Origin of the sequence: Haloplanus sp. XH21 (genome assembly GCF_023276355.1) — an archaeon.
Lineage (GTDB): Archaea > Halobacteriota > Halobacteria > Halobacteriales > Haloferacaceae > Haloplanus > Haloplanus halobius.
This window is the reverse complement of record NZ_JALLPL010000002.1, coordinates 225393-282279: the sequence shown is the minus strand read 5'-3', so window position 1 is coordinate 282279 and position 56887 is coordinate 225393. Positions and strand designations below refer to the sequence as shown.

Sequence of the window (56887 nt, the reverse complement as noted above, 5' to 3'; positions counted from 1 at the left end):
AGAGCAGATATTAGAGAACAAAGACTCATCACAGTGTTCTTTGTAGCGTGTTTGGTGGGGTACTATACTCTGGAGGATGGATTATTAGTATGTAACCGCCTCTATACTGTCGAGTATTGAGTCGAAACAATCATTGCGAAGGACATCATGGGTTAGTCAACAAACCCATGCCTATCGACGCTGGTGACGCTCTCGTCCGGGCGCTTCACGACCATAATCCGTGGTGGGAACACGGGACAGAAGCATTCTCACTCCCGGCACGGCAAAAGAGCGACTTCTACCATCTCGCCCGTCCCGACGAGTCCGGCAGCCAGTTCGAAGACCAGCCGCTTCTCGGCCTCGTTGGACGGCGGGGGGTCGGCAAAACCACGCTCCTCCACCAGTTCATTCACCATCGCATCGAGGCTGGCGACGATCCGGAACGATTCCTCTATCTGCCCTTCGACGCCGACCCACTCTACCAACTCCAATCGGACGAACAGCTGCGACGCGCAGTTCGGTACTACGAGAGCAGGGTTCTCGGCCGCATCGAAGCAGACCACCCACACTTCATCCTGATCGACGATGTTCATCAGATCGAGCATCCAAACAAGCCGACTATCGACGGATGGGGCGTCCCTGTCGTGGAATTACTCGAGGACGTCCCGGGACGACACGTCGTCGTGACCGCCAGCGCCGGCATTCAAGTCGAACGGGAACTCGAAAGCATCGCGATGCCGGCCGAAGACTACGATATCCAGCCCATTCTCCCCGAGAAGTTCCGGGACTACCTCTTCACGCTGTATCCAGATCTTGAGGAAGAAGGCACTCGCGTGAGCCCCACCTCTCTGCGAACCGGGGAGAACAGCCTGCCAGCGGCTCTCCAGAGTGGCGAGATCGAGTCACTCGTCGCAGAGCTTCGGCAGAAGTACGAGAAGGTTGCAGATGTCGAACGACGCATCCAGTCACAGGTCGTCGACTATCTCGCGATGGGCGGGTCCATCAGCTACGATCTTGACGGCGCCGCCGAGTCGGCAGCAGACCTGACGGTAGATGACTACGCCCAGCTGCGCGAGGACGTTCGCGACGCCCTCTACCAGGAGGTCCCCGGCTTCGAATCGATTCAAACGATCGCGGATCTCGAACGCCTCTGTGCACTCGCCGCCCGGAACCGGGGAGCTGAGCCGTTCCGATATCAGGAACTCGTCGAACTGTTCGACGTCGATCGGCGGACAATCGCCGATAGCTATCTTCCCGCGCTGGCAGAGCTGTACCTGTTAACCGGCGTTACTGAGTACGACAACAGCCGCCCCCGGTCGGTGCGACTCTACCTCCGTGACACAGGGCTAGTGACCGCGCTCGCCGACGGCGACGCCTCGACCGTCCGCAACGATTTTGACCGCGAGGCCGACCTGGCCCGCGTCGCGGCGTTCGACCACACGATGCGGTTCGCCTACGGGATCAACGCCATCCAGGGCAATGACGAGACGCCAGCCGTCCAGTACTGGCGTGGGCGAGAGGGTGAGGTCGATTTCGTCTTCGAGGTGGACGGAACCCCCGTCCCGATCGGGCTAGCGTATCAGTCACGCGAGCGTGAGGAGTCACTCGAAGCCGTTCGAGAATTCAAAGAAGCGTACGACGTGCCACTTGGATTCATCCTCGCTGGTGATACGGTTCGAGGTAGACAACCTATTGAGGATCTCGGTGAGGGAATCGTCCAACTTCCGTACTGGTTGTACTTGCTCCTATGCTAGGTCGCTACCTAATCGGTTGTGAGAACGGAACAAGGGATCTCACGATTACCACCCCTGATGGAAGTCTTGATAGGTCGAGGTACTGCGAGACGACAGGGCATGTGTCCCACGAAAACATTCATATGACTGATAGGGAATAGGTGAGACGAATGGGGGGACTGGTTGATTACGACTACGACTTTTTCGAGGAATACCAGTCCGACGTTCTCGATGATCTACCGTCCATAGAGCAACTCATCCGATTAGATGATGAGGTCGCTAATAAAGTCATGATGCCCCGGTATGAGGGGCCAGTCGATCCGATCGAATGGACATTCTTAGAGAACTATTACAGCGGCCTATTTGCGGACTTCATTACTGACCGTATTCAGGGCCTCGCCGACACGGAGCCGATCGAAACAAATCGAGACCGATTCCACGGATTCCGGGAGGACATTGTATCCGTAAATCAGAATCTTCCAGCGCAACGGGCGGCACGATCAGGAGTAATTTCGAAGCCCGCAGAAACGGTCCTTCTCAAACGCCTGCGACAGCTTGGCTTCGATCCGAGTGCGCTAGACGTCTCTCATATTGGGAGTGGTGGCGGTCTCTATCTGTTGGAGCTGTTCGTGACCGCCGCCCAGCAAGAAGCACTGTCAGATTCAGAACTCCTGACAGCCCTCCTTGACGAAGCCGATTCGCTGGGCAGCATAAGTAAAGATGCGGCCATGTCCCGCCTGCATCGGCCTGTCCTGATGGTCTCCCTCTGGGATAACCAAGAAGAAGGCCTCAACAAGTGGCTGGACAACGGCCGACACGGAATTCTCGAGATGGCGACGGCCACAGGGAAAACGGTGGCTGGAATCGCCGCCATCGCCGAATGCTGCGGCGTCCTTCCGGAGGGCCCCGACCACGAACCACGAACTGACGACGCGAAAATCATGATCGTCGCCCATTCGAATGCGATCCTCAAGCAGTGGGAGCAGGAGATACAGGAGAAGCTTGGCCTCCCGATGCCTGCCGGACAGACGGGTGAACAGGCAGACCGCGTATCGTTTAGTAGTGGAGAAGTGGAGTTCTATACTGCACAGTCCCTCCTGCCACGATACGACCGTGATCTCGCCGACCAGTACGATCTCGTCATCTACGACGAAGTACACCACTACTCTAATTTAGATGGGTACGGGGCTGCCATCGACAGACCAAACTATCGGGCTGCGATGGGCCTTTCAGCAACGATCGGCGACGACGGTGAACTGAAACGAGAGCAGCTTACCGAGCTGTTGGGTGATGTCGTCCACACGTACGGGGTTGAGGACGCTCGTCGCGACGGAATCATACCCGAATTCGACTGGACTGTACACCCAACGCCGCTCGACCCTTACGAACGGGAAGAGTGGGATGAGGCAACAGAGTCGATCTCCGACCAATTCAAGCACATCCGGCGGTCGACAGCAACCAAGCGGATTCTCAAACAGATTCCTGTCCCGTTTACCGAACTCGAAGACCTCGGGGACTTCATTCGCGCACACGAGGCTGCGTCGATGGTTTTTGACGATGAGGACATACCCGATGAATGGTCGAACCTCCAGGCGACGATTCATTCGCGAACCTGGATCCGCCACCGATCACAGCCGAAGATCGAAGAGGCAATCGAACTGGCGAAGGACTATCTCGAAGACCCAGACCAGCCTGTCAAGCTCGTCATCTTCGCGATGGACATCGACACGGCTGACGAAATCGCAGACCAACTCGGGGAGGTGTCCGATCACGTCTATCGGGCACACAGCCAGCTTGAGACCTCCTCCAAGAAGAACAACGAGACGGTCCAACGTAACATCAACAAGTTCGGGAAATGCGAGAATGGCGTACTCGTCTCTCCTAAGATGCTGGACGAGGGGATTGACGTCCCGGATGCGGAAGTTGGCATCAACGTCGCGGGGACCAAAACGAAGCTTCAGCTCGTACAGCGGATGGGACGGGTCCTCCGCAAACACGGCGATCAGCGGCCCCACTTCCACCATTTCATCGCCATGCCCGACGAGAACTACATTGCGGGGCTGGACTCGAAGGAGTATGTGCAGGAGCTCAACTGGGTGCGGGAGCTGGGGGAGACGATTGGGGTGCAGCCGATCATCGAGGAGGCCGGCGTCGACGCCGAATTGCTGGAACGCGCCGAACAGCGGGGACACGAACTCTGGGCCCGAGATCTGCTTGAGGATCTCGAGGTAGAGACCGTTCAGGGGAACGTCAATCTGGAACAGTTGCTTGATGAACTGACCGTCGAAGCGACAGAAATTCTGCTGGATGAGTTATGGCTGGAGGGGGAACGAGTGGCGCAGGATGACTGGGAAGCTGCGATGGAAACACTTCGTGACTCGGAAGCCCTCTCCGTCGAAGGCCTCCAGCGCGTCTGGTGGCTTTTCCCCATCTATCGAGAGCGACCGACGGAGTTGGATGAGCTATTGACAGCGTCGTTAAGCGCGCTCTCTGAGGAAGCGTCGTCGGGTCAGCAGTCACAAGAAGGAGCAACCACCAACCAAGAAGGAACACCGACCGACGGCGAGTCAGCTGATGAGAGCACAAGTGGGGAGAGCGATACACCGGAGCAGAAGTCACCATCGTCGACGTCAGAAGACAACGAATCACATGAAGAGACAACTTCGTCTCAAGGCCCTGATTCACCGGAGCCATGCAGTTCCGAATCGACAGAAGCCGAGTCGGATCCACAGGTTCCTGAGATCGAAGAGGAGGCCGGCAGCGATGACGAGGTGGGGAGTGCCAGCGTGTTTGACGTGCTGGGAGTCGGTGAGCCGCCCAGCGCTATTTCGAGACGGCTGCAAGTCGACCCTGACACAGAAGGCTCCCTCGACGAAACCCTCCTGACGAGCACGGGTGAGGGCGGTCTCTTCTCCACAGGCTATCTGCACCAGCGATCGCTCCAAACCTACCTGCTGAATGGCGAAGAGGTAATCTTCCTGCTGGCGTCGAAACGCCAGACTCCGGAGTACAGCGACCAGCAGCTGCCAGATCTAAACGGGTATCGGGCGATTACTGCAATTACCCCCACGCGGGTGCTTTGCGCCGTCGGGGATGATCCTGAGAATCAAGCAATCCAGATCCGCCACGAGGACGTCACGAGTGTCGACGTTCAGCAGGCGGGCCAACTATTCTGGAAGCATCGTACAATCCGAATCCAGGCGAATAATCAGACGCTCACAATCCCCGACGGTACCGGAACTGATCTCGAAGATGCTGCGAGATACGTTCGCATCGCTGCGTACGAGGAACGGTGTGCCGCAGGCGAGCGGCTCCTCGGATGCTGCGACGTCGTCGCGACCAGTAACGGGTTCACTGCTGTTGAGGCCGTGTTGGACGCAGCCAAGAGGCAGTTCCAATCCGCTGTGGAATGGGGCGAGCGGTACGATCTTGACACAGCCAGGGCGGAAACCGGTGTGGAGTTCACCAACACCTGTCTTGAGAGAGCTGACCGGCAGGTGCGATTCGAGGAGTCGCTCACAGAGGCTCAGCGACTCGTCAGTAATGCGCGGACAGCCTCGATAAACGGCGAGGAAGATCGGGCACAGCAGCAGTACCGGAAGGCGAAGTCGAAGCTTGAGGCGGTGCTGTCTACCTCAGATCACGAGTCGAGTTCCTCGGTTGTCGAAGCCAAACAACTCCATACGAAACTTGAGGAGGCTCTTGCGTCGGGGGCCGACAGCAGTGGGACGGAGAGCAAATCGAGTACTGAGACCGAGACTGAGCCGTCGACCACAGAGCAGTCCACGGGAAGTGATAATCAACGACCCACCCGGGACGATCTCATCAACGAGCTCCAGACCTTGACAGAAGAACTCGGCGCCGCCCCAAAGGCCCCCGAAATGGACAATCAAGGGTCGTATTCGACCCACGAGTATTATCGGGAGTTCGGTTCGTGGAACGATGCACTGGGCGCCGCCAGTATCGATCGCAGGGAGTCGCTTATCACTGAACTGGAGCGTGTTGCTGCTGAAATCGGAGAGGTCCCGTCGACCACTCAGATCGACGAACACAGTCGATACAGCTCCGGAATGTATGCCGACGAGTTTGGGACGATAACTGCAGCGCGCGAAGCCGCCGACTTCGCCAGCGGGGAAGATTTCGAACAGGAATCGCAAGCCCACGATTCGACCGATGAACCCCACGGTCAGCCTGACGACAGCGCCACTACGCCCACCCCAGATTCTGGACCATCCCGGCAGGCACTCCTCGACGAGATTCAGCGTCTTGATGACGGTGAGAACCTCGTGCCGTACGCGTCGGAGATGGATTCTGACGGTGCGTACAAATCGTATGACTGTCTCCAAGAATTCGGCTCGTGGGATGAAGCGCTGGAAGCTGCAGGAATCGACAAGCGAGGGCGACTCCTTGAGGAACTCCGACGTGTTCGTGACGAACTCGGACATATACCGAAAACGACGGAGATGAACCATCACGGGCGAGTCTCTGCGGGAATGTACTCCAACTTCTTTGGATCGTGGACGGAAGTAACCTCCCTGATTGGTGCGAAAGAAGAGTCGACGAATGAGACGACTGAGTCCGATCTATCTCCCGATACCAGAGAAGAATCAAATTCATCGCCCGTATTGAATGGTGACAGGGATTCCATTCTCACCTGGGAGGACATCCCCGGGAACAGTCGGCTTCCGTCTTCGATTGCAGTTCAGCTGAAAGAGAAGAAACGGACGCGGTCAGATCGTGTAGATGGCCGGTATCTGGTCGCCGATCTCAACGGCAAGGAGTTCGAGCTCAAAGTCTGGCAAAAACACGGGCTCGAGATCGAGTGGGAAGTCGATACCTGGTATATCCTTGGTGAGGCCAGAGGGACAGTCTGGGAAAGCGATGGCGAGGTACACCGACTACTCGATAGCACGAGAGACCTTACGGCGATCGAATGTGGATCTGAGCCACCGGTAGAAGCGAAATCGTGACTGGAGTGAATTGGGAAGGTAAATAACTCAACAAATATGCCATATCTTGGACTGTCTGACGGTGACGAAGTACTCCCTCCACAGGTCCCGGGCGGATCGACAGTTGCGTGTCCAGTTTGCGGGGAGGAAATGTCAGTGGTCCGGTCCTACAACCGCGGGAGCACGTTCGTATCTCGGCACTTCAGTCACAAGGGCGGCGGGAAAGGAGATGGCAGCGGAGCCGGTAGTGGTGATGGTGACTGCCCAGGGGAGTCCGAAATCCATCACAAGATGAAGGCCATCGCATACGCGCGCCTGGAGAACGACTATCCGGAGGCGACTATTGAACTCGAATCCAACCTCGAGGGACGTATTCCTGACGTGCTATTGGAATTCCCCGAGCCGTGTGATCCATACGGCAAGGGAATTGCTGTTGAAGCCCAGTACCGGAATAAGGGAAAAGACAAAGAAGCAGTCGTAAGGCACTATCTTGATCGGGAGTACAGCGTTGTCTGGCTCGAGGAAGACGACTTTACCACTCACAACGTTGACCTCTCCGGCATTCTCTCGGTGTGGCCGTACGCCCTCCCGGACCGATACGAGACGGAGGGGTATCCCGACGTGACGCGGTGGCTCTGGCAGGAGAAGAATCCAACTGCAGAGATTGAAGTCCCGATTCCTGCAGACTACTGGATGTCGTTCGACAAGTCGGGAGAGTGGGTTACTATCGCGGAGAAAAACATCAAGCGACGAGGAAGCGCTCGAATTTCCAGAACGCCAGACGGGCATCTAACGTTCTCACTTGGGAAGGCAAAGAGCTGGGGCGAGAGCGAGTCGCTTTCCGTACAGGTTGTTCCTAATGACGTTGTGAAACTCAGATCCTTTGCCGATGATTTGGAGCGAAAGGCGTTCGGGGAGGACCGACCGTCACCGGAAGAGTGTGATCCGGAGTGGCATGAACTCAGTAAGAGATGGTTGAAAGGGTCGCCAACCGTGACAGCATGGATTACAGCGGCACTCCCAGACCCGCGTGATGATTCCGATGTCGTGGTGACGCTGTGGAAGAAGCAGAAGGAAACGGAACGTGTGGCAATGCGAGTAGAATCGTATGCTGCGGAAAACCTACGTGATCTCGCAGATCTCCTTGACCAAGCCTTCGAGATTGAGAAAAGCTGAGGCCGCTTCCCCTGCCAAATTTGTATAGCGACATAGAATTTATACAGTTTCGGGGCACTACACACCTATTTTCGGTGTTCACACAGACTCCAGTCTGTTTGTCCCCAAAACCTATATTGTATCTGTGAGAAACACGCTACCAGCCAAAAATGCCGGGCTTAGAATTGGGAACTGACTCAGTGAAGGTTCTCTCCCCAAGTCATAGCCTCGAACAGCGGATACCGTGGAGGCCAACACAGTGAGCGACGCAACGACACCAGAAATCAATCGGGACTGGGACGACGTCGACGGCGTCTCGTGGACCCTCCTCGATCTCGACGAACTCGTCGACGCGTACTGGGCTGTCGTCGCTCCGGTGATGGAGACAGACGGGCTCGATCCAAAACGAGAGAAACCGACACACAGCTGGCTCCGCGACCACGGCTTCCGACCGCTCCTTTACGCCCTACGGGAGTATCACGACAGGACCTTCGCAGAGTTTTGGCGTGAGGATCTCGAAGTCGACGCCGTAGAATCGGGCTACGACTGGGCAACCGACCACGAGCGGACTATCGAGGCACTCGAGTCCTTCCTTACGTCACGGCGGGAGCGGAAGGGGCTCGCAGACTCGTCAATCGATACCCTCCGCTACCGATTGAACCGCTACGTCGCCGCCTACTGCGAGGAGAATGATACCGATGACCTCGTGACCCCCGTTGCTCGAGACGGCGACATCCCAGCCTACAAAGCAGTCGATGCGTGTTGGGCAGCGTTCGACCGCCTACACGTGGATCTCGACGGTGGGCAAACCAAACGCCGGATTCATCTCGCGGTTTCGAACTGGTATGCGCATCTGGTGCGTCGGAAATGGGCTGCGGTGAACCCCGCTGACGGCCTCGACGACGAGTTTGATTGGTCTAACGGCAATGACGACGATTCGGATACGCCATGTCTCGCCACCGAGCATGTTCGCGCACTCTACAAGGCGGCTGACGACCAAGAGGACCGTCTCCTGGTACTCGCCCTGTGTGCATGGGGTCTTCGTCCGAATGAGGTGGCTAGCCTACGAGCGCGTCAATTCGTCCTTGACGTCTCTACCGACGAAATACCGTATATTACGTTCGAGGAGCGGAAGAACGGACCCGGCGAGGTGTCGCTACTCTACGGTAAAGAGGTACTCGAAGACCGCCTCGCAACGTTTGCTGATCACGACGACTGGAGCGGGTACCTGTTTCCATCACCACACGCCTCAGGCGGCCCGATTTCCCGATGGACAGTCTGGAACCGTTTCACAAAACTCGCTGACCGAGCGGGCCTTCCTGACGAGATCGGGGGTGTGTCACCCTCGCCAAAGATGGGTCGACGCTTCTGGTATGACGGCTATTCCTCGTCACTCGACGTCGTCCTCGGAAGCCTCGATGAGATTGCGGCCGAACAAGGAAGCGCGAGTGCCGACGTCGTATTGCAGAATTATCTCTCAGATTCGCGGGCCCGGAAGCTTCGTCGAGAGTATATGCGGGACCAGCTAGCTGCCGCCTTCGGGGAGGAGTGACTGCGCCAGAGTGATCTCATCCGTGTCTGTTATCCGGAGAATGTTTGAGAACATAGCCCAGGAAATCACAGATTCAGTGAATCAGTGAATCAAAGAGTTATTGAACAATTGAGTCCGGGATTCAGTGAATCATAGAGAATCGCCGAGTTGATGAATATTTGAAGCACTGAATCAATGAATCAGTGAATCCAAGAGATAGGGATTCAATGAATTACCTGCTCCGAGAAGCACAGAGCACTAATTCAGTAACTGCCAGTAGCAACCACCATTCCACGAGGAACCAGCACAGCGGGGATTCCAGGATGTGTTGAGTCAATGAATCAGTGATTCTTTGATTTCCACCAAATACAACACCAAAACCGCCTGTTAGCGGTTTATGCCACGGAATACGGAACTTTAGAATTTCCAGAGCGGGATTAGATGTCTGACGTGGATTTATGAGTCATTGAATCAATGATCGTACTATGACCGAGTCACCTCGTGGCTGGGGCGTCACACCATCGACCGGTATTCCCACGATCGCCTTCGGCAATCAGAAGGGCGGGACTGGGAAGACAACGGCGACGATAAACAGTGCAGCGGCACTGGCCTCGCGAGATCACGATGTCCTCGCGATCGATATGGATCCACAGGCCGATATGACGAAAGGCCTGGGGCTTGGCCCAGGCGACGACAACGACCCCTCAAGCCCGAAAAACGACCTTCCAAATACGCTCGCGACTGATGACGCGAATCTTCTCGATGTCCTCGTCGACAATCCACGCACGCACGACACGACACTCTCAGAAATCGTGATCCATAGCGACGATTACGAACACCTGAACTTCGACCTCGTGCCGAGCCACAAAGACATGGGGCTTGCCCGGGATTGGATGGACGATGCAAGTGCTCGTCTCTCGCTGAAAACTGCCCTCGAGGAGCTGGTGGACGACGGTTACGACTACGATTTTATCTTGATCGACTGCCCACCAGATCTCTCGGTGCTGACGGATGCAGCCTTTATCGCGGCCCAGAACGTGTTCCTGGCCGCACAAACCCAAGCCACATCACGGGATGCCCTAGACGATCTCTGGGACCAGCTGGAATCCATCGAGGATAATCAACAGATCGAGATTGCGATCGTGGGACTGCTGGCAAACATGTACAGAGACGATGGGCAGTCACAGAAGTTCCTGGAGGCATTTGACGAGTCATATGCGTCACTAGCGCCGATCTTCAAGCTTCCAATGCGGGTAGCGATACAGCGCGCGTGGGACAACGGCTGCGATATTTTCGAATGGGAGGACGCAAACGACCAACAAGTCGAACGCGACCTCTTCCTGGAGGTTGCTGAGACAATGGAACGAGCGTTCGACAAAACGCAGGTGGAGGTGTAAGGATGCCCCGAGGAATGGACGAGCGATTTGAGGATCCGTCAGAGGAAGCAGACGACGAGGAAGCCACGGCCGACGACGAGCCGACAGAGACCACACCGGACGGAGAAAGCCGAGACGGTGATCCGACAACAGCAACCGAAGACCAATCCCGTCAGCAGAGAGAGGCCCCTACAGCGGAGACTGAATCGTCGATTGAGGAATCAGACGGCGAACCGCTGAATATCCGTGAGGACTGGGATTCCGCCACTATATACGTTGAACCGGAGCAGAGTGAGAACATTGAGGTGACATTCACTCGGCTAAAAAAGCAATTGAAGCGTGAAGACATCACTCTCGAGAAGAACAAACACTTCTATAGAGGGATTTTCGATGTGGCATTCGGTGAACATCAGGAAGAGACGAAGGAGAGGATTCGTGAATTGGCAAAGCAAGACCAGGGCTAGTACTGGGAGACGATTGCCTCGAGGACATCCGTCGCCTCAGGAACTTTATCAAGTGGGGTCCCGGCGACGTGGCGCCACGTTCCACCGGTGAATCGCGAGTGATCGTAGATCTCGAGGGCGCCACGCTGGGAAAGCGACGTCGCAAAGGCCCCGGTCCCCTCTGGGAGACGGCCACGCACGTACACGTGGAGTCCTGTCCCACTTTGGCTCACCTCCGTATAGCCATTAAGCGCATCAACGAGAGTTGCTACCTCGTCTGATACCTCACCCGTCTCTGGATCCCGAACATCATCGAAATCCACGAACGAGAGCGGAGGATCTGGTGGATCATGTGGGAGGAGAACCGCTGGATGCACAGCCTCGGGAAGATCCTCACCATCGGGGAACGGCCACACACGATGTATCTCTCGAAGCGGAAGCTCCGCTACCATCTTCGCTTTTTGGAAGCCTCGGCGTGGATTCACGTCCTTTGAAGCGGCCCATTCACACGGATACATTGTGTCCGCCTGCCAGGGCGCGAGAGCGACTTTCGACCGGCCATCCCAGACAACCCAAATATCCAAGTCACGCAATGCCGCCGGGATATGATAACGATCCACGTCCAAAATACGAGTATCGTTCGAATCAGGCACATCAAGCAGATCCCTGGTTTCCGCTTCGGTAGAAGAGGTCTGGTCAGTCGAATCAGCTACGCCGGTCTCGACAGTCTCCTCTGCCATACAACCCCCATTTTCAGACGTATCGAGAGTTGGCTCACCAGACCCGTCCGACATTGGACGCACTGCATCCGGGAAAGCCAACGACTCCTCTTGGCAAAAGTAGCAGCCGCATTTCTCAAGTGGAATTTCGGCCTCACTTGTCGCGATGCCGTGCGTCCAGATCTGGTTGCGAATCCGCTTTGCCTTCGTGACTAACTGCTCATATCGTGTTTCGTTGAACTGGATGGCAGACGAGTCAGCGTCTGAACACGGCCATTCCCGAATATCGCTGAGGTCGTTTTTTGAAACGTACACGAGTTTTCCTTGCTCAACTCCTAATCCCTGCATATAGATGTGAAGCTGGTCGAGATGGCGGTCGATCGGTGGTGAGAATTTGTACCAGCCGTTCCGTACCTTCAGCACGTACGCAATTTCGTCGGCGGGATCATACAGGGTACACCGACCGAGAAATCGGACAGGGCCCTCGTCAATATTCAAGCTCACTTCGGTCTCCAGTGTCGGATTGCGATCGCTGAGCTGCTGCTCGAAGTAGTTCTGGATCAGACGCGACGCACGATACTTGCCCCAGTACGTTTTGGATTTCGAGAGCCCGAGTTTGTTGACGTATAGCTGGCGCGGACAGAAGCCAATATGGGCTGCAAAAAACGTCTCAGGATCACGCTCATAGAGGTCGTTAGTATCGGCTGCGAGTATCGACGAGATCTGCTCCTCGAAATCGATCATGGTAGGAAGGACAACACTTGGAATATCACGGCGCCAGTACCCCCACTATGTGTGCCACCCTGAAGTGTGAATCCGGGTCGTTTCCGAGTTTCAACAATATAGGTGTCAAGGGCACCCCGTGGCTGGATCTACCACCCCGGTACAGAGTTTCCGAGGACGTTTCCAGAAACTCGAACAGTCAAGTATGAAACAAGTCCCGAGGAACTCACTCATAGATTCAGGAGATCTCGAATTTTCAGAGAATTTCCGGAAGCATCTCTCCGCGATTGGGAAAAGAGGCATACACAACGCGAGAAATCCAATTATAGAATCGGGAGCATGCAGTTTCCGGAAACGACCCGAGTACGTTTTTATAACTTGACGGAAAACCAGTCTGTCAGTAACAGATGATCCGCGATGCTCGTGTTCTCCGGGCTGGGTTCGTCCCTCGGGAAGTTGAGCATCGCGACGCGGAAGTCAACCACCTCTCTAGCGTCCTCGAGCCCATCACGAACGGTGAACCCGCCGACACCGCCATCGTCACCGGACCCAGCGGGGCCGGCAAAACCTGTATCTCGAAATTCGTCACGGAACGCCTACGTGAGGAGGTGCTGGATGTTGAGAGTACTTACGTGAATTGCTGGCGTAACTACACCCGGTTCCGCACACTCTACCAGATTCTCGACGACCTCGGCGCGACCATCGACATCCACCGGCAGTCGACGCCCCACGACGAACTCGTCGACCGGCTCCAGCAGCACGATGGCCCGCGAACGGTCATCATCCTTGACGAGGTCGACCAGCTCGAAGACCCCAGCGTCATCTACGACCTCCACAGCCTCCCGCAGTTCGCGATCATCTGCATCGCGAACAAGGAAGAGGAGCTGTTCAGCCGCGTCGACGACCGCCTCGTGAGCCGGCTGCGCTCCAGCGAGCACGTCCGGATGGACAAGTACCACGACGAGCAGCTGTACGACATTCTGAGTGCGCGGGCGAAGTGGGGGCTCGACGAGGACGTCATCACCGACGACCAGCTCTACCGCATCGCCGATGCGGCCGCCGGCGACGCCCGCCTCGCAATCGGCATCCTTCGAACAGCGGCCAGCAAGGCCGACCGCGAGAACCAGGAGCGGATCACCAACGACATCCTCCTGGACGCCGCCGAGGATGCCCGGGCCCAGATTAAGCAGAAGAGCATCGATTCACTCACGCCACACCAGCGCGTCGTTTACAACATTGTTCGCGATCACGAGCCACTCGGGCCGAGCGAGATTCACGACCGCTATACGGAGAAGGTCGACGATCCTCGGACGAAACGGACAGTGCGGACGTATCTCTCCAAGATGGTCCAGTACAACCTCGTCGATGCGGAAGGCACGAGCCGGGACCGGGAGTACTCACTCGTCGGTTCGGAAGCTGCGTCGCCAATGCAGTAATATCCTGTCTCCGATTGGGTGAGATCGAGCGGCAATCAATCGAACCCTTGCGGAATCGCGAAACGCCGAAATCACGGGATACTAGTACTGAGTGCCGACCGCGAATCGAGCATAGGCCATGAACAGTTAACCAACAGACCGTCAATACATGCGCTTTGTTGGTTAATCGATGATCTGTATCGGTCGAAATTCGAACCAGATGAACGACAGGGATCACGGAGAGTAGATTCAGAAACGGTCATCGTCGGGAAGTGGGACCGAGCGAAACATGTGGAAAGAGGTCCACGGTCATCGATCGATTGGTGTCGGGAAGGGTAGATTTCGACTGGAATATCGACCAGGCAACGATGGTAGCAGGGAGAGGGCGACCAAAGTTGCCAGTATTGCCAATAATACCGTCGTTTAAGTACCTCTCTCACTCCACCATTGCCAGTAACGAGGGGAGAATGGACGGGAGGGCAGAAGCTGTCACGTCTCTAGTCTAGTTACTGTCATCTAAACCTACTATAGCTAGTTGAGTTTTCGCTAGTGCGGGTATGGTTAAACGTGCAATGTATTAAGAGTATCGTTGGTTAGAGAGGGTCAACGACCCCCTCCAGTTGTTGCAAAGGTTTACTGGCAATAGTGGAGTGTGTGTGTTTTATAAGTGGTTGCGGTACTGGCATAACTGGTTCGAGCGGTGGGTTAGTGGTGATACTGGAACCCATGGTTTTATGATGGTTCTTCGTCTTGAGTCCGCCTATGGGCCGATTCAATCGAGAATCGTTCATCATCCAGGACAAAGACGTCCTCCGGGATGATTACCAGCCAGAGACACTCGAGGAGCGAGACGAAGAACTCGACGAATATGCGGCCGCTCTCCGTCCCGTCATTCAGGGCTGGCAACCGAACAACGTCTTTCTCTATGGCGTTACCGGCGTCGGGAAGACAGCTGCTACGCACGATCTTCTTGAGGAGCTGCAGGAATCCGCCGGAGAGTACGACGACGTCGATCTCAACGTTATTGAACTCAACTGTACTGGCTGCACCACATCCTATCAGGTAGCGGTCAATCTCGTGAACGAGATTCGCTCTCCTTCTCACCCTCTCACCACAGTCTCGTCTTCGCGCGAACCGATGAGCGAAACCGGGTATCAACAAAAACGCATCTTCAACGAACTCTACAACGACCTTGAGTCGATCGGTGGGACTATTCTCGTGGTTCTGGACGAAATCGATAACATCGGCTCGGATGACGATATTCTGTACGAGCTTCCACGAGCACGCTCGCAATTGGATCTCGATGTGAAAATCGGTGTGGTCGGCATCTCGAACGACTTCAAGTTCCGAGAAAACCTCTCTCCAAAAGTCAAGGACACTCTCTGCGAAGAGGAAATCTTGTTCCCTCCGTACGACGCGACTGAACTGCAGAATATTCTCAAGCACCGAGCCGATATCGCGCTCTACGACGATGTCCTCGAATCAGATGTAATCCCATTGTGCGCAGCATTCTCTGCACAGGACTCGGGATCTGCTCGGCAGGCATTACGGTTACTCCGGAAAGCAGCTGATATCGCCGAGAACGACGCGATGGCGGGTGGAGAGGCGAAAATCACCGAAGACCACGTTCGGGAGGCCGAGCATCAGATCCAGCGACAACAGGTTGTCGAAGGGATGCATTCGTTGACCCGGCAGGGGCAATATGTATTGCTGACTGTCTGTCAGCTAGCGGCAGAGGGAGAAACACCCGAACGGACGAAACTGATCTATGAGCGCTATCGAGAGGTTCTTCGTAATCACGGCAGTGAACCACTGAAACGCAGGCGAGTACACGACCACCTGTCGGATTTGAGCCTCCACGGGATCTTACGGTTGGTCGACTCGTCGAGTGGACGCGGGAACTACAACGAATACGAGCTTGATGTCTCTCTGTCGTCGGCCCTCGACGCACTCGAGAGCGAACTAGGTGAGCTCAACGACATTCGTGAAACTGCCAAGCGGCATCGGGTTCTGGAGTGACTTCTCAACCGACAATACCAGTACTGCCAATACCCTCTCCACTTTTGCCAGTAACCGCGCAACCGTCAGTGCCAGTTTCTCCAGTACCCTCTCCGGTGTTGCCAGTAACTTCCTTGTTCCAATCAATCCGACTAGTTACTATCAGGACCACCGTTGCCAATTTCATCAAATAGCGTCTTGTCCTCCGATTTTACTGGCAATAGTGGAGTGTCTGACAGCATCTAAACGAAATTTCATTTACGAGCATTTGTAATCGCTCTCCAGTGGACTACTTATCGCGTGAGGGTTCGTGGTTCGAAGACCCAATCTTGCACGGATTCACCCCGCACTTACTACTCGAAAACGGGGGATGTCTTCCTGTTCGAGTTCATTCGTTGTCTGGGCCATCGGTGAACAGGATTTCGTGGAGAAACGACAGAAACGTCGGGGGTGGGAGTAACCGATTCGTCTCTGTCTACGGGTATTCCTGATCACTCACGAGAGCCTCGGTACACTCGACGAGGTCGTCCTCAGTCGTCCACCGGCAGAGACGCCTAGCATCGTTGAGCATCTCGAAGATCGCGGTCTGCATTCCACTGTAGGGACTCTCGACGGCTACGTTTGTGTCGATCGCGTCCACATCTATCGTATTGTACGTCGTGTTTGAACACGTGCGTCTTCGCAAAGTACTCCTCGAGAGCTGTGAAGTAGCCCTGCTCGACGAGGAAGCAGCCCTGGGCGTGTTCGGTGACGCCCACGATGACGTCTGTATGATCGGCGAGCAGCCGGAACTTGAGGTAGGTTTTCGTCCACTCGCTTCGAATGTTGATCATCAGGAACGCGTACGCACCGGGCTGTCGGTTGAGGCGATCTTCTACGAGCTGGAGAGGACGGATTTCGGGTTTCCCGTAGCTGCCGAGGACAAAGTACGAATTCTCAGCTGAGAAGATCGGCGTGAGCTTCGCAACACTCTGTTTCAGCGCTTCGTATTCTTCCGGTGTGGGTGAGCTTCGTGCAGATACTCGTCGGCTTTCTCGGCGAGTTCGTCGACAGTGACCGGATCCTCACTCATCAACTCGGGACTTCTCCCGTACCCTGCGTCTTTCACTTCGCAGACGGGGTGTCTCCCCGAACAACTGGCCATCCGACTGAGGTACTAGTCCGTCTACTCGTCCGGATTCACTGGGGATTTGTACTTTGATTTGACACGATCTCCTTCCCGCCACTGCCAGTAGTAGTAGCGGTTATCGTTGATCTCCTTGATCGTGATCGTCGCCTTCGTCGGGACATCATCGGGGAGGTCATCGGGTCGCTCGTCGATCTCGTCTTCCTCCTCCGCTTCGGCAAGGCGGGCCTGGCGCTCGCGATGCTCGGCGAGGTCCTCGGCATAGTGGGCAACGTCTCGGAGCAGCTCGGGTGAATAGTCGTTGAGTGTGTCGATGACGTCGGTGGGGAGGTCCGCTGGGGGCGTCGGTGGCTCGTAGGACATGGGCCGATCTGTGTTAACCAACAAAGGCGCAAACCGCATAGTTTTGTTGGTTAAGCCGCTACCAACGGCTCTCACCGGTTCTCCAGCAGCTGTATCAATACTCGAAACTCTCCATCAAGGAGTTTCGTCTGATGTTACAGCCCTTCGAGCATCCTCGAACTCTGGACGAATCTACGAGTTCGAGGGGAGGCGCCCATCAGGTCGTGGGACCTGCCCCTGTTTGATCTCATGATCGACTCGCCGGAGGTGTTTACAGCCGCCCTCGGGCGTACGCTTCCGCCAGTCTGGACACGTACACGACCCGCTGATCACGTCGACTTCGTACCAGTTTCCGGACGCCGATCGGACCTCATAGCGGCCACCCTTTTCGAGCAGCGAGACGGCCATCGATTCGTCGACGGCACGGCTGGTTCGCGGCTCGAGGTCGTCGTGCTGGGTCGAGTGCTCCGTGACGACCATCCGATCGCGCACGTCGCCGGAGCGGCCGCCGTCTGGGGCAACCGCAGCTTCGGGATCCTGGAGGCGATTCGCAAGCAGGGCCTCAACCGGATGCCCCTCCGGCCACAGATAGTGGACTTCCCGCCGCTCGCGATGGTCGTAGGAGCCACAGGCGGCTGCGCTCCCGATCCAGACACGCCACGCCCCGAGTGCTGCCATCACGTCGACGATGACTCGCGGAACAGCGTCGTACTCGTCGGGGTAGAACACCCGGAAGCGAGTACACTCCTCCTGCGGCGGAACCGTCTCCCACCACTCGACGTCGTCGTCCCAACTGTTGCACATCGCGTCGTCCTCTCCGTAGCCGACAGTCACGCCGTCAACCTGCGGTACTTCCACCGATGTGTCGTCAGCCTCTCCTTCGAGCAGCCGAAGGACGGCGTACCGGAGATACTCGTGTTCCGGATGGTCCGAAGATTGGGCGACCTGCTCGTGGTGCTCTGCGACTCGCTCTGCCTCGTCGAGAACGGTCGTTAGATATCGGTCAATCATGGGTCGGTGAAGACGGGAGTGCGCCTCCGCCCCTTGGCGGGCGCTGAAAAACTTAACCAACAAATAGCGATCCATCGTATCCTCTGTTGGTTAATTCATCTCCGCTCAAATTCTGAGCCGGATCGGATTACCGGAGCCAAGAATGGTATATTTGTATAGAGATAATTTTATAGGGAATACGGGGGACAAGACTAATACAGTTAGATGCGATACCGATAACTAACGATGATGGAGTACGTCGACGAGACCGCGGCGAAGATCATGGTCGCGGCCCGGCCGGGCGACTCGATTCGTCGGATCGCCCAGAAGATCGACGGCTCCTACTCGTGGGTCTACGACTGGATCGAGCGGTTGGAGGACGCAGGCTTCATCCGGCGCGAGGACGGCGTCTACATCGAGAATTACGCTGTCAGGGATCGCTACTACGATCTCGTCGCGGCCATCTCTCGCGCTGTTCCCCCCTCAATCGACGACGGCTACGTCATTCCGCACTTCGCCGGGATGCCCTTTGCGTACACGAAAATCGACGGCGTCTACGTCTGGACCCACGGCGGCTATCAGATCGCCCGCGGCCACGACGACTACCCGATCTTCATACAGGTCGCCGATCAGGACGTCGAACAGTGGACGGCGTTCTTTGATGAGTTCGGGATTCCGAGCCGGATTGAAGAGCGGCCGGATGCGAGCGACTACGACGCGACCGTCTCGTACGTGTTGTTCTCGACGAGTGGGGAGATCACTCGCGAGTGGGTCGACGGCAATCCGGTCATTCCGTTGGACGAGACGATTGAGCACATGTTGGAGTACCGGGTGAACTACGAGCCAGCGTTGGAGATGATCGCCGACGAGTACGATCGTGATATCGACGCGTCCCACGAGGATCCGCGTCTCAATGCATGAGCCTCGGCGAACGCGAAGACGAGCTGCTGGACACCCTAGAGACAGTCATTGACGCTGACCTGCCGTACGTGCTCGTCGGTGGGTGGGCGATTGCGGCGTTCAATCAGCGCTTCACCACGGACGTCGATGTCGTCATTCCGGCGCAATCGGTCGACGACTACACGGACCTTCTCACCGACCGCGGCTACGAGAAAACGGCCGATGTCGAGCGAAACGAACTCTACGAGGGCCGGACTATCCGGTTTACGAAAGATATCGGGAATCCGGTTCAGTTCGACGCAATGGTCGACGCGTTGGGCTGTCGCCAGACGGAAGCTGAATGGTCGTATCGCTATCTGACCCAGCACTCTGTCACCCAGGAACTGCGAACCGGGCGCCCGGTAACAGCCAGGATTCCGGAACGGGAGTTGCTGTTTGCCGTGAAACTTCACAGTGGCCGCAAGGCAGACTCTCGGGATCTGGTGGTGCTGGCTGCTGGCGCGGATTTCGACCGGATCGCGACTCATCTGCATCGCGGGGAGTCCGAGAAGCTTGCTGGTCGCATCGAGACTGTCCTCGACCGACTCACATCGGGGGATTTCGCGGACGCATTCAAAGGAGTCTTTGAACAGCAAACGGTTCCCGAACAGGATATCGATGCCGTCGTTGAGTTCCTTCGTGACCAGCAGCGCCGAATCGATTCTGAACGATAACATCGACTGTCGGTGGGGTATGTCTTGGGACCGATCGAAACACACGGGGTCGGGATGCCGAACGAATTAACCAACAATGTCGACTGAGTACCCTCCGGCGTTGGTTAACAGCCGGGGAGGGGGTGTTCAGCCCTCTACAACTGTGTCGATGATCTCTTGAGCGGTCGAACTGATCCGACCGAGACGCTCCTGAATGCTCTCCGCATCGTCGTCCTGCCACGCGGCAAGATAGAACGCTGACCCGCTCGTATCCAGGTTGAAATACCGCCCGACGATGTACGCAACGGCTTCCGCTTCGACCTCGCGTTTTGCGCGCTCGGGCTCGTCGTCGCCATCGAAATGAAGCAGCGCGTGGGCGTACTCGTGAACCAATGTCACCGCGAGATCGGCCTGATTTGAGCGGGCTTTCGCTTCGACGACGGGCTGGCCCTCGTGGAGAGTCCGGTGTTTGCAGACGCCTTTCGCGTCGCCATGCTCCCACTCAGCAGCGTCGACGACACGGACGTCGATATCGAGCGTAGCTGCCGCATCAAGGAGCGCTGGCACCAGGTCGTCGGCGTCACCAGCTGCCTCGGTTTCCAGCTCGGGTAGCGGTTCGCCCTCGGTTTGAGACACATCGAAGACTGCCGTTGGTTTGAATCCAACCAGTCCTTTAGACCACTCCTCGGGCGGTGTCTCGTCGTAGTCACAGTCGCTTTGCTCGTGGTAGCTCGGTGAGTTCTCGCACTCCGGGCACTGTTTCGTAATAATGGGTGCCCAGATCCAGATCGCCTGTTCGCCCTCTTGGACGTGCCGGTCGAACTCCGACCTCCACGTATTGTAGCCCGCCACGCGGGTTGCCTCGGGACACTGGAGCTTGATCAAGAGGGTGTTGCGATGGGAGTAGTCGTGGAATCGGGACTGGACATCGAGCCACTCCTGGAACTGCTGGCTGACTTTGGCCTCGTCGACGTCTGCGACGAGCTCGTCGATCCAGTCTTCGATGGTACTGTGCATCTCGTCGTGTCGGGTGTCGGTCTCCTCGAACGAGACCCCCGATTCACTAGCTGTCATCATGGATTGCATCACATCGAGTACGACGACGTCTCCGAGAAGTCAGGACGCGCCGCGCCCCTCGGGGCGCACGATAAACATCGGCGCGACTTCGGGGGTTTAGATCGGGGCTGCTATCGGAGGCTAGGATTAACAACCAGTGCGACACAAGCACAGGGAGGATGGGTCTCGCCGAAACGCTCCGCGGGATCGTTGGGACTCGTGTGTCCACGATCTCCACCCTGTATGAGTGCCGACACTGCGGAACGACCCTTCCCGAGGACGCTGAAACGTGTCCGACCTGTGGTGGAGAAGACGTTGCATGCTACCGGTTCTAAGTACACGTCCTCCTATCTGGACAAGTTGCGGTCAGCTCCGTTTCTGTTCGAGATAGTGCCCGGTCAAACACCCCGTAGTGTGAATGGGGGACCGGTTATCGAAGCGCTGCCTTCTCGTCAGCGACCCCGATCGTGACGAGATATTCGAGGAACGCATCGAACTGGTTGACATCGCTGGGTGTGTCCGTCGCGAGATGTCGCACCCACTCGATGGCCCACTGGAACGCGGGATCGGTCCCGCCCTTGCCATGTATATACCACCAGCGAGCGGCCTTCAGGACGACGAGCGGATTCGTCGGCGGTTGCTCGCTTGCGAGTCCACGAGTGATCGACCGGATTTCCTCGGGTACTTCAGCGGGGTCGACCTCGCCTGATTGGGTGTTCGATACGTCGACTGGAATGTCGTCGATCGAGACGTTGTTCGGACGCTGTTGTTGACTCACGGAAAATCACCTTCTTGGAGGACTTTCTGGATCGAGCCCTCGCCCCCTCTGGGGCGCGAAAAACCACTCGTAGCGTCACGCCGGTGGAATGTACACGCTCTGCTCGCCGGCGATCTCCTCCAGGTTGTTCCGATGGCGATGTGAGAAGTAGCACTCGTAGCTGCAGTAGCCACAGAGCACGCCGGTATCATACTCAGCGATGAAGGGACCGCGCTGAGTCGTCCAGACGTTCGCTTCGCATTCGGTACACGCAGCACTATTGAGATCGGTTGGTGACGGGCCCTCGTACTCGATTTCGAGGATGTCGCTATGTGGCGTTGAGTCGGGCCAGACGCCGTGGGACTGCCAGAATGCCTTGATGCGGGCGAGACTGTGTCGGACTGTCTTCCGAACTGTGACGTGGGAGGCGTCACGTCCGCTATCATCCCACCCATCAGCTGTCCAGAACTCCCCGAACTGCGCGCCGCGATGCAGCCCGTTCCAATCGAGGCCGACGATGTCGGCCGGTGGGTCGTCGGTTAGTGTCGGTCGGGTCAGCTGCTGGATAACGTCCCACTGTTTCGGTGGGCTGCCACCGAGGATATGCACACGGCGGCCACGCCAGTCGGTCGGCTCGGAGAACTCATGCGCCAATCGGTCGGCATACCCCCGCGAGTAGCCGAGCACAAGGTCGTTCGGGATCGTGTCGATCACCTCGCGGCACTTTGGGACGATGACGAGTTCTGCGTCGGGATAACTCGCCTGAATCTCGCGGGCAGCAGCCACGTACTCGTCGACGTCGTCTCCCTCGTACACATCTCCGATCACGCCAACCGTGGGTTCGTATTCGAAAAATCGGGAGATGTATCGATCTAGATCGGGATTCCGAAAATCGTTATCCAACATCCCGACGGGGATGTTCAGGTTCTGATACTGGGTCTGCTGGTACCCACAATCTTCTCGGAATCCAGGCAGGAATCCGAGCCGATACGCGTCCAGAGCGAACGGTGCTCGATGAAGGAACGCCACGACGTCGGCTTGTCTGGCAGCGGCAATCTCGCGTTCAGTGCTGTTGGGACTGATTTCGAGCGACATGAATAACGACCGTGTGAGGGCGAATCCAGCCGCCCTGCACCCTCTCGGAGGGGCAATAAACGGAGCCGTAATCCGATGTTAACCAACACTAGCCTCCAGAATCCGTATGCCGTTGGTTAATTACATGAATGCCCCCGATACCTGACTTCCACTCTCGAGTTCACTCGTCGGCTTCGCGTCGACGGCGCACCTGTTCAGGATTCGGCACCCACGGATGGTCGTCCCAGCAGTGCAGGGCGTGCTCTTGTGCCGTGTCGAACAGCGCCTCACACGACCCACACTCGTAGGCCGTCTCGGGCCACGGTTCCGTGACGAACATCGCTGTCACCGTCGACCTGACTGGATCTGGTGCGGTCGACCGCTGAACATAATCATAGCCGATTACTGTCCGTCGACGAAGCGCCGACTGCGCCAGCCGTTCTGGCCGGTCCGCTGGGAGATACACCCAGCGGACGAACGCCTCTTCTGAGTCCTTCGCCGAGGGTTGAAGAATGAACCACCGGTCGTGATCGTCGCGGAAGAGATACCGTTCTGTTCCCCGATTTTGGAGATAGAGCGGATCCTCACGACCGGGAATCACCCGCAGACCGATGGATGGAGAGATCGGGGTGAGGAGTCGCTCTTCCAGCGTGAGCGATCTGGACTCTCCGGATGATGTCTCGCCCTCGAAGTAGTCAAGCGTCGCTTCGTCAGTCATGAGTCGCTGGGATTCGTCTCGTCTGTGTCTTTCCCAGCTGTTCGCTCGTGCCGATCGTTGTATCGCTCGAGTTCTCGGCCGATGCACTCCAGCGCTGTGATGGCGCGTTCGATGAGTTGGTACGTGGCCCGCGAGAGTCGGATGTTCTCCATCAGATGTCCTCCTCTGGCTCGACGAGATCGTTACTCTCAGCGACGAGTGCCTGCACGGCTGAAGCAGGATCGTTCTCGACCGGAAGTGTTCGATGGTCAAGCGGGGCGGGATACGCCCGGTCGCCCTGCGCGCAAAGTATGATCAACCACTCCTCGCTCCCTTCGGCGAGGACGACGTAGTGGTCGATATCCCGACGTTGGAAGACTCTCCGATCTGTCCGGCTCACCGCACTCCAATTCGCCGGCAGTGACGATGGCGACGTCCCACCATCTGGCGTGAGTGCTCGGTCCTCTTCGAATTCGGCGAGTGCCGCCTCGATATCCTCCCCGGTGAGATGCCAGCAGTCGGCCGGGCCAGCACACACCAACTGACTGACCACGTCGTTGCGGAACTGGATGTAGTGTTGCTGGACGACGGTTTCGTCGTCGGTATAATCGAGGAGGAGCGCACAGGCGAGCTGTGCCGGTCCGCTCCCGACGTAGCCCCAGTCGAATCCCGCTGGGCTATGCCGCACGAGACCGAGACTTTGATCGGGGGAGAGGCGTTCGTGTGCGGTGAGGTTCAGGACAACTGGCGTTCCGTCGACACGCATCCCGACGTACTCGACGCGGTCTGTACTCGCCTGACATCGCTCATCCGTATCCTGTACGACTGCTCGTGGGTCGGTAGTCGAATTCGTCTCCATCGGTTGAATGCGGGCGTTCGGACTCCCCGCACCCCTGCTGGGGGTCGAAAAACCACCACCGGCTATTAGACCCTCAACGTCGCTTCAAAGTTAGAATTCAGTATAACAATTCATCAGACAACCAACTGATAGAGGCAAGCCTATTCTTCGAAGAGACAGCGAGCGGCTGCATCGTCGCCAGCGAGGGTCTGCTGATCCTCGTCCGTATCAGCGAAGAGTGTTGACTGATCTCCCTCGGATGTTTGCTCAACTTCGGGTCGATCGTCGACGCCGAACTCACTCGCCTCGGGCTGGTCAAGACGCGAATCCCGGTCGCGATGATCCACGTCAGCGCCGAAGTCCTCAAGCGAGGTCTCGACGCTTGTTTCGGTTACTTCGAGTTGGCCATCGTCACCGAACGCGGTCTGTCGTTGAATCTCGATCTCTGGTCGATCGCTCATCTCATTCGAGCCTCCACCCACCGAGGCTCCGACAGACAGCCCCGAGTGCTGCGTCAATCGTCTTCTGCGCGAATTTCGCTGGCCCGCTGTTCAAGCCGGCGGAGGATCTGGACCCGTTGCTGATTCGCGTTCTCGTAGGCGACGCAGGCTCGCAGCGTCTCCATATCGTTGATCGTCACGATACCGGCGTTGATCAGTCGCGTATTCGGGGGTTCGAGCCGTTGTTCTGGTGAAAGCTCGATCACGTCAGTCGATTGACCGTCAGGATTGCTCACTGATGATCGCCTCCGTCACTGCTGAGGCGACAAAAAACAGCCCTCGCCGTTACCCGTCTTCTTCCCCGGGTTGGATCTGGCGGGCGTCCTCAGCGAGATCATGGATGTACTCCCGAAGAATCTCCATGTCCTCGCGAGCGTCTTCGAGGGTCTTGCCTTTCGCTTTGGCCACGATTTTGTCCTGATCGCGGGTGCCAGTCCCGCGAGTAAGCTTCACGGTGAGGGAGACGCCGACGTCACTACGTTCGACGTATTCCGTTCGTGTCGCCTGTTCACTGGTTTCGGCCGATTCGCCATCCGCACGAGATGGTTGGGTCTGTTCTGACATGGATTTCTTTCGGTGATTGGTATTTAGATGGACGGTGCGGCCGGCTCGCCGGGTGTTTCGTGAAGGACTGCGTCGATCTCGGGCCCAGTGAGTCGCCAGCTTCCAGCAGACCCATCACAGTCCAGCTGGCTCACGACCTCGGTTTTGAACGCCTGGTAGTGGTCGAGGGCGAACGTCTCGTCTCCCGTGTAGTCGAGGAGGAGTGCGAGCGCGAGTTGCGCCGGACCACTACCACCATATCCCCATTCGAATCCCGAGGGACTGTGATTCACCAGCGCGAGACTCCGTTCTGGCGTGAGCCGTTCTTGGCCGGGACGTTTCTCAACGATAGCCTGCCCGCTCTGCCGATACCCGACGTAGGCGATGTCGCAATCGCTCGCTGGGTGTACCTGTTCAATCGAGTGTTTGTCGCTAAATCTACTCATCGTCTGTTCGGGAACTGCTCGTTCGAGCACCCCCGCACCCCTCGGGGGGTGACAAACAGCCACAGGGATTGCTTGTCCTACGCGAGATGGGAGATCTCGGCTGGTTCGTCGACATCGTCGAATTCGCCTCGTTCGACCGGCTGCCAGTCATCGCCGGGTGCCGGACTCCACCAGTCGACCTCGTAGGCACCCGGTGCGCCGAGGATCTTCACCCGTGCCGACCCATCGGGTAGGTCGCGACGGAGCTTCTCGTCGACGTGGAGGTTCCACGTTGAGTGGGTGTCGAAGCAGGCGAGGACGGCCTCCTCGTAGCCGCGCGTCTCTCGGGATTCCTGGAGTTCGACCTGGGTGTTGCAGTTCTTGCAGAACACTCCTTCGAAGGGAATGTGACTGAATACCTCGTGCCCGCAGACCGGACACCAGAGGAACTCGAACAGTGCTTCGCTGTGACGGTCGATGACTTCCAGACTCATCTGTGAATCTGGCCCGATTGAGATGGGCCACCCATCCCAGCCCAAAATAAACGTCATTCGCCGTGAGGGATGTCGATTGGTGCTGTACTGCCGGCAAAGGTTTATCAGACCTCACTGTGTATGGCTTTGTATGTCCGCTCCCACGGCCGGAGAAGCCGGAGACGAAGCCGATAAAGAGTCTCCTGAAGCTGTTTCTCCTGAGGAGGCACTTGAGATGCTGCCTGACGAAGACGAGTTTGAGGCCGAATTCTAACACTCGCATTTATTACTCCTGTTTGCTTGCTGTTCGCTGAAAGTAGGCGCTAAGCCCCCTTGCGAGCGCCGACCGAACGGGAGGCGCGAGCAGGGAGGGGGTACAGCGTTCACAAGAGCTTCGCTCTTGTGCGCGAACGAGACGCTTCGCGTCTCGTCAACGCCGCACAGTTCTCATACACATTTCGGTGGCAGGCCCACAGGCCCACGCAGTCGAAATGTTTTTGCAGTAGGATAACATGTTATTAACTGAACCCAATGGAGTACGACCTCGACTCGGGAGCGCACTCGACGTTTTCCCTGCACTACCACCTGATACTCACCACGAAGTATCGGCGCGGAGTGCTAACCGAGGAGCGAACCCAATTCATTCACGAGGTCATCAGCGGGTTCACGGACAACTACGGTGTCGAACTGACGAACCTCGACGGCGAGGACGACCACGTACACATCCTGTTCCGAGCGAAGCCAACCACAGACCTCGTGAAGTTCATCAACACGGTCAAGGGCGCAACCGCTCGCCGTATCCGCAACGAGTACGCGGACGAACTCAAAACCGAACTGTGGGGCGACTCGTTCTGGAACGACTCGTACTGCCTCATCTCGACGGGGCAGGTGTCGCTGGATGTGCTGAAACAGTACGTCGAAGACCAACGCGAGTAGAATGTACTACGCCTACAAGTACCGTCTCAAGCCGTCCGACCCCCACCGCGAGGAGTTGGACCGCCACCGAGACATTTGTAGGCAACTCTACAACCACACGCTCTACCGCCTCAACGAGTACCAAGAAAAACACGGCGAACTGCCGTCCATGACCACCCTGCGGTCGGAACTCCCCGACCTCAAGAAGTGGTGGGACGGCCTCTCGGACGTGTACTCGAAGGTCCTCCAAACCGTCGTGGAACGTCTGTTCGACAACCTCGAAGGACTCTCCGCTCTCAAGAAGAACGGCTACGGCGTCGGCCAACTCAAGTGGAAGCCGCCGCGGGAGTCCCGCAGTTTCACGTACAGTCAGTCTGGCTTCATGCTCGACAAGAAGGGCGGTCAGACTGTTCTGTCACTCTCGAAACTCGCGGACATACCGATTCGGCTCCACCGTGCCATCCCCGACGACGCCACGCTCAAGCAGGTCACGGTCAAGAAGGAACCGACGGGCGAGTGGTTCGCCACGTTCGGCGTCCAAATGGACCGTGAACCACCCGAACCGCCTGAGAACCCTGAGAAGTGCGTCGGTATCGACGTGGGAATTCTCAAGTACGCCCACGACACCGACGGCACGGCGGTCGGGTCGCTCGACCTCTCAGACGAACGCGACCGCTTGGAGCGCGAGCAACGGAAGCTCTCGCGCAAACAGCACGGGTCGAACAACTACGAGAAGCAACGACGGTGCGTGGCGGAGTGTCACGCCGACCTCCGACGGAAGCGCCGCGACTTCCTGCACAAACTCTCGAACTACTACGCCCGAGAATACGACCTAGTGGCGGTCGAAGACCTGAACGTGAAGGGGATGATGGAGTCGCCGTCGAACAGCCGAAACACCGCGTCCGCCGCGTGGCGAACGTTCCTCTTGTTGCTCGAATACAAGTGTGTGCGCGAAGGGACGCACTTCGTCGCGGTCAACCCGAGAGGGACGACCAAGGAGTGCGCGTCGTGCGGTGTCTCAACCGACAAACCGCTGTGGGTCCGTGAACACTCCTGTCCCGCCTGCTTTACGAACGCGTACAGCGCGAGCTCGCACACGCGAGAGGCAGTACCGGCGCTACTCTCGGGAAAGTATCCGGACGTTGCCGTAGATTCGGGGTATCACCTGGCGACGGAGTCGGTCGCGTCAACGCTTTCTGACGCAGGGTACGCGACGGCGGGGTTCCATTCAAATCCGTTTGTGTCGCGAGCGTACGGTTTCGACGAGGGGTTCGACCACTTCGACGACGATCTACACTTGGGCCAGCACAAGCTGATTGCGCTGGCGCAGCGTGCGCTGGACAAGGTCCGAAATCGGCATTACGCGCGTGCCGAGGAGATCAACGAGCGGTCCCTCGAGTGGCTGGACTCGCTGGACAACGGTGAGTCGTTCTTCCTGTGGAACCACTACATGGACACCCACGGCCCCTACGAGCCGCCGAGCGAGTACGCAACGCTGTGGGCAGACCACGGGCTCAGTGGTCGGGACGCCCAATCGCTGTACCAGCGCGCCATCGACGACCCCGAGTCGATTACCGACGAGGAACGACAGCTGCTTGTGGATCTCTACGACGCGGAGATCCGGTACAACGACGCGTATATTGGAGAATTCCTCGACGCGCTTCGGGAGCGTGGGCTGTTGGCGGAGTCGCTGGTGATCGTGACGGCCGACCACGGCGACGCGTTCGGCGAACACGGCTACTACGAGCACCCCCGCTACCTGCACGACGAAATTACGCACGTGCCACTGTTCGTCCGGCCGCCTAGTGGAGCGAACGGGACAGTGGACGCGCCTGTGAGCACGCTCGATGTCGCCGAGACGATTACGGGCAGCGGCGACGGTGTATCACTGTTAGGTGATATTGACGACGACCGGCGCGTGTTCTCGCAAGCCCGCGGCGAAGACGACGACAGCCGGATTCGCCGCCATCAACTGGCCCACCCGACCGCCAAACACTTCGCCTGCTTGAACGACACCTTGCGGCTGATGCACTCGTCGACGACACGTCGTTCGACCCCGATCCCCACGAACCACGGCTGCTTCGCGTCCAGTTCGACACAGCCAGTTACCCAGCGTCGACGACTGCCGGCCGACTAGACGTTCGCTGGTTCACCACCGGGGATTTCTCGTTCCATTACGTGGAAACCAGGTCGGACGACACCCGCTGGGAGTGCCGGTGGGATCGCCATCCGAACACCCACAATACGCGAGTCCACTTCCACCAACCCCCGGATAGCGACGAGGTCACCGATCTTTCGTTCCCATCACAGCATATCCACTCGATGTGCACTCGACGGTCCTTGATGCGATTGAGCAACGTCTTACTGACGAGTCGGCCTAGTCAGCGGCCGGCTGTTCTTGCGAGCGGTTCCTCCGTAGCGGCTGGGGACGGTAGCTGCTGTGGGGAAAGATACGAACGCCATCAGCAATACTGCGAAGAAGCGGAGATACGAGCCGGCGATGCTTGAGGCAGCCGTTGAGGTCAACGACCGCCAACCCAAGCGCCTCCTCGCGCTCATAGACCAACACATCGACAACGCCGACAAACGTATCACTGTGCTTGGTCTTGCCTTCAAACCCGGTACTGACGATGCCTGCAACTTTCGGGCTATCTTTGAACAGCGAGAGAATCCCGCCCTTTCAGGCGGGAGTGAATCGCGTCACTCGACCGCACAATCCACGTTCAGCAGCAATCCGATATTTAAGTAATATCGCACCGTAGTGTGACATATCCCGAGGCGGTTACACCGCCACCTAAATGCACAATTTCGGGACTCCAAGGCCCAGAACGTTCGAGACACCCTCTCGAACCGCTGTAGTGTCTCGGGCAGAAGATAACTCCGTAGTCCCTGCCGGGATAGGAGTAACGGCGGTGTGGCCCCGCCATCGGCCCGTCATGCCGACAGGTCGTCAACCAGCAAATATCCCAAACCAGCGGTGCGGTACCGTGGAAAGCCTCGCCGTTTACGGCGAGGCGGAGGATGTCACATCAGTGACCCATTCCTGAAGGAGTTGGTTTCCGCACTGATATGGAAATCCGAGGGGAAGGCCCCGTGCTTTAGCCCAGGGAGAATGTCAGCGCGTGGCGACGGCGCTGAGGAAGAAGGCGTTGAAGACTGTCTGGACGCCGATGACGATGGCGGTGAACGCGACGACGTCGCCGGTGATCATTGGGAGTTGGGTGAAGCCGGTGTTTGCCCACTGGTAGACGAGCCAGCCAGCGTACACAGCGCCCCCAAGGGCAACGACAGTCCCAATTGAGGCCATTTGCTCGAGGTTCATCCGGTCAACAAGTGCATCTGTCACAGGGTCGTCGGGGCGCTGAATCGGGTTGCTGGCGACCGTCGCGAAGACGCCAAGGCTGGCGACTTGGTAGCCAACGAGTACCAAGAGCGACCCAGCGATTGCGGAGTGGATGCCGAATGTTGTGTTGCCAATCGAGATGCCACTGAAGGCAGCCAGCAGTACCATCGCACCAAGAATTCCCATACCGGTGCCGGGGATGGAGAAGAGGTAGCCGGGGGCGTTGAGTAGCATGAAGCGGACGTGGCGCCAGCCGTCACGGAAACTCTCGAGCGTCGCTTCGCCTTCGCGCTCGTGGTAGACAATTGGGATTTCCTCGATGGTCATGTCGCGGGCGCCGGCGTCCATGATCATCTCGGAGGCGAACTCCATGCCGGTCGTCTCGAGGTTGAGTTCGTCGAGCATGTCGGCACGGAATACGCGGAACCCGGAGTGGGCGTCGCTGACACCGGCACCGTAGAACGCGTTCAGGAACTTCGTCAACAGGGGATTCCCCACGTACTGGTGGAGAGCGGGCATTGCCCCGTCTTTGATGTCGCCCTCGAGACGGCTTCCCATGACCATATCGGCGTCCCCGCGTGCGACAGGGTCAAGCAGTGTGGGGAATTGTTCGAAGTCGTAGGTGGTGTCGGCGTCACCGATGACGATGTAGTCGCCGCGGCAGCGCTCGAAGGCGTACCGGTAGGCGTACCCGTAGCCGGCTTCGTCCGGCTCAACGACGATCGCTCCCAGCTCACGTGCGATTTCTGGGGTGCGGTCAGTTGAGTCATCACTAATGATGACTTCAGTCTGGTATCCGGACTCTTTGACCGCGGTTTTCACACGCTCGATACACTCCCGGATGCCTTCCTCTTCGTTCATTGTCGGCATCACGACACTGACCGTCGGTGTGATGTCGCTGTCCGCGCCGACTAGAACACTCCCTCCCGGGCTGGTTTTTTCTTCGTGCTGTACTGGTGGTGTTTGTTGGTCATTCTCCTGAATTTCCCTTGATGCCATCTTGAATTAGTCCCCCCCTGTTGCCCGGGTCGTGGTCGTCCGCTGTTCGAAGAGTTGTTCGCCGCATTCAACACAGACGTACGTGTTGTCAGTTGTTTCGGCTGCGGGCGCGTTACAGCTGATACACTTCACTCGCGCGCTCCGCACCCCCCGCGGGTAACGGCTCATTACCACCACCATTGTAACACATGCTTAAAACTGTTCCTCACCTAATGAATCGATACCACCACAGCCCGCCCTATCAGTAATCAACAACTACTAAGAATATACTCCTCGCTAACTCCACCACGGCGTTGTTTAGACGCCCGAACTCAGCGGGTTGACCCCTCGATTACGCGTTCGATGTTTCGCACCGCTGATTTCATGACAAGTTCTCGGAACTGACCAAACCACGTTCTCGCCCACAGCGTCTCATCGTATCGCTGGCGCAATCCGAAAAACACTGATTCAGCGTTTGAGCGCTGATTATAGCCCCGATCGTGAATGAGTAAATTCCTCGCCCATCCCCGAAAACCGGGGCCGCGCTGCGGAATCAGCGGTGTGATATTTTCAGACCGTAATTTCGTCCGAAGCGCTTCCCAGTCGTATCCCTTATCAGCCGCCACAGCCGTCAAGTCGTCGAGATTCCGCACCAGCACTTGCCAGCCGACCTGTGTATCGTGCGGTTGTTTCGTCGAACAGTGTATATCTAGGATCGCACTTGTTTCGCAATCGATGAGCAGCGTGGTCTTCACCGCCTCAAACGTGTAGTCTGTCCGTTTCGCGTAGTGCTGGCTAGCTTGGACACGATCCACGCCGGTTGCGTCGATTGCTTGGATATCTCCGAGTTCGTACAGTTCAGCCGACGCGTCGAGAATCGCTCGCCACCGCTTCATCGGGATCTCCTGCTTCCGCGCACAGATCGTGGAGAAGTGAGGAAGCGTCTCAACCGTCAAATCGAGTGTTTCTGCAACTCTCGGCATTTCTCGCAGAACGTCCATTAGTTTCCGGTAATCGTGATTGAGGTACTCTTTGAAGGCCTGAACAGCGAGAATCACCCAGTCGGCATACCCGTCTTTTCCGGGTCGGTATGCCGGAGCTGGCTCGCCAGCGACGGCTTTTTTGGCGAGCGATACAACCGTCTTTGCGAAGCGGGAGGTCTTGGTTTGCACACCCAATCCGTCCCGCTTCAGTTCCTAGTAGATTTGGTACTTCTCCGAAGCTACTAGCAAAGCGATACTAGTAATACAGCCTCCAGACTGACCGAGTCTCCCCGTCTAAACAAGGCCCAGTGAATGTAATTGTATTCTCATTAGCGTCAATAATTTTTGCATATAGTTCCGAATGTGGGAGTGACGTACTTTCGAACAATCCAGCGTACGCAAAGGATATTCCTTGAACCAATACCTGAATAGTATCTGATTCAGTATATTGGGCTTCACATACAAGCGTGAGCTTCCCTCCTTCCTCGATAGCATACTCGTTCTTCTTCACTCTGACATCTCCCTTTGCTTCCAAGATATCCGACAAATCCTCAATTCTGCGGTGATCTGGAGTGTCGACAGCAGGGTGTCTATTATCTCGTTGGTTGCTAACCGACCAATACATCGGCCACAGAACGGGCTGAAGAAGAAAAACTGCCATCGCGAACAGGATTGTCAATCCCACAAACTCCAGCGAAGAGTAGTGGTTCCAGAACCCCCACGCTGCACCGAGAATATTAGCCATTATCATCCAACCTGAAAAGAACGATAGACAGACCACCGGTAGCCGCTTTGCATCGAGAGGGAGGTCAAAAGGATTTTTTAGGAGTTCTGTGACGGATTGTGGATAATCTTCTAATCTTCCTCTTTTGAGTATAGTTGCTAGCCGACGGGCAAACTTCTCATCTTGAGCTTGCGGATTGCCAAGCATTCCTTTGGGTCCAAAGACCGCGTAATTCTGGGCATGAAGGGACACTGCTGCGATCACGCCACCAAAACTCAAGTATCCATATAGGGGATTAGCTGTTATCGAATATAGATATAAGACTGCTATTGGGGGCAGATAAATCCTACCGAGCCTTCCCTGAACAGCTATACTGGAGAAAGATGGAGCCATATTCGGATTGAATGAACGGTTGTGGAAAATAATTATCGTGTTCCATGGAACATATAGGGACTGAACCATTCTCTCAATGGCAACGGAGACATAGGTGACACGGTCCCCCCCTTACTGAACGTGGGCAAGGATAACTTGGTTTAGACCGATCAGGAGCCAAACCCGTGTGACGTTCACAGACATGTTAGAACCTCTCCCATTCAGCTATGACCGAAAATGAGACCTACTCTGGCTCGTACCAGATCCACTAGGACTGACCGCCACTCGCTTTTTCGAAGGGCGATTCTCCGGTCGGAATGAGCAGCTCCTGTCGGTCTCCGACTCGCTCAGCGAGCTTCCGTTTCAGGTACTGTCTTGCCGTCGACGGTGTGAAGACGCCCTTGTCGAGCATATCGCCGACGACGTCTTTGAGGGCCGCGAACTGTCCCTGTAGGTGGCCGTCGCCGACCGGCTCGCCGTCGTACCAGCGCACCGTCGCGAGCGCGCCGTTCCCGACCGTCTCTCCCTGTTCGACTGTCTCCGAGTCGTACTGGAGCCCGAACCACAGCGTCCGATAGGCGGTCACCTCGAACGTCGTCGACACCACGAAGAACGCCTCGTGGTGGAGGTAGTCGAGATGGTCAGCGACGATCTCGTCGAGGGTGAGTCCGGTGGCGCGGGGCTTCGGCTCGACGACCGTCGATGGTCGATCCTTGTCGGCGAGGTAGCCGTCGACGGCTTCTGCCTCGAGGCCATCGGCCAACTCCGTGAAGAGCTGTTTCGCCCACTTGGAGTCGGTGTCGTCGCCACCGAACGGTGTTTCGGCCGTGATGCGGTACTTCATTTTCAGGTCTGCAGCACCCCAGTGAGTGTAGTGGAGCGTGTACTGTCCGTCAGTTCGTTCGTACGCAACGAGTGCGCGGTGGCCCATTGAACAATCACCTCGTAGGACGACCCACGACTGGATCGCCCCGCACCCCTCCCGGGGGACGAACAACGCTACTCGTCGATCGGGTCGGGGGAACTGAGGTCCGCGTACAGGACCTCACCGTCGCGGACGACGTACCGTTTCGTCAGCACGGGAAATCGACACTTGGTAAATCCGGCTGTCTGGATGTCGAATTCTTCGTTCGGTTCGAGATACTCCGCGAGCGACCGGAGGAACTCGTGGGTGACGATGCCACCGTCGTAGTCAGGAAGCCCGTTCTCACGAGCCTCGTACACTTCGAAGCTGTCGTAGCCCCAGATGATCAGTTCGCCGTCGTCGTCCACCTCCCAGTTGAGTGTCCCGAAGCGGTGGTTCTCACAGAGTTCGCGGACTGCCTGTGGGTCTGTTACGAGCGCGCCGGTCGATGCCGTTGCGGCTTGGAGTGTTGCCATAGATTGTTCTCGGGAGCGTTCTCGCGCCCCCGCACCCCTTCAGGGGGTAAACAACTGCTCAGGCTGTGGCGGCCACAGGACGCCCGCATTGTCGACGCGTCGTGCGGTCAGGACTCTCCGTTGATGTCGCTGTCCGCTGCCGTATCCGGTCGGGTGAGGAGTTCTGCCTGCTTCAGAAGCGTCGTTGCTGTGCTGATCCGCTCTCGGTCGGCGGGCTCCAATTGCTCGCAGTCGATACTGGTGAGATTGCTGAGCGCGCGGTGCAGCCGGTAGCCGGGTGTGTCTCGTGGGTCCATATGCGCGCCTCCGCCGATTCTCGGCGTCGAAAAACACTGGTGGGCAGTCTGAGGTTGGTCGCAAGCTGGCTTCTGTTAACCAACAAAACCGAGTCGAGACCAGAGATGTTGGTTAATCCGCCGCCGTCTTTGAGCGCGGATTGGGAAAGCTAGGGCTGGGACAGCCCGAAGTACAACGCCTGCTGGAGACTGGAGCCTCTGTGGGTGACGACCATTCCCGGTCGGTATCTGCAAGCACCGTCGTTGAAACAGGAAGTCCAACGCGAGAGCAAGGGAGCCCCGACCTCAAGGAAGCGGCGGTAGCCGCTGAGTAGGTCGAGATAGTTCACTGACCGGCTTCGGGTTCGGGCCCGTAGCGGGGCGTCCCGCACCGCTGACAGCCCCACATCGGCTGCCCAGTCCACTCGTCGTCAGGGACGGTCTCGAACTCACGAAACCGATGTTCGGTCTCTCGACCGCACTCCTGGCACTCGAGATGAGTTCTGTTCGGCCGCTCGTGTCGTGAGTGTCCAGTACTATTCTCTGCACCGGATTGTTGGAGGGCAATCGCTGGAACCAGCCACACCGCGTCGTCGGTGTCGTCGAGGACTTCAGTGAGCCGTGACGTGTCGCGGATGCCGTCCCCACGCTGGTCGTAGAGCCGCGTCGGGGCCTGCTCCTGGCGCTCCGACGCTTCCTGCCCGTGCCACCCTGTCCGGTCACGGGCGGCTCTGAGAAGCTGCTCACCCTCTCCTGAGTCAAGTTGTACCGCAGCGGGGAGCGGAGGCCATCGGTCGGCCAGTTGGGGCGCAGGCGGTTCGTCGAGATCGTAGAGCAGCGTATAGTCGTCGACGGCGGGCTCCGCGTCGTTTGAGGTCAGGAGGTTTGCGGCGGCCCCGCCCTTCGCGACGGCGCCGTAGAACGTGGTCGACTCGACGACCAGATGGATGATGCCGAAGAGCGTCGGATCTGCCGTCTCGTCCATCCCGATGGCTTCGTTTCCGAGATGATTTGTCAGGCAGAACCGGCACTTTGCCTGGCCGGCGGGGATTGACGCGCCACAGGACTCACACTCGGTCGCAACTGCTGTCGGGTCGTCTGGATAGCCCGCGTCGATGCTCCCAGATCGCTGCCGCCGTGGCTCGCCACCACCGGTGAGCTGGTCGTCGGGAACGTGGGTGGCTTCGCCGTTCGGCCGGAGGGCTTCATAGTCAGAGTAACGCCCGGTCATAGAGTCGTCTGATCGTATCATGCTACGTCTTTAGGTTTAAACGATGGTCCTCAAATCGCTCATCCAACAGGAATACAACCCAACGGTATGGGCGTTACACAGCCAGTTCGTCTAACGCGTCGCGGTGGGTTCGCACGGTGACCACTGAGACGTTCGCTACTTCAGCGACGTCCGACTGGGTGAGCCACCGTCCGTCTTCGCGTCCGGCCTTGTACAGACAGGCTGCGGCGAACCCAGATGGTCGAACCCCCGTGGTTGCTCCGGTCGATTCGGATGCTTCCGCCAACTGCCGAGCCCGATGCCGGATTTGATCGGAGACGTCGAGCTCCGAGGCCAACCGCGGAACGAACGCACTCGGCGTCACGGGTTGGGCTGGCAGGCCAAGTTCCGTATTCAGCGTCGTGTATGCGTTCGTCACCCGCGATTGCTCGACGCGCGCCGACTCGGTGATGTCGTCGAGGGTTCGCGGCCGCCCGTTGCACCGACACGCTCCGTAGACACTCGCGGCGGCCATCGCCTCGATTGAGCGGCCCTGCAGGAGGTCCTCGTTCTGAGCGCTGCGGAAGAGCTGGCAGGCCTGGTCACGGATCGTCTCGGATAGTTCGAGCGTACTACTGATCCGACGGACTTCACTGAGCCCGTGGGCGAGGTTGCGCTCGGCTTTCGACTGAAACCGCCCACGCGTCTGTTCACGCCGCATCCGGGACAGCCGGCGTCGCTTCTGTCCTGAGAGTTCGTTCCCGTTCGCATCGGTTCTGCGGCCGATTTCCGTCGACAACCCTCGATCGTGTCGTGCCGCCGTCAACGGAGCGCCCGTGCGCTCCCGTTCGTCGTCGAACCCTCGCCACTCAGGCCCGTGGTCGATCCGCTGCTCGTCGATGACGAGCCCACACTCCTCGCAGACGGTTTCAATCGCATTGGTGGTGACCCGGCCGTCGCACTCGGGACACTGGTTCGCACTCGATTCCGTCTGGACGTCTTCGTCGAACGCCGTCTCGTAGATGTCTCTGGTTGCCATGAATACACACGAGGGGATACACGCAAATCGCGCCTCTCGGAATGCCCCTCACCCATTAGGGGGCAAATACACACCACGGAGGACGGCGCTGATACCGATGACTGCAGTGGCGAAAGCCCGGCCGCGCAACGGCGCTGTGCGCCGTGAGCAGCCCGGACCGTGGAGGTGGTGGGAGGTGGCGGTGACCGCGTACACACCAGCAAAAAAGGGGTGCGTCGACCGGCTATTCCCACCACCGACCGCGCTCAGGGAACATAATGGTGCTCCACCCAGTGACAGCCAGTGAGACGCGTCCCTCGTACCAGTTCCGGGCTACCTTGTGAATACGCACCTGCTCGCCCTCTTCAATCCACGGCGCATCTGATTTCTCCCAGATCGTCACCTTCGTTTTTCCACTGTCGTCTGCGATCAGCCCGACTTGAGCGATGGCCGGCGAGTCCGCATCCCAGAGTACTTCGACTCGACCCTCGATGCTCACCTCTTTGCGATTGACGTCCTCGAGCTTCCCAATGGGGATCACCGTCCCAGGGGCCGTCTGCAACTCCTCGAACACCCCGACGACTGCACTCGTTAGGTCTTTCCCACCGACGACGGCTTCACCCAGCCGCCGGCCAATCGCTGCTCGCGACCAGCCATCCAGCTTCTCCGCCAGCCGCATCGACTGCTTGTTCACCGCCGCCAACTGCTCCTGCGTGAGCTCTGCACGAGGATCGTCTCGCTCCGGGTCAGCCATCGGATTCACGCTCGCTGCCCGCTTCTGGAACTTCACACGCCGCTCAGCGCTTCGCTTCGCTGCGATGTCTCGCGTCCGCTTCGCACGCCCCTCCTGCTGACTGAGTCCCGCCTGGGCACTGATGTGTTCCAACTCGGCCTCTCGTGCCTTGATGCGCTCTTCCTGTTCGAGGGTCTTCCCGAACAGGTGATCCGGGCCTTCGTTGATCCGCGCATCTGGGTGGTTGGAATCGACTTTCGCCTGCACTTCCATGTCGACCGTCGCCCGGAACTCCGGCGTCTCGTCGACGACCGGGAAGTCTTCCTCGTCGACCGTCTGCTCGTCTGCTTGCTCGAATGCCTGTTCATCGACCGAAACTACATTACTGGTGGCGTTGTTACTTGACATTGGTCTCACTTAGACCTGAAGGCGCTCACGCGCCCGACACCGCGATGCTCCAACATCGCGATTTCCTCGACGACAACGACCGACAGACTCGTCTGCGCGCTCTCGCTCGCGCCTTCGCGAGCGCCCTCTGGGCGCGAGCGAGAGCGCGCCCGAGGCGGACGACCATCCAGCCCCGCGCGCCGACCCGCCCGGAGCGAGCGGCCAGCGGGATATGCCCGTTCGTGTCCGGCCCGATGGGCGGATCCGTGTCCAGGGCGACTGTCGCCGAGAACGCGCGCCGCGGTGTGGCGCGCGACAGCGCAGGCGGCACCAAGCGCTGGAACGCGAAAGCCCGCAAGGGGCGCAACCGACGGGGATACCCGCTGGCGCCGAGGGCACATGCATTTTAGCCCGGAACGGGCGCGGGCGGTGTGGAGAGCGCCCGCATGCCCGGAATGGTCGGTCGCGAGCGACGCGGAGGGCGGCAGCGGCGAGCGGGGCGGGCCGTTACATACCATCTGGCCAGCCGGCCGCGTCGCTTGGTGACCCAGCTGACGTCCTGGTGAACTCAGAAAGGGCGAGGCCGTCTCGGTCACCGGGAGAGCAGGCTCTCCCGAGCTAACGGGCGGCGCGCCGCCCGTGAACGGCCGAGGGCCTTCATCGTGTTTCTCACCCAGCAACCTCAGCTGACTCAGTCATGTTCGTTGCGAGATAGCGAAGTTATTTAAATATCGGTTCGTATCTACGCAACAGATGCTTACCGAAGCCGAGGTTCGCGCGCTCACCGTCCTTCACGGTGAGCAGACAGTCTCCGAATTTGCGACCCAGCTGGACCGCAGTCTCAGCTACACGTCTGAACTTGTCGATCGTCTCGAAGCGACCGGACTCATCGAGACGCGTCGACAAGGGAAAACAAAGCAGATCCGGCCATCGGACGCGAAAGCACTCGAACTCCTCGCAGACATCACCCAAGAGTATTCGCACATCGAATGGCCTGAACTGTTGTCGGGCGCGACGCTCCGCGTTCTCTACTATCTTGAAACACCGCGGGTCGCAATGGAGCTCGCACGCCGGGCCAACATTCACAGGAGTACCGTCCATCGCGCCCTCGATCCACTTCAGCATCGAGGGATCATCTACGAAACTGACGAGGATGCATATGTGCTGAACGAGGGATTCGAACAACTGAGTACGCTTGCTCGGGAACTCGTTCACCACGACCATCGCCAGACCGTCGAACAACACACCGACACCTACACCATTCTCTGGGAGTCACTCGACGAGTTCCTCGTCCAGACCGCAGATGAGATTACCGCCGAGGACTTCCTTTCGACGGGGCCAGAGCGTTTCCAGACCTACGACCTGCCCCTTCTGGCCCGCGACCGTCGGTACTATTTCCATTCAGAGACGATGAATGATCTCTCGCCGGCGATGCTGTGCTGTCATATGCTCGTGATCGATTCGGGCGCACGTACCCAGTCATACTGTCTGCTCCTGCTCAGCCACGTTGACGTCGACCGTGACGAACTGCGTGACCAAGCCACAAAGTACGGCGTCGACGATCTCGTCGAGGACTTGCTCACGTATCTCGACACGAGTGGCGAGGAGCGGGCATCTCGACTTCCCGAGTGGGAGGAGTTCCAAGAATTGGCTGCGGACTACGGGGTGTCAGCATGAGGGCGCGATTCGACAGTTCGTACATTCGGTCGGAACTCGAGCGCATCGGCGAGCAGCTAGACGACCCGCTCACTGTCTTCTTGATCGGCGGTGGGGCAATGGCGTTCCAGGATCTCAAGACCACTACCAAGGATATCGATCTCATCGTCGCATCCGGTGATGATCTCGGGCAACTCCAAGCAGTACTGCTCGAACTTGGTTACGATATCGTTCGGGAACCGGACGAAGAATACGAAGCGCTCGGTGCTCAGCGAATCCTCGAGAACGATGATGGGTGTCGAATCGACATCTTTCACCAGCAGGTTATCGATAAACTGGTTCTTTCTGACGGGATTCGGAAGCGCAGCGAGCGGTACCTCAACCCCAGCAACTTGGTGGTCGAACTCGTGAGCCCAGAGGACATCTTCCTATTCAAGGCGGTCGCCGGACGGGTGGACGATATCGAAGATATGTTTTCGCTGCTGCAGACTGACCTCGATTTCGACGTCGTCGAAGCAGAACTCGCCGCGCAGATCGACCTCTTGGACCAAGAGCTATTCGTGACGTACGTGAACGAGGCGTTGGCCGATCTCACCGAGCAACACAACGTGAGGACACCCCTGCATGAGCCGGTCGCGGAGATTACAGAGCGCGTATACGAGGAACTCGAAGTGCTTCACGCCCTCGACGAACCGAAATCTATGCCTGCCCTCCAGCAGGAACTCGATTACACCACGGTTGAACTACAGGATATCGTGAGTCGTCTCGAGGAGAAAGACGCAGTCAAGGGAACCGCTGATCGCATCGAGCGTCTTTCGACGACGATCTGACGGCGAGGGATACCGGAATCTGTGGCGTAATGCCAAGCGGTGCGGCTTATTGCATACTTTCCCTATCCCTGGATAGGAGACCCCCCATTAGTCGCGGTCAAGCGCGACGTCGACTTCGTCAACGAGGTCCTCCATGGAAACGGTGTAAGCGTCGGCAACATGTCTCACTCAACGAGATGCTCATCGAGGTCGTGCGTCCAGTACGTCGCGGGCCCGCCAGGACTACATCGCGCACACAGCTGCAGCGGCCCCTCGAGATGGCCGAGTTCCACACGGAAGCGCGTGAGCGCCGCGAGGGCGTCGACGACGAGCCCACAGCCATCGCAGGCGTAGCGATCGCGCTCGTCGGGATCCGGCTCCATCTGGATCGCGCAGTCGACGCAGATAGGGTGGGTGACCCGCTCATCTTCCCCCCAGGTGTGGGCCTCGCCAGTCTCGGTGCTGGGCGGAGCGTCGCAGAACGCACACCCTGTAAGCGTCTGCTGCATTACTCCGCCTCTGCGTCGGCGTCGCGGCCGGCCGTCCAGCCACGGTGGAAGACGGCCAATTGCGTCGTCGAGTCGAAGGTAGTAACACTCGGCTCGTGAACGAGAACGCGATCCTCGGGAACGGGTGTGACGACGTCCGCGTCGATGAGGTCGTCGACTAGGCTGCGGGCCGTTGCGTCGTCGACGTCCGCGGTCGCGACGCTCGCGGCGTCACGGTCCTGTGCGAGGAGTTCGGTTTCGAACTGTTCGTGGTCGGCACTCGTGTCGTCGTGAGGATCGGGACCAGCCATGGTGAATCACGCCGCGCACGCTCTCGCGCGCTGCACGCCTCCCGGCGCCGATAAACAGCCCAGTCGGAGGGTGTCAGTCCGACCCTGGGTCGCGATACTCGAAAACGGCAACGTCGCGGAGGGACAGGGCGGTGGGCGGGGGTTGAGGGCATGAATTCTGGCAACGTCGTTAACCAACACTTCGACAGAACTGGTCCCGAGTGTTGGTTAAGAGTGTGGGCTATGGAGTCCGGAGTTCCTGGACTGGCTTCACGGTGAACGTGTCCGGCTCGCTGGCTGCTGCTTCTCGTGTGCGTTCCGCTTGTGGGGCTGCCGACCAGGTGAGCTGGGTGACGAGTTCGTCGCGAACGGTCTCTCGAGGAACGGTGGTCTCGTGCCAGCCCAACCGGACGTCGAAGTGCCGCTTCTGGAACTGCTTGCCGACGTCGTCGACGGCGACGTACTGCGTGCGGTTCGTCCCCCGCACCTGGTGGGTGACGACAACTGCTCCCACGTGCTCGTGCGTCAGCTCGATTAGGGCACACTCCACGAGCGCGACGAGCGACGCGTGATCGCGGTCGTTCGGGATCGCCACCTCGAGGTCTGCCCACGGAGCCTCCCCGTCGGAGTTGGTTGCTGCTTGCTGTACCGTCTGCGTTTGGGTCGTACGTTCCGAAGCCATCGTCTATCGGGGGCACGTGATGTACCCCGCCGCCCCCTGGCGGGGGTGACAGACGTGCCGCTGCGGTCGCAACGTTACTTGGACCGACCGTCGAATAACCGACCCAACAGTGAGGATGACTCTGACTCACTACTGTTCTCACTCGTAGTAGCGGCGTGCTCGCCCTGGCACTCCTCCTCCTCCTCCTGGCCACGGGTGCCGAGTTCGTCAGTGAGTCGCTTGACCTCCGCTTCGAGAGCGTCGATGCGCTCGGTTTTCTCCGTGAGTGTCGCCTCGAGCTCGTCGACGCGATTGCTCAAGATCTGGTTCTTCTCGGCGAGATACGCGCGACTCCGCTCCGAGTCAGCAGCGCCGACGTCTGGCGACGATGTGGCGGGGATCTCGTCCGCGGTATCGTCGCCGGCGTCCGGGTCGTAGAACTCCGAAGTAGTCGCAATTGCTCGCTCGATGGTCTTCTCCCCATACGTCGACCCATCAGCGTAGTGGACCTCGTCCCACTTCTCCCGCATCAATCCCGACTGGCGAAACAGCTGCTCCATTTGGGTCCGGTCACCACCGGTCCAGAACGCCAGCAAACAGCACAGCGCCATGTCGGCCTCGGAGTGGCTGTCGTAGCCGGCTGTGTTCCCGTTCCAGAGCCGCTCGAACTTCTCGCCGTTCGATGCATTCCGCGCTTTCTCGAGGAGGTCCTCGTCTTCGAGGTCGACGTCAACGCCGGCTGCACCGGTCGTCGGTGACTCGTCGTCAGCGCTACCACGCTGTTCGGACTCTGCTGCCGTGTCACGCTCTGTCTCCTGAACGTACTCACGGTGAATCGCTCTGAGCGCGTCCTGTCGACGTGCGACGCACGTTGGTGTCCGCTCGACGTGATCGCCAGTGACGGTGAAAAAGCGTGCCGTGTCGTACAGTTCGATGCTCCCGCGACGGTTCCGCCCGTCGGGAAGTTCGCCCCTGATGAGGACGTGATAGCCGGTGCCGGACGGTGACACCTCCGTATAGGAGTCGAGGCGCTCGATGATGTCTAGTGCCGCGTCGTCGACGTCGTCTGTCTCGGGATCGCGGCAGTCGTCCAGATCGATGCCGACGATGGAGTCGTCGTCAGTAAACACGAACCCAATACCATCGGCGTGCTCTGTCTCGCTGTAGTCGAGTGCTGCCTCGAAACTTGACCAAGTCTCCGACTCTGTTGCTGACGCGAACCCCCCAGCCCCTGGCGTCACCGGAATCTTTGTCGGTTTGCCGTCTCGCTCCTCTTCTCGCCAGCACACCCACTGGTCGCGTTCGCGTAACGTCTCCGGAATCGCCTCGGGCGAATCGATCATAGTTCACTCATCCTCACATAGCACCTCGCGTGACATCCTCCCCGGCGCAACGCCGGGGTTCCCCTACGAGGGGAATCCGGGCTAACAGGTTTCAGTCCGAGTACGCCGAGAGCGTCATCTGTCCGGTTCTCGGACTCGTCTCTCGGTGGACTGTGGCGCTGTCACAGGCGCTCCCATCCTGTGGCGAGTCATCGCGTCCGGGTTCCCAACGGACGCTCTCTCCCCACGGGTCTACGCGACCGGCGATGTTCGCCGCTGCGTTGATATCTGCTTGGAACTCCGAGATATGGCAGTCGTCGTGCGGACACACAAACTCCGCTTGTTGACTCCGCCGACCGAGACGACCACAAGCGTGGCACGTTTGCGAGGTGTACGCTGCGTTGACGTACTTGACTGGAATGCCTTCTTCCGTCGCTTTGTCTTCGATGCGACCCTGCAACCGAGCGAACGCCCAGTTGTGGAGCCGGCGGTTCATCCACTTACTGTAGTCGAGATGCTCGCGGATATACGACAGGTCTTCGAGAACGATAACGGGATTCTCGAAGGACCCGGCGTATTCGACGGCTTGCCGAGACGCTTTCTCGACAATATCGGTGAGGGCGTTCTGGTAGTGGTGGAAGCGTTCGTCCACGCGCCACTCGGCGGCGTCTCTCGACTGTAGCCGCCGTAGTGTGGTGAACATCTCTTTGCAGAGGTGTCGCGCTTGACTGCCGTTGACGAGTATCGGTTCCCGTGGTACGTCGCGTTTGAGGGCACAGCCCGTAATCAACGCACTCTCACCGACGTCGAAACCGATGTACGTCGAATCGTTCGATTCGGTCGATTCTTCGACCGAATAGTTGACGGTGACGTGTAATTCCCACGACGTGCGATATTTCTGTAACCGAAGTTCGCCCGCCGTCGCGTCTCCATCGAGTAGGTCGAACCACAGGGATTCCTGCTCGGGATTAATCCGAAGTGGAATCCAGAAGTTCGTCCCGCGTCCGGATTGCGGAACCTGCCACACGAATCCGTATTCGCGCTCCTCCGAGTAGTCGAACTTGGCCGCTCGGTTCACCAGCCGAACCGGGTGTTCGTCGTCCAACTCCTCGGCGTTGTACGTATCGCGAAGTTTCGGAACGTAGGATTTGAGCGCGTCTTTGGCTTGGTACGGCAGGTCGTAGGGTGTCACGATGTCGTTGACGGCGGACATCGTGCTTGCCCCGGCGTCGAAGGCGTCTTGGAGTGCGTCGCGGTAGGTGTCCAAGAGACGCTGTAGGCGTTGCTCTTTACCCGTTGTAGGTGTGGCGAGCGTGGCCTGTAGCGTTTTTGTCACCGTCTTGGACACAGTGTTCGATAGTCAATCGACACACATAAATGTAACGTTAATGTAACTCTCTGTATGAAGTACGTCAAGATAGAGTTTGAGGACGAATCGCAGTACGAGAGTTTGAAAAAGACAAAGAAACACCACGGTCTAACATGGAAAGGAATGCTACTCCAAGCTCAGAAGCAGTTAGATTCTGCCCCGGACACCGAGTAGAGGTTGGTCAGCATCATATCGCAATCCTTCCCCCCGTGAACGACCGAATTTCTTGTTCGGAAAATTGACTCTGAGCCAGCACAGAATTCACGCTGCTGTACGTCGCGATCCAATCCCTTGGTCCCAACGGGGACCCCCCGTTCTATCCTAGTTGGTTGTTGGGTGGAACACCCGCCATAGCAGGTTAAAAATCGCTGGACGTGAGCGTGTTCCACCCATTTCGGCCGTTTCGTAGCTGTTCCACCCATTGAAGATTTGGGTGGAACATGCCGCAGTCGGGTGATTCCCGACTTGCGAGTCTGGTGGGCTGGAATCATGATTCAGTGTGGGTGGAACAGCCTCCAAGAAGTCGCGAGGGGTATCGGGCATTGGATCGTGTACGTCCATTTCATGACTCAGATTCTTCTTCAGACCGGATGCGGACACCAGTGTAATGCCGGACGGGTTCCCCGTCGATTCGCTTCTTCGTGGAGTCCACCTCGATGTGGGAGTTGAGCTTCCGTGTGAACCAGCTCTTATTCAGCGGGTCGTCGATGCCGTGTGCCTCTGCCCAGTCGGTATAGAGACTGAATACATCGTCTTTCGGCACGGCTTCATCCGGGTCTTGGACGAGATATTCGTCGACGAACGCTTTGAACGACGGTGGTGATGGGTCTTTCTGCTTCTCTTCGACCGGCTCATCTGCCTGGTCGGTCTGACTACGTGGTTCGTCAGCGGCGGCCGATTCGGGCGGTGCGGGACGGAGTGCCCCGTCGGTGATTGCCGAGAGTGGCCGCTTCTCACCATCTTCATACACGACCGATTCCGCCTCATCGTGAAGGATAACGATGCCGTACGTCGAACGTGTGTAGTCTGGTACGGGGAGTTCGGCTTCGGGAACGAATGGCTTCTTGACACGCACCCAATCGTCCTCGAACGCCGATTTCGTCTCGTAGATGTGCTGCTCACCGGGCTCATAAACGACGTACTCGTCGGCAGCGTGATCGTAGCTGTAGATAGCTGGAACACGATCTTTCGAGAGTTTTTCAAGCGACGGGAGGCGGATGTGTTCCGTCCCGCTGGCATCACGAAGGACGATTTCGTCGCCATCACGCTCCCAGATGTTCTGGGTCCCGTTCTCGTCGTCGGTCGCCGGTCGTACGGCTGTCACTCCACCCTCTTCGGTTGCGCCGCCGTTGAACGTGAGATTCGAGTCAGTCGTGTAGAACCGTGTCTCACCGCTCTGTAGCTCTCGAACCGGTGGTGTGAGAATGCCGTCAACGCGCTTGGCCCACTCAGTTTCGTCGTTTCCTGGTCGAACGACAAACAGTGGGATATCCCCTGCTTCTTGGGCTTTCCGGAGATTCGTGAGTACCTTTGCGGGATTCTCGGGTGTCGTCGTTTCGACTTCGATGGCGAATCGGTCGTCAACGTCGGGGTGGCTCGCCCTCGCGTCCGGTTTCTCGCTGCCATCCTGTGCGAGAATCGAGACGGTGAAGCCGAGTGCGGTGAGCTCTTCTTCGATCTGGAGGAGTGCTGCGTCGTGGGCACTCCCACCGGCGGCCTGCACGCTACCAGTATCGGGTGTCGAGACCTCTTCTCCGGCTTCAGTGAGCCGGATGCGGAGCTCGTCGGCGTCGATATCGACGGTCGTATCGAGATATCGTGATCGTTCTCGAATGTCCGCGAGTGCATCATACGATGGCGGCTCGGCGTCGACGTCGTCGAAGAGCCGTCTGAGTTTGTCGTCAACTGCTTCGACAGCCACCCAGCCGTTCTCCTCATGGCAGCCCTCTCGAAGCTGCAGACTCCGAACCACTTTCGCAATCGCGACGTCCAGGTCGTCGCTCGCGATATCGAGGACCTCGTGTCCGTCGGCAGGTGTGCTCGTTGTTGAGGTGTCTGTTGCGGCCGGCACGCCGTGTTCGTCGCTGATGTGCCCGTGCATCGAGGAGAGCGTTTCAGTGAACTGCTCCTCTTCACGCTCAGTGAGCGGGGATTCGCTCTCGGGGTGGCCCGGTGGGATCGGGAGTGGTTCGAGACTGAACGGATACGGCCCCGTTTCACCGAACGTCGGGCTCGGCAGGCTGGCGATCCACTCTCCGCGCGGCAACGAACGAATCCGATTGGCGAAATCCGCGGGGTCCATCTCTTCGTGGGCCATTGCCCGCGCCAGTTCTCGGTCGACGTTGATTTTCCCGATGAGCGAACTGCCGATGTTGTTCAGAGCGTTCAGGTAGATTTTCCGCCCACCTTCGGCCTCCATCTGTTCGGGGAACTGCATCGACAGACCAACAGAGAGGCGAAAGCCCCGCCCCTTCTCGAGGAGATCGTTCATGATGTCGGAGACCACGACCGACGCTGCCTCGTCGACGAGCAAGTTCACGACGTAGTCGTCCGGGTGCTGGGAGAGCGCCTGTTTGCGATCTTTGAGAGCTGCATCGAGATTCGTCAGGATCACACCGGTCATAATCCGGGCGGCGTCGTCGCGGAGGTCGCCGAGGTCGAAGAGGATGACCGTATCCTCATCGAGGACATCCCGAAAGTCGAACTGGTTCTCGGTATTGTTGAAAATCTGCCGCAGGTGCGTATCCTGTGAAATATACGCAAGGCGATTTCCGACACCACCCATCACGTTCGCGAATGTGTTCGAATCTAATTGGAGCTGCCGTCGAATCGTTCGAGTGACTTCCTCGTCGCTCGACCGTGGGGCGTCGCCGATGTTCTCGTTCGGTGGCCCGGCCTCCCAGAGTTGGTCGACGACGTGTTCGAGCTGTCGGTGGGCGAAGTAGTCCGTCGACGCTCGGTATAGCCCGTTCTCACGGCCGTATTCCTCGTCGAACAGTGCCTTGATGAGTGTCTTGATGAGATTCGGGGCTACAGTCGCCCGCTCGTAGCGGTCGGTTCCCATCACGAGCTTCAAAATCTCTTCGTAGTGGTCGGCCTTCCGTTGGACGGCGTCTTCGCGGCGTCGTCCGCTCTCCATCGACGGTTCGAGATCAAAAAACGAGAACCCGGGGAGGACGTCCGGAATCGGGAAGTGGACGACGTTCTCTTCGAGGTCGGTCATTCCGAACCGACGCGCGTGAGCTCGCATATAATTCTGGGCCATATCGTCGTTTTTCGGGATGATGAGGATCGTCGGCCCCTCGGTGTTGTCGTACAGCGACAGCATATCGTTGATGATGGCTTTCGACTTCCCAGAGCCGGTTGTTCCGAACCGGCCGTAATGAGTGGGCAGCAGTCCGGGTGGAATGTGTGTCGGCACGTCTTCGGCCTCGCCGGTGTCGTCGAGGGCATACCCGATTGCCATCCCGTCTCGGAACTCACGCATGAGGTCCTGGTGCGGACGGGGCAGCGGATTCCGACTCTGCTGTTCCGCACGCGTCCCACGTGTCCCCTCGACAGTAAGCTGTTCCGAGGAGGGGACGAGTACGAAGTGCGCGAGCTCTCGGCCACTCAGCACGAACTCGGGTCGGGTCTTCCCACGGCCGGTCGTGATCTCACGATCCAAGAGCCGCTGCAGCGCCGCTCGGGCGTTTCGTTCTTTCGTGGCTGCCCGCAAGCCGCTGTCGCGTACCCGTTCGGCCGCAACCTGGTAGTACGGCCCGTCAAGCGGGTCGAATACCGGGACAAGTGACTGTATCCGCTCATCGAGATCATCGCGACCGTTACCACCGGATGGAATCCCGACTGCTCGGATGTTCGCGGTGAACGACCGCTTCGGATTTTTCGCCTCGATTGCCGCGACACGTTTTGCAACCGCGTCGCTCAGCTGGTTTCTGTCCCGGTTCTCCGGCTGATCGTCAAGTTCGAAGAGGGAGCCAATAATCTCCTGAGCGAGTGTGTCTCGGCCGTCGATGACGTCCTCCTTGCGAAGGTCGGCATCGGACTGCCAGCTCTCGCGTCGCTGGAAGACGACTTGGAACGCTACTGGTGCTGTCGCCTCCATTAGGTGGTCGACGAGCGACGCGAGCGCACCTCCTGGCTGATCGACGGCTGGGAGTTCCGCTTCGTCGTCGGCAGTAAATGGTGAGAGTGAGGTCATCCAGTCCTGCTTCCGAGTCGCCGACCCTTGCCACCGCACGCCGAGGGGGGAGACGGATTCGGTCGCTGGCCGGGCGAGTATCGTCCCCTCCGATGTTACCGTTGGTTTGGCAAGCGTCGTGAGTGGCTCATCCTCGGGAATCGCATCTGGTGGGGCGAGTTCGAGGGCAGTATCGCCGATCTCGATGATGTGGTCGGCAGACTGGTCACCGACCGTTCCTCCATCCGCGACTGATTCGGCGTCCCCTGGCCCCGATTGTTTGTTGTCGTCAGTGCCACGTTCGTATTGCTCGTCAGGGTCGAATTCGTACTGGAGGTCGCCCGCCTCATAGTGCTCGACGAATGTCTCGCGGTCGAATTCGACAGGCTGTACGAGTCGGGATGCGATGTCGACCTCGGTACGCTCGATGTCGAACGTCTCGGGATAGATCGACCGGAGCCGTTTCTCCAGGGTATCCAGATGGTCGTCGGCACCGTAGTAGAATTCGACGGGGTCATCTTTCCCCTCGCTCAGCGCGAGGAATTCGAAGCGTAGCGGTGTGTCGCTATGTAGCGGATTGAGTTTGTCAGCTAGCCCTGTCGAGTCCGTTGAGGTCAGTTTGTGGAGGCTCTCCAGTGCCTGCGGCAGACGCTCCGGATTGAGCCGTTCGGAGGTTGGCGTCACGCGAAGGTACTCACGCATCGTCGTCACCTCCCGTTTCACCGCCATCAGTCTCTGTTGGCGTCCGCTCAGGTGTGTGTTGTCCGTTGTCGGTCGCTCGGCTTTCAATATCGTCTTGGAACGCCTGCACCTCCGCGTCCACAGCATTCTCGCCAGTACCCGGGAGTGAATCTCGCCGTTGCTCGGTTGGCTCGAAGTCGATGACCTGCTTCTCCTTGGGCATCGCTTTGACCTGGATCCCACGCCACTCGCCGTCGACGCCCACTAGGGCCTCGGAGAAGCCGGCGTCCTCGTTGCCAGGAACGGCGTCCTGAACGAACCGCATCTGCGCGTAGTTCAGCCCGAACTCGTCGGCCCACTCCTTGTCCATCCCATCGAGGCGGTGGAACTGCTTGACTGCACACTGGTCCAAGATCGCCTCGGATTCGGCGTGCTCGAAGAACTCGTCGACGGTCTGCGTGACCAGCCGGATCGAGAGGTCGTGGTGACGGTGGTGGCGGAACACCGTCTCGAGGAACGCTAGGCTCGCGGCGTCCTGCATGATGTAGCGCGCCTCGTCGATGTAGAACACGACCTCCTTCTCCGAGACTTTCGCTCGCTCGTAGACCAGCGAGATGAGCAGCTGCATCGTCAGCGCCGTGCTGCTGTCGACGCTGCCCTCCTGCTGGGCGAGGTCGAGGTAGATGACCTTCTCGTCCCGAATGTCGAAGTCTGACTCCTGGCCGAGGTTCGCGTGGCGTCCGTCGTCCTCGAAGGGGCGCAGCTGATCGAGCAACCACGTCGCATCCTCCTTGATCTTCCCTGCCTCTTCGTCGGACCGGACGACGAACTCCTCGGGGTCGTCGACCATATCCTCGAATACGTCCATCATGTCACGGATGGTCGGACTCGGATTGTCGTGCGTCGAGATGTCGTCGGTGATGCCCTGACGCTTGTAGGCACGTTTGAGGGCGAGTTCGAGCGTCGTCCGCCGGTCGCCCAGTGAGATACCACGAAGGGCGAAGAAGTTCGTGAGGAAGCTCATCGCGTCGTCGAGCTTCTCGTTGAACGGGCTGGCGTCCTCGCCCATCGCTCGCTGGACGTGCTCGGGCGTCTCTCGAATCTCCAGGGGATTGAGGCCGAGCGTCCCGCCGACCGTGATCCGTTTGGCATCGAGGGCTTCGGCGACGCCGGCCCAGTTGTTCAATGGCTCAAGGATGATACCGATTCGGTCCTTGCTCTGCTCGATAGAGCGGATGAAGTTCTGCTTGGAACTGAACGACTTCCCCGAGCCCGTGTCGCCGACGGTGAACATCGCGTACCCGTTATCTCGGGCAAACGGATCGATGACCACCGGGCTCTGGTTGTCCTTGTGGATCCCGAACTCGACGCCGCCCTCCTCAAGGATCGTCGCGTTGTGCGGCGAGGAGAGTAACGCGCCGACAGCCCCGCCCAAGGCGATCGATGTCCGGCCGAACTCGTTGTCGCCGATGGGTGCGGCGGACTGGAGGGCGAGGTCCTGCCGGCAGATGGCAGTCTTCGGCGTGAGGTTCGCCGGGTCGTCGCGGAGCGCACTCTTGACCGTCTGGACAGCGTCTCTGAGCCCGTCTTTCTCGTCGGCCCGGACGGTGATGAACATCCCCTGGTCGAAGACGTTCGCGCCGTTCTCGACGGCCTTGTACGTCGCTGCGGCCTCGTTGGCGCGCTCTTGGAGATAGGCGCTCCGGATACTCTGTTCGAGGTCAGCATCGACCTGGAGGTCGTCAGCGATGTCCTGTAGTTCGTTCCGGGCTCGCTCCTGATTTTTCGGCGTGATGTGGGCCGTCAGATCGAACTGGACGTCGGTCATCTCGAAGAGGTCGCTCAGATACCCGTCGTTGGGATAGTCGGCATAGTTAGCGATGTACAGCGTCGTCGTCCACTGCTCGCCGACCCGTGCGGCTCGCGTTTCCCACTCGACAGCTCCGGGCGCGGTGACGGTTTTGTGCGACTCGGAGATGTCGTCGAGGAGCTTGCGTTCGGCCTCGCCTTCTTCGAGTGTCTCCTCGTCGAGGACATCGGTGAAGTCCACGTCTGGTTCATCATCCGCAGTGAAGCGGTCCCAGAGGTACTTACTGCCGGCGCCAAGGCCGAGACCCACTACAAGGGCAGGTACTGCACTCTCTGCTGGCGTCAGATTCTGGAGCCACCCGGCGACGGAGCCAAGCGCGCCACCACCAGTCTGGAGGATCACGTTACGCATCGTGTGGGTCCTCCCGGCGCGAGTGGCCGATGATCGATTGGTCGCGAACGGTACGCTCCGCCTCGTCGTAGTCGTGTTCGCGGCCGTTCCAGAAGTCCATATTCAGGACGAACAGCTCGACCGTGCTGAGCCGGCGTGCGGACCAGCCAGACGCCTGCTGGATGAACTCCGACCGTACGTCGTTGACTCGGCTATCCAGTTTCTCGAACATCTGTGCGCGGCGCTCGACGTCGGTGAGGTCCTCGCGGCGGGTGACAAACGGGTTGAACAGGAACCCGATGACCGGGAACTGTGTCAGCTTCTCGGCGGGGGTGCCCTCGTCACGGAAGCGGTCGTACACTTCTATCGGACTGACTTCAACGCCGATGTAGTACCGGACCTGCTGAATACCCCGGTCACGCATCTCCTTCGGCCGTGTCTCTCGGTACTCTTCGAGGAGTTCCCGGAAAATCGGGTTCTCCGTGACGTCTTCGTCAGTGAGTCGATCCTCAATGGTCTCAGTGATCTGCTCCACTGGAAATGAACGGGTTGTGGCGTGGAGTTTGAGCTTCGAGTCCAGCTCTTTGTTGGCGAACTCTTCGCCAGCGTCCTGGAGCTGTGCCCAGTCGTCGGACATCGCGAAATCCATGTTGGCCGGATCGATCTCGATGAACGCCTCCATCGCGCCGTCTTCACGCTGGATAGCACCAGCGCCCGGCCACGCTCGCTTGATGTTGGTGAGATCCTGCGTTCGCTCGTCCGGCTTGAACGGCGTGTAGTTCGCGAGTCCCCCCTCGTTGCGCTCTGATTCGTTGGTACTCGTGTTGGCGTCGGCGGGCGCACTGAACGTGACCTGAGGTCGCTTGAGATACCGATAGACATCTTTCGTCCACGTCCAAGCGTTCAGGTGGGTTGGTGAGACGTAAATGACGGCGACGCCAAAGCCAAGCCCGCCAGCAACGAACGGGAGGGCCAGTGATTCGATCCCGGTGAGGCCCGCGATAAACAGCCCAATAATGGGGAAGGCGATGAGCATACCGACGTCTCCTTCCTCAATATTGAGATACGGGATGCGACTCTCCTCGCCGAACTGATCCATGATGCGCCGTGCGGCCGCGTCTTCGTCTGTTGACATTGTTAGTGGATACCGCGGTCAAAGTCCATACCGTGGTCGTCACTCTCCGATTCCGCTGTCGCTCCACCAGGGTCATTCTCTGTTCGACGGTACGATGGCGTCCCGCCATCGTTTCCGCCATGCCCACCGCGGGCAGCCGCCTTTTGCGCGACGGCGTGGCCAGCGGCGGCCTTCGGCCCCCACCGAGCGGCAGTCGTCGCGACGCCGGATCCGGCAAGGTACCCACCGGCGGCGACACCGCCAACGAGTGCTGCGCCTTTCGTCGCACCGCCAAGAACCTTCGCCGTCAGCGGGGTCGCGTACTTGAACGTCTTCCAGGTTAGGTAGAGTGCGATCAGCGGAAGCGAAGCCGCGACTAGATACCGCAAAAACGGACTACTCGGAGCAATGGCGTTCTGAGAGTACAGCAAGTCGTATCCTTTGAACACCACCGCTGCAGGCAGAGGCAGGACCGCTAACGGGACGAATTTCTTACTGAACCCCATCGCGATATCCGAGAGCACGGGAATGTTTCCGTAGGCCAGCGCGAACGCAATCGGCATTCCATACACGTAGACGTAGAGCAAGACTTCGCGAATGTAGTAGAGTGCCTCCAAAGCCCACATTGAGAGTCCTCCAATCAGTGCGAATACGAGTGAAAGCCCAGGGTTTGTGATTGAGACTTCGAGCAAGTTGAGCATCGCATCGCCCAACGAACCCAGACTCGGCATCAGGGCGATAGTGAACCCGTCCACTATGTAGAGTCCAAGAATACTGACCCAGTACCAGCTGATAATCAGAAACGCGCCGACCCAAGCTGTTTTCTTGGTGCGCCTGGCCTCGTATGCACTTCCAATATTGAATATACGGATCGTGTGACGCCCCTGAACGCACATCACGAGGAGAAGCAGCGAGATCAACATGATCTCTCCACCGACAAGCGCGTCCTGAATTGACGGCCAAGGAGCATTGCTGGGCTCTCCGAAGACGAATGCACCATCCGTCTCCGGCGTTGGTGTCCCGAACATCTCCTCGGTGAGGGTCTCATAGCCGGAACGCAGGCCATCCATGAAGAGGCCGACAATCCAATCGACGACCTCTTTGAATCCCTCAAGGACGACGTCGATTAGATCAACCATGGTTAAGCCTCACTGATGGAAATTTCGCAGTTATCGGGTTCTTGGGACGCTGAATATTGGATACGGTACGTTTTGGTGACTCGGTCCCCGCCAACTCGCGTCTCGAGTATTAGTTCAAACTCACCGGTCTTCGATTCCTCCGAACAGGACGTGCCTGCCCCAGGAACGAAGGCGAACGGCGAGCGTGAACTATAGAGCGTAATTTGTTCCCCGGGCGCGATAATGACCTGCTCGACCTCGGAGTCGGATTCCGGGTCGTAAATCCCGCTTACGTCTTCATCATCGACATAGTTCGTCCCCTCATCGTCGGACGGATAGGGGACATCACCGATGAAGAGCAATTTTGTAACTGCATCGGGGCCAGTTCCCTGGTTTTCGAGGGTGACGAAGGCCTCCTCTTCGGTTTCGCTTTCTGGTCCATCCCACATCTCTTCAGGCTGGTTTCTACCGATGCCCATCTCGATGATCCCGAGGTTTGGCTGGACAGAATGCGAGCTTTCACCGACTGTTTCCTCACCGCTGAGGGCTACTATTTCGTACTCGCCAGGAGCGTACGCTGTGCCGAGGTCAAATGAGACTTGTTGGGAACCTGCAGCGACCTCCCGCTGTCCGAACAGTTCGCCGTCCGGTTGGATGAGGTTGATCTGATCGAACTCCGAGTCCGAATCGAACTGGACGATGAGTTCTGTTCCTTCGACAGTCACCTGCCGGAACATGCCAGATCCGCCTTCTGGACTTGAACTACCGTTAGGGCCGGTGCTTCCGTTGCTATCCATACAACCGGCCACGCTCACGAGGGCGGCGCTGGCGATTGTTCGGAGGGCGGTCCGTCTACTGAGGTGGGGATTGTCCTGAGTCATGGTTTCTGTTTGAAGATGTCTTCTGGGCCGAGCATCCGCAGGAGGCGCTTGCCAGCGTAGAACATCACGAAGAACGGCAGGAGCTGCCAGCCGACCTCGAACACCAGTGCAAACCAGCCGTCGATCGTCCCGAGTGGATGCCACCGGGCCGTCGCGGTATCACTCACGTACGCCGGGTCGTGACCGAGCCACGAGCCAGGGTGGTACCGAGCCGTGTAGATGCCCGGTTCGTCGATGGTCACGATCGCCACCCCGGAGGCGTTGGTCTCGACGCGCTGATCCGCGACCGTGATGTACCCGTTTCGGGTGGTGCCGCTGATTGGGTATTGCCGGCTATCGTCGAGCGCGATCGGCGCACCAGTTTGATTGTCCCGCAGTTCGACCCTGAGCGTCGCTTGCGACTGATTCTGCTGGAGAACTTCGACAGTGAGATTGCTGCGGCGGAGCTGCCGCTCGGAGCCGGCGGCCGGCTCGACGATTGACGCATTCACGCCCCGGACGATGCCCGCAACGTGCAGCGCCTCTCGGTCGACGTTCTCGGCTCGAACGGCGACGCCGTACGTCGTCGTGTACGACTGGTTGACGATGTCGATGTTGATGTTCTCACCAATGGTCCCGACCGGAGACTGACGGTCAGTCCCCCAGGTCTCGATGAGTTCCGGCCCGTCTCGAACCGGCTCGGCACGCGGCCCGATCCGCGAGGGATAGGCGTGGACGTACACCGGAATCGCGTCTGACTGGACGGTAGCACTATCTGTGCGATTCGACCGGACGAGCGTGTCCCAGTTGGTGTTCCGAGCCGTGTAGAATCGCCAGATGCCACGGACTCGTGTCTCACCGTCCTCCGTGAGCGTGTACCCCTGCCACGGCCGCGACTGGAAGATGGCCACGCCGGCATCGCCGTTTGGATACTCGGCGTAGTAGGGGGACGCCGAGAGGTCGTAGATCTCGACGGCGATCGAATCGGAGACGTTCCGTGTTTCCGTCCGATAGGTGACGTCGACGTCCGTCCGGTCACCCAGGTCGGTCCTGACGGTCTTCTTCAGCCGGACGCTAATCTCCGCTTGAAGCGTGAGATTCGCACTCCAGTCGTCCTCGATCTGGTAGTCGAGGGCTGGCGTATGTGATCCACCACTCTCGACGATGGTCTCACCGTCCTTCTTCAACCGGACTTCTTCGATCTCGTGCTCCGTGAGCGACCACGAGATCGTCGTGTTGCCGGAGGAACTCCCGTTGGGCACGCGAACGCGGTAATCAACGAACCCGCGCATCGACCCATTCGGCGCGATGTAGAGTGGGGTTTCACCGGACTCGAGGTGGCCACGAGTAGAGGGCTGGACCGCGAAGATCGTCGCGTGAGCATCCT

Annotated in this window: 52 protein-coding genes and 3 pseudogenes (1 of these 55 running past the window's edge); 20 read left to right on the top strand and 35 right to left on the bottom strand. The window is 58.5% G+C overall.

Features of this window, described 5'->3' with window-relative positions; genetic code table 11:
- Window positions 1-167: 167 nt before the first annotated feature.
- From MXB53_RS14805 to MXB53_RS14780, 6 genes are all read left to right on the top strand, one after another.
- Entirely contained in the window at window positions 168-1733 is a 1566-nt protein-coding gene (locus MXB53_RS14805; RefSeq protein WP_248898338.1) for an ATP-binding protein, read from the top strand.
- Window positions 1734-1882: 149 nt separating this feature from the next.
- Entirely contained in the window at window positions 1883-6682 is a 4800-nt protein-coding gene (locus tag MXB53_RS14800) for a homing endonuclease associated repeat-containing protein (RefSeq protein ID WP_248898337.1), read from the top strand.
- Window positions 6683-6811: 129 nt separating this feature from the next.
- A complete protein-coding gene (locus tag MXB53_RS14795) occupies window positions 6812-7837 on the top strand; it encodes a competence protein CoiA family protein (protein WP_345779735.1) in 1026 nt (341 codons plus the stop codon).
- A 238-nt stretch (window positions 7838-8075) separates the two neighbouring features.
- Window positions 8076-9368, top strand: a complete 1293-nt coding sequence (locus tag MXB53_RS14790; protein WP_248898335.1) for a tyrosine-type recombinase/integrase — start codon at window positions 8076-8078, stop codon at window positions 9366-9368.
- A 464-nt stretch (window positions 9369-9832) separates the two neighbouring features.
- Window positions 9833-10744: a ParA family protein gene (locus tag MXB53_RS14785; protein WP_248898334.1), complete on the top strand. Its 912-nt coding sequence runs from the start codon at window positions 9833-9835 to the stop codon at window positions 10742-10744.
- Window positions 10745-10758: 14 nt separating this feature from the next.
- Entirely contained in the window at window positions 10759-11187 is a 429-nt protein-coding gene (locus tag MXB53_RS14780) for a DUF8160 family protein (protein WP_345779742.1), read from the top strand.
- Here MXB53_RS14780 and MXB53_RS14775 read toward each other — a convergent pair.
- Window positions 11184-12629, bottom strand: a complete 1446-nt coding sequence (locus MXB53_RS14775) for a hypothetical protein (protein ID WP_248898332.1) — start codon at window positions 12627-12629, stop codon at window positions 11184-11186. The two genes, MXB53_RS14780 and MXB53_RS14775, sit on opposite strands and share 4 nt — an antisense overlap.
- Before the next feature lie 386 nt (window positions 12630-13015).
- On the opposite strand from MXB53_RS14775, the gene MXB53_RS14770 reads away from it, so the two are divergent.
- Together MXB53_RS14770 and MXB53_RS14765 are read left to right on the top strand one after the other, a co-directional pair.
- Window positions 13016-14044, top strand: coding sequence for a Cdc6/Cdc18 family protein (locus MXB53_RS14770; protein ID WP_248898331.1), 1029 nt, complete (start codon window positions 13016-13018; stop codon window positions 14042-14044).
- A gap of 741 nt (window positions 14045-14785) precedes the next feature.
- Window positions 14786-16042, top strand: a complete 1257-nt coding sequence (locus tag MXB53_RS14765; protein ID WP_004594472.1) for an orc1/cdc6 family replication initiation protein — start codon at window positions 14786-14788, stop codon at window positions 16040-16042.
- A 454-nt stretch (window positions 16043-16496) separates the two neighbouring features.
- Here MXB53_RS14765 and MXB53_RS15885 read toward each other — a convergent pair.
- From MXB53_RS15885 to MXB53_RS14745, 3 genes and pseudogenes are all read right to left on the bottom strand, one after another.
- Window positions 16497-17093, bottom strand: a pseudogene (locus tag MXB53_RS15885) (DUF8170 family protein).
- 93 nt (window positions 17094-17186) lie between these two features.
- Window positions 17187-17510 carry a DUF6788 family protein gene (locus MXB53_RS14750; RefSeq protein WP_004594473.1) on the bottom strand — a complete coding sequence of 108 codons (324 nt, stop codon included), beginning with the start codon at window positions 17508-17510 and terminating at the stop codon, window positions 17187-17189.
- A gap of 171 nt (window positions 17511-17681) precedes the next feature.
- Window positions 17682-18500, bottom strand: coding sequence for a hypothetical protein (locus MXB53_RS14745; protein WP_096396483.1), 819 nt, complete (start codon window positions 18498-18500; stop codon window positions 17682-17684).
- Between the two features lie 228 nt (window positions 18501-18728).
- Between MXB53_RS14745 and MXB53_RS14740 the strand changes: the two genes are divergently transcribed.
- Together MXB53_RS14740 and MXB53_RS14735 are read left to right on the top strand one after the other, a co-directional pair.
- Window positions 18729-19400, top strand: coding sequence for a helix-turn-helix domain-containing protein (locus MXB53_RS14740; protein WP_096396482.1), 672 nt, complete (start codon window positions 18729-18731; stop codon window positions 19398-19400).
- Window positions 19397-20092: a nucleotidyltransferase domain-containing protein gene (locus tag MXB53_RS14735; protein ID WP_248898330.1), complete on the top strand. Its 696-nt coding sequence runs from the start codon at window positions 19397-19399 to the stop codon at window positions 20090-20092. The genes MXB53_RS14740 and MXB53_RS14735 overlap by 4 nt, the downstream gene beginning before the upstream one ends.
- A gap of 126 nt (window positions 20093-20218) precedes the next feature.
- Here MXB53_RS14735 and MXB53_RS14730 read toward each other — a convergent pair whose 3' ends face one another.
- On the bottom strand, window positions 20219-21148 hold the full coding sequence (locus MXB53_RS14730; protein WP_248898329.1) for an ArdC-like ssDNA-binding domain-containing protein: 930 nt from the start codon (window positions 21146-21148) through the stop codon (window positions 20219-20221).
- 158 nt (window positions 21149-21306) lie between these two features.
- On the opposite strand from MXB53_RS14730, the gene MXB53_RS16050 reads away from it, so the two are divergent.
- Complete coding sequence (locus MXB53_RS16050) at window positions 21307-21462, top strand: zinc-ribbon domain-containing protein (RefSeq protein ID WP_465261844.1); 156 nt, start codon at window positions 21307-21309, stop codon at window positions 21460-21462.
- A gap of 95 nt (window positions 21463-21557) precedes the next feature.
- Here MXB53_RS16050 and MXB53_RS14725 read toward each other — a convergent pair whose 3' ends face one another.
- The 10 genes from MXB53_RS14725 to MXB53_RS14680 all read right to left on the bottom strand — a co-directional run bounded on the left by MXB53_RS14725 (window position 21558) and on the right by MXB53_RS14680 (window position 26455).
- The gene (locus tag MXB53_RS14725; RefSeq protein WP_248898328.1) at window positions 21558-21905 is read right to left on the bottom strand and encodes a DUF8013 domain-containing protein; all 348 of its coding nucleotides are present in this window, start codon (window positions 21903-21905) and stop codon (window positions 21558-21560) included.
- Window positions 21906-21980: 75 nt separating this feature from the next.
- Window positions 21981-22979: a DUF6610 family protein gene (locus MXB53_RS14720; RefSeq protein WP_248898327.1), complete on the bottom strand. Its 999-nt coding sequence runs from the start codon at window positions 22977-22979 to the stop codon at window positions 21981-21983.
- A 160-nt stretch (window positions 22980-23139) separates the two neighbouring features.
- A complete protein-coding gene (locus tag MXB53_RS14715; protein ID WP_248898326.1) occupies window positions 23140-23676 on the bottom strand; it encodes a hypothetical protein in 537 nt (178 codons plus the stop codon).
- Window positions 23673-23828, bottom strand: a complete 156-nt coding sequence (locus MXB53_RS14710; RefSeq protein ID WP_248898325.1) for a hypothetical protein — start codon at window positions 23826-23828, stop codon at window positions 23673-23675. Before MXB53_RS14710 ends, MXB53_RS14715 begins: the two co-directional genes overlap by 4 nt.
- Window positions 23828-24514 (bottom strand): DUF6166 domain-containing protein, encoded by a 687-nt coding sequence (locus MXB53_RS14705; protein WP_248898324.1) that lies wholly within the window; start codon window positions 24512-24514, stop codon window positions 23828-23830. Before MXB53_RS14705 ends, MXB53_RS14710 begins: the two co-directional genes overlap by 1 nt.
- Before the next feature lie 140 nt (window positions 24515-24654).
- The gene (locus tag MXB53_RS14700) at window positions 24655-24954 is read right to left on the bottom strand and encodes a hypothetical protein (protein ID WP_248898323.1); all 300 of its coding nucleotides are present in this window, start codon (window positions 24952-24954) and stop codon (window positions 24655-24657) included.
- Window positions 24955-25007: 53 nt separating this feature from the next.
- Window positions 25008-25229, bottom strand: a complete 222-nt coding sequence (locus MXB53_RS14695) for a DUF8129 domain-containing protein (RefSeq protein WP_248898322.1) — start codon at window positions 25227-25229, stop codon at window positions 25008-25010.
- 49 nt (window positions 25230-25278) lie between these two features.
- On the bottom strand, window positions 25279-25557 hold the full coding sequence (locus MXB53_RS14690) for a DUF7389 domain-containing protein (protein ID WP_049934412.1): 279 nt from the start codon (window positions 25555-25557) through the stop codon (window positions 25279-25281).
- 23 nt (window positions 25558-25580) lie between these two features.
- Window positions 25581-25982, bottom strand: coding sequence for a DUF6166 domain-containing protein (locus MXB53_RS14685; RefSeq protein ID WP_248898321.1), 402 nt, complete (start codon window positions 25980-25982; stop codon window positions 25581-25583).
- 77 nt (window positions 25983-26059) lie between these two features.
- Window positions 26060-26455: a DUF7567 family protein gene (locus MXB53_RS14680; protein WP_248898369.1), complete on the bottom strand. Its 396-nt coding sequence runs from the start codon at window positions 26453-26455 to the stop codon at window positions 26060-26062.
- Window positions 26456-26585: 130 nt separating this feature from the next.
- Here MXB53_RS14680 and MXB53_RS15700 point away from each other — a divergent pair, with 130 nt between their 5' ends.
- From MXB53_RS15700 to MXB53_RS14665, 5 genes and pseudogenes are all read left to right on the top strand, one after another.
- Window positions 26586-26708 carry a hypothetical protein gene (locus MXB53_RS15700; protein WP_283102408.1) on the top strand — a complete coding sequence of 41 codons (123 nt, stop codon included), beginning with the start codon at window positions 26586-26588 and terminating at the stop codon, window positions 26706-26708.
- A 257-nt stretch (window positions 26709-26965) separates the two neighbouring features.
- Complete coding sequence (gene tnpA, locus MXB53_RS14675; protein ID WP_015763788.1) at window positions 26966-27370, top strand: IS200/IS605-like element ISHmu6 family transposase; 405 nt, start codon at window positions 26966-26968, stop codon at window positions 27368-27370.
- A 1-nt stretch (window position 27371) separates the two neighbouring features.
- Window positions 27372-29486, top strand: a complete 2115-nt coding sequence (locus tag MXB53_RS14670; protein WP_248898320.1) for an RNA-guided endonuclease TnpB family protein — start codon at window positions 27372-27374, stop codon at window positions 29484-29486.
- Window positions 29426-29611: pseudogene (locus tag MXB53_RS16045) on the top strand (toxin-antitoxin system TumE family protein); the annotation flags it as partial. The gene MXB53_RS14670 and the pseudogene MXB53_RS16045, both read left to right, overlap by 61 nt.
- 140 nt (window positions 29612-29751) lie before the next feature.
- A pseudogene (locus MXB53_RS14665) lies at window positions 29752-30002 on the top strand (UDP-glucose/GDP-mannose dehydrogenase family protein); the annotation flags it as partial.
- 462 nt (window positions 30003-30464) lie between these two features.
- Here MXB53_RS14665 and MXB53_RS14660 read toward each other — a convergent pair.
- The 9 genes from MXB53_RS14660 to MXB53_RS14620 form a co-directional block, all read right to left on the bottom strand.
- Window positions 30465-31691: a glycosyltransferase family 2 protein gene (locus MXB53_RS14660; protein ID WP_425601222.1), complete on the bottom strand. Its 1227-nt coding sequence runs from the start codon at window positions 31689-31691 to the stop codon at window positions 30465-30467.
- A 311-nt stretch (window positions 31692-32002) separates the two neighbouring features.
- Complete coding sequence (locus MXB53_RS14655; protein WP_248898368.1) at window positions 32003-32863, bottom strand: IS5 family transposase; 861 nt, start codon at window positions 32861-32863, stop codon at window positions 32003-32005.
- A gap of 46 nt (window positions 32864-32909) precedes the next feature.
- Window positions 32910-33770, bottom strand: coding sequence for a hypothetical protein (locus MXB53_RS14650; protein WP_248898319.1), 861 nt, complete (start codon window positions 33768-33770; stop codon window positions 32910-32912).
- A 247-nt stretch (window positions 33771-34017) separates the two neighbouring features.
- Window positions 34018-34680 (bottom strand): DUF6735 family protein, encoded by a 663-nt coding sequence (locus MXB53_RS14645; protein ID WP_248898318.1) that lies wholly within the window; start codon window positions 34678-34680, stop codon window positions 34018-34020.
- Window positions 34681-34748: 68 nt separating this feature from the next.
- Window positions 34749-35129 carry a hypothetical protein gene (locus tag MXB53_RS14640; protein WP_248898317.1) on the bottom strand — a complete coding sequence of 127 codons (381 nt, stop codon included), beginning with the start codon at window positions 35127-35129 and terminating at the stop codon, window positions 34749-34751.
- Between the two features lie 107 nt (window positions 35130-35236).
- Window positions 35237-35425 carry a DUF8012 family protein gene (locus MXB53_RS14635; protein ID WP_248898316.1) on the bottom strand — a complete coding sequence of 63 codons (189 nt, stop codon included), beginning with the start codon at window positions 35423-35425 and terminating at the stop codon, window positions 35237-35239.
- Between the two features lie 325 nt (window positions 35426-35750).
- Window positions 35751-36635, bottom strand: a complete 885-nt coding sequence (locus tag MXB53_RS14630) for a biosurfactant protein 1 (protein ID WP_248898315.1) — start codon at window positions 36633-36635, stop codon at window positions 35751-35753.
- Between the two features lie 94 nt (window positions 36636-36729).
- Window positions 36730-37653 carry a transcription initiation factor IIB gene (locus MXB53_RS14625; protein ID WP_248898314.1) on the bottom strand — a complete coding sequence of 308 codons (924 nt, stop codon included), beginning with the start codon at window positions 37651-37653 and terminating at the stop codon, window positions 36730-36732.
- Window positions 37654-37876: 223 nt separating this feature from the next.
- A complete protein-coding gene (locus MXB53_RS14620) occupies window positions 37877-38773 on the bottom strand; it encodes a DNA-binding protein (protein WP_248898313.1) in 897 nt (298 codons plus the stop codon).
- A gap of 44 nt (window positions 38774-38817) precedes the next feature.
- Here MXB53_RS14620 and MXB53_RS14615 point away from each other — a divergent pair, with 44 nt between their 5' ends.
- From MXB53_RS14615 to MXB53_RS14605, 3 genes are all read left to right on the top strand, one after another.
- The gene (locus tag MXB53_RS14615; RefSeq protein ID WP_248898312.1) at window positions 38818-39162 is read left to right on the top strand and encodes a hypothetical protein; all 345 of its coding nucleotides are present in this window, start codon (window positions 38818-38820) and stop codon (window positions 39160-39162) included.
- A gap of 343 nt (window positions 39163-39505) precedes the next feature.
- Window positions 39506-40429 (top strand): winged helix-turn-helix domain-containing protein, encoded by a 924-nt coding sequence (locus MXB53_RS14610; protein ID WP_248898311.1) that lies wholly within the window; start codon window positions 39506-39508, stop codon window positions 40427-40429.
- The gene (locus MXB53_RS14605; protein WP_135806887.1) at window positions 40426-41238 is read left to right on the top strand and encodes a DUF6036 family nucleotidyltransferase; all 813 of its coding nucleotides are present in this window, start codon (window positions 40426-40428) and stop codon (window positions 41236-41238) included. The genes MXB53_RS14610 and MXB53_RS14605 overlap by 4 nt, the downstream gene beginning before the upstream one ends.
- Before the next feature lie 164 nt (window positions 41239-41402).
- On the opposite strand, the gene MXB53_RS14600 is transcribed toward MXB53_RS14605, so the two are convergent.
- The 5 genes from MXB53_RS14600 to MXB53_RS14580 all read right to left on the bottom strand — a co-directional run bounded on the left by MXB53_RS14600 (window position 41403) and on the right by MXB53_RS14580 (window position 45326).
- On the bottom strand, window positions 41403-41726 hold the full coding sequence (locus MXB53_RS14600; RefSeq protein ID WP_248898310.1) for a DUF7558 family protein: 324 nt from the start codon (window positions 41724-41726) through the stop codon (window positions 41403-41405).
- Window positions 41726-42016: a DUF8069 family protein gene (locus tag MXB53_RS14595; protein WP_248898309.1), complete on the bottom strand. Its 291-nt coding sequence runs from the start codon at window positions 42014-42016 to the stop codon at window positions 41726-41728. The genes MXB53_RS14600 and MXB53_RS14595 overlap by 1 nt, the downstream gene beginning before the upstream one ends.
- A gap of 220 nt (window positions 42017-42236) precedes the next feature.
- On the bottom strand, window positions 42237-42677 hold the full coding sequence (locus MXB53_RS14590) for a DUF8030 family protein (protein WP_248898308.1): 441 nt from the start codon (window positions 42675-42677) through the stop codon (window positions 42237-42239).
- Between the two features lie 74 nt (window positions 42678-42751).
- Window positions 42752-43999 (bottom strand): phage NrS-1 polymerase family protein, encoded by a 1248-nt coding sequence (locus MXB53_RS14585; RefSeq protein ID WP_248898307.1) that lies wholly within the window; start codon window positions 43997-43999, stop codon window positions 42752-42754.
- A gap of 91 nt (window positions 44000-44090) precedes the next feature.
- Entirely contained in the window at window positions 44091-45326 is a 1236-nt protein-coding gene (locus tag MXB53_RS14580; RefSeq protein WP_248898306.1) for an RNA-guided endonuclease TnpB family protein, read from the bottom strand.
- Window positions 45327-45380: 54 nt separating this feature from the next.
- Between MXB53_RS14580 and MXB53_RS14575 the strand changes: the two genes are divergently transcribed.
- Window positions 45381-45521: a hypothetical protein gene (locus MXB53_RS14575; protein ID WP_175454701.1), complete on the top strand. Its 141-nt coding sequence runs from the start codon at window positions 45381-45383 to the stop codon at window positions 45519-45521.
- Between the two features lie 388 nt (window positions 45522-45909).
- Here MXB53_RS14575 and MXB53_RS14570 read toward each other — a convergent pair whose 3' ends face one another.
- From MXB53_RS14570 to MXB53_RS14545, 6 genes are all read right to left on the bottom strand, one after another.
- Window positions 45910-50256: a type IV secretory system conjugative DNA transfer family protein gene (locus tag MXB53_RS14570; RefSeq protein ID WP_248898305.1), complete on the bottom strand. Its 4347-nt coding sequence runs from the start codon at window positions 50254-50256 to the stop codon at window positions 45910-45912.
- The gene (locus MXB53_RS14565) at window positions 50222-52429 is read right to left on the bottom strand and encodes a VirB4 family type IV secretion system protein (protein WP_248898304.1); all 2208 of its coding nucleotides are present in this window, start codon (window positions 52427-52429) and stop codon (window positions 50222-50224) included. Before MXB53_RS14565 ends, MXB53_RS14570 begins: the two co-directional genes overlap by 35 nt.
- Window positions 52422-53543, bottom strand: coding sequence for a TraC-like domain-containing protein (locus MXB53_RS14560; RefSeq protein ID WP_248898303.1), 1122 nt, complete (start codon window positions 53541-53543; stop codon window positions 52422-52424). The genes MXB53_RS14565 and MXB53_RS14560 overlap by 8 nt, the downstream gene beginning before the upstream one ends.
- A 2-nt stretch (window positions 53544-53545) precedes the next feature.
- Complete coding sequence (locus MXB53_RS14555) at window positions 53546-54661, bottom strand: TrbL/VirB6 family protein (protein WP_248898302.1); 1116 nt, start codon at window positions 54659-54661, stop codon at window positions 53546-53548.
- A gap of 2 nt (window positions 54662-54663) precedes the next feature.
- The gene (locus tag MXB53_RS14550) at window positions 54664-55377 is read right to left on the bottom strand and encodes a hypothetical protein (RefSeq protein WP_248898301.1); all 714 of its coding nucleotides are present in this window, start codon (window positions 55375-55377) and stop codon (window positions 54664-54666) included.
- Between the two features lie 140 nt (window positions 55378-55517).
- Window positions 55518-56887 carry the 3' portion of a DUF8186 domain-containing protein gene (locus MXB53_RS14545; protein WP_248898300.1) on the bottom strand. It continues 364 nt past the right edge of the window, so 1370 of the gene's 1734 nt are visible here — the last part of the coding sequence; its start codon lies beyond the right edge, outside the window; it ends in the stop codon at window positions 55518-55520.

What these genes read in the sequence shown, in the direction of transcription:
- MXB53_RS14740 (WP_096396482.1), top strand. Translation starts at nt 18,729, where the DNA reads ATGGAGTACGTCGACGAGACCGCGGCGAAGATCATGGTCGCGGCCCGG.
- MXB53_RS14770 (WP_248898331.1), top strand. Translation starts at nt 13,016, where the DNA reads ATGATCCGCGATGCTCGTGTTCTCCGGGCTGGGTTCGTCCCTCGGGAA.
- MXB53_RS14775 (WP_248898332.1), bottom strand. Translation starts at nt 12,629, where the DNA reads ATGATCGATTTCGAGGAGCAGATCTCGTCGATACTCGCAGCCGATACT.
- MXB53_RS14635 (WP_248898316.1), bottom strand. Translation starts at nt 35,425, where the DNA reads ATGGACCCACGAGACACACCCGGCTACCGGCTGCACCGCGCGCTCAGC.
- MXB53_RS14560 (WP_248898303.1), bottom strand. Translation starts at nt 53,543, where the DNA reads ATGTCAACAGACGAAGACGCGGCCGCACGGCGCATCATGGATCAGTTC.
- MXB53_RS14750 (WP_004594473.1), bottom strand. Translation starts at nt 17,510, where the DNA reads ATGTCCTACGAGCCACCGACGCCCCCAGCGGACCTCCCCACCGACGTC.
- MXB53_RS14765 (WP_004594472.1), top strand. Translation starts at nt 14,786, where the DNA reads ATGGGCCGATTCAATCGAGAATCGTTCATCATCCAGGACAAAGACGTC.
- MXB53_RS14785 (WP_248898334.1), top strand. Translation starts at nt 9,833, where the DNA reads ATGACCGAGTCACCTCGTGGCTGGGGCGTCACACCATCGACCGGTATT.
- MXB53_RS14640 (WP_248898317.1), bottom strand. Translation starts at nt 35,129, where the DNA reads ATGGCAACACTCCAAGCCGCAACGGCATCGACCGGCGCGCTCGTAACA.
- MXB53_RS14620 (WP_248898313.1), bottom strand. Translation starts at nt 38,773, where the DNA reads ATGTCAAGTAACAACGCCACCAGTAATGTAGTTTCGGTCGATGAACAG.
- MXB53_RS14630 (WP_248898315.1), bottom strand. Translation starts at nt 36,635, where the DNA reads ATGACCGGGCGTTACTCTGACTATGAAGCCCTCCGGCCGAACGGCGAA.
- MXB53_RS14805 (WP_248898338.1), top strand. Translation starts at nt 168, where the DNA reads ATGCCTATCGACGCTGGTGACGCTCTCGTCCGGGCGCTTCACGACCAT.
- MXB53_RS14575 (WP_175454701.1), top strand. Translation starts at nt 45,381, where the DNA reads ATGAAGTACGTCAAGATAGAGTTTGAGGACGAATCGCAGTACGAGAGT.
- MXB53_RS14735 (WP_248898330.1), top strand. Translation starts at nt 19,397, where the DNA reads ATGAGCCTCGGCGAACGCGAAGACGAGCTGCTGGACACCCTAGAGACA.
- tnpA (WP_015763788.1), top strand. Translation starts at nt 26,966, where the DNA reads ATGGAGTACGACCTCGACTCGGGAGCGCACTCGACGTTTTCCCTGCAC.
- MXB53_RS14730 (WP_248898329.1), bottom strand. Translation starts at nt 21,148, where the DNA reads ATGATGACAGCTAGTGAATCGGGGGTCTCGTTCGAGGAGACCGACACC.
- MXB53_RS14585 (WP_248898307.1), bottom strand. Translation starts at nt 43,999, where the DNA reads ATGATCGATTCGCCCGAGGCGATTCCGGAGACGTTACGCGAACGCGAC.
- MXB53_RS14715 (WP_248898326.1), bottom strand. Translation starts at nt 23,676, where the DNA reads ATGACTGACGAAGCGACGCTTGACTACTTCGAGGGCGAGACATCATCC.
- MXB53_RS14660 (WP_425601222.1), bottom strand. Translation starts at nt 31,691, where the DNA reads ATGGCATCAAGGGAAATTCAGGAGAATGACCAACAAACACCACCAGTA.
- MXB53_RS14690 (WP_049934412.1), bottom strand. Translation starts at nt 25,557, where the DNA reads ATGTCAGAACAGACCCAACCATCTCGTGCGGATGGCGAATCGGCCGAA.
- MXB53_RS14720 (WP_248898327.1), bottom strand. Translation starts at nt 22,979, where the DNA reads ATGTCGCTCGAAATCAGTCCCAACAGCACTGAACGCGAGATTGCCGCT.
- MXB53_RS14570 (WP_248898305.1), bottom strand. Translation starts at nt 50,256, where the DNA reads ATGGCGGTGAAACGGGAGGTGACGACGATGCGTGAGTACCTTCGCGTG.
- MXB53_RS14680 (WP_248898369.1), bottom strand. Translation starts at nt 26,455, where the DNA reads ATGAGTCTGGAAGTCATCGACCGTCACAGCGAAGCACTGTTCGAGTTC.
- MXB53_RS14590 (WP_248898308.1), bottom strand. Translation starts at nt 42,677, where the DNA reads ATGGCTTCGGAACGTACGACCCAAACGCAGACGGTACAGCAAGCAGCA.
- MXB53_RS14645 (WP_248898318.1), bottom strand. Translation starts at nt 34,680, where the DNA reads ATGGGCCACCGCGCACTCGTTGCGTACGAACGAACTGACGGACAGTAC.
- MXB53_RS16050 (WP_465261844.1), top strand. Translation starts at nt 21,307, where the DNA reads ATGGGTCTCGCCGAAACGCTCCGCGGGATCGTTGGGACTCGTGTGTCC.
- MXB53_RS14565 (WP_248898304.1), bottom strand. Translation starts at nt 52,429, where the DNA reads ATGCGTAACGTGATCCTCCAGACTGGTGGTGGCGCGCTTGGCTCCGTC.
- MXB53_RS14650 (WP_248898319.1), bottom strand. Translation starts at nt 33,770, where the DNA reads ATGGCTCCATCTTTCTCCAGTATAGCTGTTCAGGGAAGGCTCGGTAGG.
- MXB53_RS14700 (WP_248898323.1), bottom strand. Translation starts at nt 24,954, where the DNA reads ATGAGCGATCGACCAGAGATCGAGATTCAACGACAGACCGCGTTCGGT.
- MXB53_RS14745 (WP_096396483.1), bottom strand. Translation starts at nt 18,500, where the DNA reads ATGATTGACCGATATCTAACGACCGTTCTCGACGAGGCAGAGCGAGTC.
- MXB53_RS14605 (WP_135806887.1), top strand. Translation starts at nt 40,426, where the DNA reads ATGAGGGCGCGATTCGACAGTTCGTACATTCGGTCGGAACTCGAGCGC.
- MXB53_RS14705 (WP_248898324.1), bottom strand. Translation starts at nt 24,514, where the DNA reads ATGGAGACGAATTCGACTACCGACCCACGAGCAGTCGTACAGGATACG.
- MXB53_RS14670 (WP_248898320.1), top strand. Translation starts at nt 27,372, where the DNA reads ATGTACTACGCCTACAAGTACCGTCTCAAGCCGTCCGACCCCCACCGC.
- MXB53_RS14780 (WP_345779742.1), top strand. Translation starts at nt 10,759, where the DNA reads ATGGACGAGCGATTTGAGGATCCGTCAGAGGAAGCAGACGACGAGGAA.
- MXB53_RS14795 (WP_345779735.1), top strand. Translation starts at nt 6,812, where the DNA reads ATGTCAGTGGTCCGGTCCTACAACCGCGGGAGCACGTTCGTATCTCGG.
- MXB53_RS15700 (WP_283102408.1), top strand. Translation starts at nt 26,586, where the DNA reads ATGTCCGCTCCCACGGCCGGAGAAGCCGGAGACGAAGCCGATAAAGAG.
- MXB53_RS14625 (WP_248898314.1), bottom strand. Translation starts at nt 37,653, where the DNA reads ATGGCAACCAGAGACATCTACGAGACGGCGTTCGACGAAGACGTCCAG.
- MXB53_RS14550 (WP_248898301.1), bottom strand. Translation starts at nt 55,377, where the DNA reads ATGTTCCGGCAGGTGACTGTCGAAGGAACAGAACTCATCGTCCAGTTC.
- MXB53_RS14800 (WP_248898337.1), top strand. Translation starts at nt 1,883, where the DNA reads ATGGGGGGACTGGTTGATTACGACTACGACTTTTTCGAGGAATACCAG.
- MXB53_RS14600 (WP_248898310.1), bottom strand. Translation starts at nt 41,726, where the DNA reads ATGCAGCAGACGCTTACAGGGTGTGCGTTCTGCGACGCTCCGCCCAGC.
- MXB53_RS14615 (WP_248898312.1), top strand. Translation starts at nt 38,818, where the DNA reads ATGCTCCAACATCGCGATTTCCTCGACGACAACGACCGACAGACTCGT.
- MXB53_RS14555 (WP_248898302.1), bottom strand. Translation starts at nt 54,661, where the DNA reads ATGGTTGATCTAATCGACGTCGTCCTTGAGGGATTCAAAGAGGTCGTC.
- MXB53_RS14595 (WP_248898309.1), bottom strand. Translation starts at nt 42,016, where the DNA reads ATGGCTGGTCCCGATCCTCACGACGACACGAGTGCCGACCACGAACAG.
- MXB53_RS14610 (WP_248898311.1), top strand. Translation starts at nt 39,506, where the DNA reads ATGCTTACCGAAGCCGAGGTTCGCGCGCTCACCGTCCTTCACGGTGAG.
- MXB53_RS14685 (WP_248898321.1), bottom strand. Translation starts at nt 25,982, where the DNA reads ATGAGTAGATTTAGCGACAAACACTCGATTGAACAGGTACACCCAGCG.
- MXB53_RS14710 (WP_248898325.1), bottom strand. Translation starts at nt 23,828, where the DNA reads ATGGAGAACATCCGACTCTCGCGGGCCACGTACCAACTCATCGAACGC.